The following is a 55,062-nucleotide window of genomic DNA, read 5'->3' as shown; positions in this document are numbered from 1 at the left end:
TTTTTTTTTTTCTCTCTGCCGCGCGTGGGGTGGCGTTTGCGCGTGTTGGGTTTGTTCTTTTTCTTTCTTTCTCTGGGGGGGCGCCCCCCCCCCCCCCCCCCACCTCTAGCTCAACGACGCCGTGCGCGGGCGTGTAGAAACGATCCGAGTCCAGCTGGTGCATGTCTTCGGTGAAGCGCTCGAAGATTTCGTGGATGTCGGCGTAAGGCCGGTTCATCGCCAAATGAGCGCCAATCTGTTCGATGATCGTTTCCGGCGACTTTTGATTTTCGGTGGTCGCGTCGGCCCACTCGCGGCCAGGATGCATCGTGTCCCACGGCGAGCGCTTGTTGACCCGGGTTTCGGAACTGTCGCCATGCTTGCCCAGGCCGAAGCATATTTTCGTTTCCGAGTTCCAGATCGGTTTGAAGAAATTAATCAGGTAGTCCTCGGCCGATTTCTGGAAGCCCGTCTGGACGATAAGGAAGCGGCACTCGAAGTCATTGATATCCAGCGTCGTGCCGGCTTTCCTGATGCTGCGGGCGTGCTCGTTGAGGCGAGCGGAAAGCTTGGTGCCTTGGCTGACTGCGTCCTTGGCCGCCTGGTTGTCCGGATCGGCCTTGCCGACGTAGATCGGATGGTCCCGCCCCTTCAACGGCGCGTAGGGCTCGAAGTCGCCGCGATAGTAGATAGCGTACACGCCGGCGCCGTAGAATTCTGGAATCCTCGCCAGCGGGTGCTTGGTCTGTGCCACCAAGGTCAACGCCACAACGCGGCCGGACGTGTTCGGATCAGTGGGATCGAAGATGGACTCGGGGCGCAGTATTGGATCCAGCTTGGTGGTCACGTTCCTCAGTTGGGAAGTCACCTGCTCAAGCCCGACGCGGACTTTCTTGATGGCGCGCGCATCGTCACCGGCCTCTGCGGCAGCAATTTGATCAGTCAATGCGCGCAGCTCTAACAGCAAGGTCGCAAGTTGAGATGCAGATTTTTTACCTATCGCCATCGAGCCCATTCTTTTATTCATCTAATTCTATCAGCCCTAAGTAAGATCGAAAGTCACTGAAGCAAAGCTACTTCAAGACAAAGCATTGCGATTTTACTCTATCGCATCTACCGTCGTCTCAGGGAGCAGGCGATCCAACGCTTTCATTCCGCCGTCGCTCATTAACACACACTGAATGATCTCCCGCCAGTCGAGACGGAGGTGCTCAGTTTTTTTTGTCATAGAAATGATTGCCACCGCAAGAATGTCACCACAGAGTTCAATAGCGTAAATATCCTCATCACTTATCTTTGGCGGGAATAGAGCAGACATAATCGCGGCACCCAGTCCCCTCATGCCGGTTGACGCGCTCCAGTGATCCCAATGCCATATCCCTTTTTGTGGCGAAAAACCAGGTACATCATCATTAAGCCTAAATGACCATCGCGACACTTGATACATCCAAGCTGGAGGAAGAAGTAGGTTTCCGTCACTCAATTTAACGACATGGTTAAGGGCGTTTCCGTCAAAGCTCGGTTCTCGACCAGCGAAATATCTCTCGGCTCGCGATCGCAGATTAGCAATCTCTATCTGATGCCCAATCATAGCGGCGACTTGAGTCTGGCTGGCACCGAGCAGCGCCGCACACAAGACGTTGCCGATCCGCAGTTGGCGAGAATGCAGCGTCGTCAGATCTAGATACATGCGGTCAGCTAGCACCTCGGGTAGCGAGGTGCTGCACTCGGCATCAAGAATGACAGGCAAAATCCTGACGCCGTCGTGCCCCGCAATGTCGGCAACCATTTTTAACTCCCGGGCGAGGCCGGAATTGGCACGCTGAGCGCTGTCAAGAAAGTCTCGATCACAAATGCATACGACATGGAGCGGCCGTACAGCGAGCGCATTACGAATAATTTGATCGATACTCTGACCAAACAAGATATTGTCACGATCCCAAAAGACAGAAAAGTTGGATAGGTCAAGATACCGAATAATGTGATCTCGCAGCCATTCCTTGTGCGCCAAAGCTCCCCCCCAGGCGTACGAAACAAATACTGATCCCTCTGGCACTGTGGTTGAGCTAGTCATTAATTATGTGAGGTAGTTGTGATCGTTGATGTGTAGTGGTCGCGACTTGATCTGACAGTGACCCGGTTTGAAGCCTGCGACTGTCAGATCAAATTCAGCTGTTCAGTGTGGTGATTCTATCGCGCCACGCCTCTTTTCCGTCAACTAGAGTTTTCGTCGGCGTGCGCCCACAGCACATCTTTCCACAGTATTCGGTGCCCCGGTAGGCCAGAATCCGGACGACAAAAATCGAGGTCAGATGCACCTATCGCCGATACATGCAACAGCTTGTCGCTAGAAGGGAAGTAGATTTTATTCAGAGGAAAATATGCCGATCGTGGAGATCAACGTGGCGCCGCAACTCGTTTTGTCGCCGTCGTATGCCACCGCTTTGCCATTAACCGTGTGCTGAGCATTACCCCCCACGATCATGCAATTTTGGTGACCATAGATTGGACAAATGCATTTGTCTCCAACCAGCGCGACGGGCTTGCCGCTCACGGTTATATGGGCCGCACCACTTTCAACCACTTGGCCGCCATGTGAAGTCGGATCACCTAGCCGAATGACATTGGGCATTTAGCCCTCCTTACTTGAAGAGGCTGTTGGCCTTGACGCACCCACAGGGCGTCGACGCAAGCTAGAGGAAATCTTGTCCCATAACGCCAGAGCCTCAACATCCGACAGACTGGAATTTATAGGTTTCCCAGGTTGGCCATGGCCGGTATCGAGCTCCAGTATCAAGCTTGGAAGATAGACATCGTCCTGCTTGCTCAACGACTCCCACATGAAGCCTTGCAACGTGCTGCCGTTCGGCTCATCGACACGCTCCAGCATCTCTTCCCCAGGTATGCCGTTTAGCCCTCGCGCGCCTTCGCGCAGTACGTGGAACCTGTTTCTATACTCTAGCTTTACATCGTTTTCCGCGTCCCGTTGCAACAAGGTCTTTCCAGGATTGATACCAGCCATCGTTGTGAAAGCAATGGCTAGGTCGGGATGTTCTTTTATACCTAAGAATATCCCCGTGTACTCAGCTAGGTGTGCCGGCAAGGGGTCAACCAGCATTCCTCGGCTAAAACAAAATCCTTCCTGCTCTGGAATTTCATACTCCGCTCTCCACCTTAGCTGCTTTAGGATTTTCTCAAGCTTTTCCACATCAGCATCCCAACGTACTTCGGCATCGACCTTGTACGTCACGTCTCGTGAACGAACCAGCGCACGGATAGAAATAACTTGGTTCACCTTTTTTTTACTACCATCATATCCATCAAGCCAGTTCCGATTAAAAACGAATATTCGTCCCTGCACATCATCATTTTTGATCTCGTCGATCCTCTCTAGCGATACCCCATCTTTAGCGTTTTTTTCCATTTTTAACTTGGCTTCTAGGGAAGTCAGGCGACCGAAAAATTTCTCGTCGGATTCAACCCAAGAAGAGATATCCCATCCGGACAATGAAGCGTTTCGATAGGACACCACGGATTTCTCAGGAACATCCAGCAAAAAACGTCCGACGCATACCGTTTTCATACTCATGAGTCTGATACGCTCTTCCATCTTCTTCACCTCTAAATTGTGGTTTACCCAAGCTATAGCCAACGCGCAGCAAGCCGCGATCCACGCTAGGGGCAGTAGCTTTTTACGCGAAGAGAAATTCATACCTTTTGCATCAGTTTGACGATCAGGTGCTGCGTCAATGACAGCATCTCTGGGTTTCCGTAACCATCCTGATGAGAATAGCCCTGAGTACGAAATATTTGCCTGACCTTTCCTTCCGGGCCGGCGCCTGACTGCGCGGGGACAGTTCCATCGCCTGCGGTATCTTGTACCGCAGGTTGAAATCCCACGATTACACCCTTCTCTACTTCTATGTTTCTGCCACCCCCCACCGCATAACTGTGCGGTCTGGCAGCGTTCAATTTGCCAACGGAGAAACCGGACGGTGGAGACAAGGCTACCCATCTGCAGGTACCAAATGAGAGTTGGGATTTATCGTCAGCGTAAAAAACGAATGTGTTGGGATGGTAGTAATCACCTAGCACATCCATATGAAACTTCCGTGCTTGAGCTATCGCTGCTTTGATAATCTGTTCTAAATTACCCTCATATTTTTGTGCAGGGTCAGCAAATTCTGGATCGATCATTCGGTACCAAGAGCTAAAATCCGCATATAAAGCGTAGGGATCATCGACCGGAAGTGCTACCACTTCGCTCTTCTTCTGCGTAGATTTGACTTCGACAAACAGCCATGGTCTGGGATAAAGATGATTTGGAAGCAGTTCAAGCGGACCTGCTGCCGTAGACAACACCGGGGTAGTTTCAGCGATAGTCTGACCTGCAATCTCAGCGAATTTTTCTGCCTTTACGTTATCGATGAAACTGTTGCTGGGACTACTCGCTTCAGTGCCGCAGGCTAGGCGACGATAACAGGCCGGAGCCCCCAACGCTGGCATCACACCATGTATGATTCCCACGACCTTCTCAGGTATTTTTTTCGCACAAGCTCGGGCAACAAGTCCGCCCATCGAATGAGTCACTAACAAAACGGCGCTGCAGTTGCGGCGCTTACTCTTCCAATACTCGATGATGCTCTCAATACGGATCTTCAATGCCTCGGCAGAAAACTCGTTCGATTTCAACCAGTTGTATCCAAAAGCGTAAACTGGGTAGTGGAACTGAGCGAATTTCCTCAATTCCTCCTCTGTCAACGCCGCACCTATGCCCTCTTTGCTAGCACCCCACTTCGCTCGGTCATATACGTTCAACTGGCTCCAGCTGTCTTCTAGCATGGGATTGCCCCAGACCGACCGATATGTCGTGTTTAGATTTTGCTGCAAAGTGGTCAACAATAGGCCATAACTACTTGCGTGAATTTCCCCCCATCCTCTTTCCTTCGCTAGCTTTTCATCCCATACAAAATGTGGGGATGCGATTCCCAATGGAATAGGTCCATTAGGATCCACTTCTAATGTATTTTGATCCAAAATTTTCTGCCGGATGGCTGGGCTGCGAGACTTCCATTTTTTAGCCTCGTCCAACCCTTCTCCTGTTCCGTTCGGTGGACGCCAAGCAGCTTCTCCAGGTTTAAGTTCCTCGTTTTGCTTATCCGCAGAATTTGTATTGGCGCGCAAATTACTGCCCATAATTCCAGCGACAACGATGACGGGCATGACTTTAGTGGGAGGAACCGGCAGACGTCCGCGCGTGTTGTTGGCCTTGGGAGACAAAGGGACGAATGCTCGAAGGTTTCCCTCGTTGTCGTCGTATGGAGTGGCCAGAGGCCGCGTCGGTTCGCTCTTGTTTGATGTCGCCATGAGACTCTCCAGATGGGCACTATGCTTCTTCGGGATAGATAAGCACTTCGACGTCGCCGAATTCCTGGGCAGTGGCCAGCTGGGTACGTCCTTGGTCATCAGTCGTGCCTTCGATATTCCGGCCATCTGGCATCGTCAGCTTGTAGCGGCGCCCCTTCACAGGCTCACCTGTTTGCGAGTGGTAGAGAATGATGCGTTCATCCGTCTCGATGGACGTGCTCGGGAATTTAATCTCACTGACGTCGCCATCACCTCCGGTGCTGTGCGCGAAGGTAGACGACTTGATGGTATGGGTGCCTTTACTTTGCTGAGTGATAGTGCCGCCGCCGTAATTTACCTGAGCGCCTTTGCTTGCCAGCTTGATTTCCGGCGACTGCAGCTCGATTCCTTGACCCGCGCTGATGCGGATTCTTCCTGTTGCGGTCAGGTTGATGTCGCCATGATGGGCTTGAACAAGGACATTTCCACTCGCAGCGATTAACTTCATCCCGACTGCATGAGCGAAAACGCTGACACCTCTTAATGCCCGGACGAGAACGTTTTTCCCTGCAGAGAGGTTTGCATCGCCGGCGCTAAGCATGTCCAGCTTTGTCTCCGCACCGATCGCGATGTTTTTCTCGCTGGTGAACAGCATGCCTTCAGCTGCGTTGGCACACAGTGTTGCTTGCTTGCCACCCACTCGCCAGTTCCTTAGCTTATCTATGAGCGCAGAAAGATGCGGCCCATCTTCGTCGTCGGAAGAGTGGGTTTGTGCCGCTGAAGCCAGTTGCTTGGCGATGCTGTTTAAGACGTCGGCGATGCCGATTAGGTCATCTCGCTCCAAATGATCGGTGGTTGCGACCTGGGTGGATAGCAGCATTCCGTTGCCGGCACGGATAGATATAGATTCGTTGCTGGTAAGTTCCGCGCCTTCTCCCCGCTGCCTCGCGACACCGTCGCTTCTTGCTGTGGTGAGAAATCCCAGGTTAAGCTGGGTTTGCGCATGATCGCTTGTTAATTGAGCGCTGATCTGTCCCGCCGTATCATCAAAGCTCAGTTGGTTGCCCCGACTGCCATGGATCTCCCGACTGCGAATCCCCGACAGATAACGATTGCCAGGCAATTCTCCAATGGCACTCAGTGCAGGTGGTCGCGCTTGCTGGTTGTAGAGCTGCCCCACGATCGCCGGCTTGTCCGGATCGCCACCGAGGAAGTTGACCAACACTTCAGTGCCGATGCGCGGCAAGCCGACGGTGCCGCATTGCTGCAGGCTGCCCGGTCCGTTGCCGGCCCAGTTCGAGGCGACACGTACCCAGGCAGAATCGGTTTCTGAGTCTGAAGCGCCTGCATTGGCAGCCTCCTCGTGATCGGCTTGCCGAGTGCCGGGGAAGCGGATCTTCACCCGCCCCATTTGGTCGCAGTGAACCTCCTCCCCTTCCGGCCCGACGACGATCGCGCTTTGCATCAGCGCCTGCGGCAGGTCGGTCTGCGGATCGTAAGCCGGCACGATGATCACTCCGCGCCGCACCGCCGTGAATTGAATATGCATGCGCAGCGGCCCCGATGCCACCTGGTCCGCCACATCCCTTTGCATCTGCAGCTCCTGCGCGCCCTGCATCCAGCGGCTGCGGGCGAACAACCGCTCCACGCGCGCAGCTAGCGCCTTGGGCAGGTTGTTCTGCGCATTCACCTGCAAGGCCGTGACGACGAAGTCCCGCTCCTCAACTGGATGCTCATCCACCTCCGGATGCTCGGCCAGCGTGAAGTACTCCCCCGCGCACAGATCGCGAACGCTGCCTTCACCGTGGAAGCATTTTGATTCGTAGTCGTGCCGGTTCATGCGCAGCTGGCCGAGGCGGCACAAGTCCTCGTTGTCATCCCCGGCATGCGGCATCAGGATTTGATAATCGTCCAGGCTCGCGGCTAGCTCGTTACCGCTGACGCCTTGATCGACGCCGCTGCTGGCCTCCGCCATCATGAAGTCCCGGCCTTGCGAATTGCGATAGTCCCAGCTATGCCGGGTCACCAAGCCAGGCTGCAGGCTGCGCGCCGCGCTCCAAGACGTGATCGTGTCGCGCTCCTCGGTCGCGGCGTCGCGGTGATAGCGGATGGTGCCGGCGGCGTTCTGGCGCAGGCTGTCGGCATTATTGAACAGCACCAGCGTATGCACCGGCACCTCGCCGCCCTCGGCGCGCACGTACCAGCCTATGCCCCGCCGCTTCAGCATGCGCCGGATGAACGCCGCATCCGATTCATTGTGCTGCATGGTGAATTCGCGCTTCGGATATTCGCGCTGGCTGAAGGCTTCATCCACCTCGTGCTTGAAGCAGGTGCCGATGATGGGGCTCTTCTGCCGCCACTCGTTCAAGATCCTCTGGACGATCTCCACCTCGTCCATGCTGCGGAACACGCGCGTATTGATGCGCTTTTCCAGTATCGCCAGCGCATCGCGCAGTACCAGTTGATAGCTGGCCAAACCGCCGTCGCTGTCGCCGGAACTGGCCTCGGTGACGATGCCGCAGACGCTGCGCAACTCTCCCGTATCGGTGACGAATTCCAGCGCGGCCGGCACGGCGATCATTTCCTTCAGCGGCAGGCTGGCGTTGGACGACACGCACAGCACGCGATACTCAATCCCGCCGCACAGCGCCTCCGAGCCGAACACTCGCTGCGGCAGCAGCATGTCGTCGTTGACGCCGCCCGGAAGATCCAGCCGCAGGCGCAAAGGCCGATTGCTGGTCACCAGTTCCTTGGCCAGGCCCATGAAGCTGAAGAATTCGTTATCGCTTTCCACGGTCGCTCCTCAGGTATGCAGCAGGTACATCAACTCTTCGCGATCCTGTCGCTGCGGGCCGCCAACCAGGCAGGCATTGACGCCCAGCCGGCGCTCTCCATCCAGGCGTGGTGCACAAACGTCATCCGCCCGCTGGATTAGGCGCACTTCATAGGTCATGCCGATCCCGCAATGCAGTCCCAGCATCGATTCCAGCTGTCTGGCAGCGCCACAGCCGGGCAGGAAGCCTTCGTATGCTTCTTTATTCAGCGGGCCGATACGCAGGCGCACACGCGCGTCGCAGCCGTAGATGCGTTCACCCAGCATCACTCCCGCTCCGAGATCGACATTGGCCTTGCCCAGTTGCGCCTGATGCCCGGCAGCCAGCAGTTGCCACTGTCCGATCAACTGCTCCACCACAAAGCGCACATTGAAGTATTCCGAATAGATCCCCGCCAGCAGCGGCGCCGACACGCTGCGGCTCCTGATCTGCATGGCGTAGCGGGCCAGCGTCTCGCGGTCGACGGTGCCGTCGGGTTCGGCGCCGGACAAGGCAAGCAGCATCGCGAGAAAACCGTCGTCGCCGTCCGGTGTCGTCATGCATTCCGGCCGATGCTTGGCCCACGCCAGGTAGAACATGGCCAGCGGCCGATGCGACAGCACGTCCAGGAAGGCGCGCGGGCCGCCGTCGTTGCTGGTTCGTTCGTGGCGGTTGATGCGTTCCGAGTAGTGCAGCGGCAGCACGCCATGGCTGCCCAACAAGCCCATGAAAGCCGGCGTGAGGCGAATCAGGTCATCGCCATCGTCGCTGATGTTCTCGATCTGGTTCGGCGGGAAGGCCAGCGACAGCCGGTTGCGATAGCGCAGCCGGCGCGTCGGCTGCGCCTGTTCGACCAGACGCACCGCCTGGAAAAACTCGAACTGCTGCGGTTCCGCCAGCAGTTCGCCGATCAAACCAGCGTCAGTGCGCCGTTGCGAGGCAGGCATCGCATCAACTCCTTTCCGCTGACATGGGACAACACGACCAGTTGCGTAAAACTGTTCAAATGCACGTGCAGGCCAAACAGATGGTCGAGCAATTGCGCGAAGGCGTGCAAGCCGGTGCCGGCATACGCCTCCTCGTCCAGCGACACGCGCACTTCAATACCACGCAGATAGGCATTGCCCTGCGCCTGTCGCACCCACGCGGTGGCCGGCTGGTGCGACAGCGCCATGATGCCGTCGATCTGCCGCTGCGAGACGGCGTTGTCCTGCTGCGCATACAGCCGCAGCATGGCCTTCAGCGCCGGCAGTCCTTCCTGGGTCAGCGAGCGGTGGTTCAGCGCCAGGTGCGTGATCAATCCCCATTGATTGCTGCCGACAGTCGCCTGCCGGTACGACAGCGTGGGCCGGCGCAGCATGCGGATCGGGAAGCTGCCGGCTGACGCTTCGGTACTGAGGTCGCCGCTCGGCCGGCCGTATTGCAAGCCGTGCGGCAGATTGCGGTTGGTGCAGGTGACGCGCACCGATGCCGTGCCTTCGTCCAATTTCAGCGGCGAAAAATCGCGGTCCACCAGCGTGAGCGAATATTCATGGCCTGCCTCGGCATCGGCCAGCTCCTCGTCGCGATGGGCGAGCCAGTAGTGGCCTTTGCGGCTTGCCTCCTCGCCGTGGCGTAGAGAATAGTAGGGGAAGAATTCCGTCACCGAACTGCCTTGCTGCGATTTACGTAGCAGCTGCACCGAGTCGATGCTGTAGATCTCGCAGGCGCTGCCCGGCATTTCGTCCGGCATCAGCGGATAGCTGCTGCTGCGGTGGTTGATGCGTATCGGCGTGGCTGGCTGCGTGAACAGGTTGATGACAGGTGTGCAGCCCAGCACCAGGTTGTCTGCCGATAGCGTGCGCAGGATGCGCGCGGCCGGTGCGTCGGCACACACATCGTCCAGCGCGATCCGCAGCGTCAGGCGCGAGCAGTCGGCGGGGCTAGCGGCGAGCAGCGCGGACAAGTCGATATCGAAGAAGTCGAATTTTTCCTGGAAGGCGAAGTATTCGCTCAGAAGACGGTAGGCGCTGTGCTCCGATGGCGCTGCTGGCAGCAGTGCTTCTTCGGCGGAGAAACCGGCTGGGGCGATCGGCAAGCGCTCCAGCATGCGCCATTGTCCATCCGCCTCCACACAGGCGCAGGCAGCGCGCATGAAGAGCGTATCGCGCAGGGTGGCCCGCAAGGTAGCCTCGCCGTCGATGAAGACGCGCAGCGTGGACAAGCCCAACGAGGCCAGTCCGCGCCCGGTGGCGGTGTTTTCGATGGTGATGCAGATGGCGGAACCCGCTTCGCCCGGCAGCGGCAGCGTCGATGGCGTCTGGATGTAGGGCTCGAACCATGCGGCGCTGATGGCCACGGGCGCCACCGTCACGTCGTAGACGGTGCGGAAGCGGCAGGTGACTGCGCTGCGCCCCAGCGACTTCATCGCCGTGCCGCGCGGCAGCGTGGTGACGCTGCTGATTGCGTTGTCCTTGGCGCCGCTGTAGTCGATGCGGGCGATGGAGCAGGAAGGAATCGGCCGCAAGTAATGCGGGTACAGCATGCCGAGCAGCGATTCGGTGAAGTTGGCATAGCCGTCGTCGAGCAGCTTGGCGACGCGGGCGTTGAGAAAGGCGGATGCCTGGATCAGCCGTTCGACATGGGGATCGGCGCAAGTCTCGCCGCTGATCTGCAAACTGCCCGCCAGCTTGGGATAGCGCCCGGCAAACTCGGCGCCGGTGCGCCGCAGCATGCTCAGTTCGCGTTCGAAGTAAGGCAACAGTTTTTCCATCGTGGCATCCGTCGCAAAAGTGCAAACCCAAATGGCCTGCACAGGTTGCCGATGATGTCAGAACGCGAATGCCGCTTGTTGATATTGAGCAATAGGTGAGACGGAGTCACAGGCGGCGCGACCCAGCATCGTCCCTAGCCAGCGCTATCGCGGACGTGAGGTGACGAGCCTATAATGTAAAAGACAACGTTCACAATCATCATCATGAGCAAGTGTCTGGCCGAACGCGTTAACGATTTTCTGACCGCCATGACAAGGCTGGAAGAAGCCCTCGCGCAGCCCGAAGACTCCTTCATGCGCGACGCCACGATTCAACGTTTCGAATTCACCTACGAGCTCGCATGGAGGTCGCTCAAGCTATGGCTGGAGACCAAGGACATCTCGGCACTGAACGCTAAAGACACCCTGCAAGCAGCGCTTGAGCAAGGATTGCTAGTTGACGGAAATGGCTTGAACCAGCTGCATCGGATGCGTAATCTCGCCAGTCATGCCTATGACGAAACCCAGGCTCGGCAAGTCTATCGTTTCATTAAAAACGATGGCTTTCAGTTGCTTCGCGTATTGGCGGATCAGATACTGCGACAGCGGACTAGCGGTATCGGGGCTTCGGCTTAAAGCCAAAGCCGCCGCTCACCCACCCGACAACACTCCCAGCAAATCCTCCGCCGTGATCTGCAAGCCTTGCGTTTCGCCGCCGGCCAGCACCGCGTCGGCCAGGCCGGCCTTGGTGCGTTGCAATTCCTGGATTTTCTCCTCCAGCGTGCCCCGCGCAATCAGGCGGTAGACAAACACCGGCTTGTCCTGGCCGATGCGCCAGGCGCGGTCGGTGGCCTGGTTTTCCGCCGCCGGGTTCCACCACGGGTCGTAGTGGATCACCGTGTCGGCCGCAGTCAGGTTCAAGCCCACGCCGCCCGCCTTCAGGCTGATCAGGAACACCGGCACCTCGCCGCCCTGGAACGCGTCGACCTGGGCGGCGCGGTCGCCGGTGTCGCCGGTCAGCAAGGCATATGGCACCGCCCGCGCCTGCAATTCCGCCTCGATCAGCGCCAGCATGCTGGTGAACTGCGAAAACACCAGCAACTTGCGGCCTTCGGCCAGCAGTTCGTCGACCAGTTCCATCAGCACCTGCAGCTTGGCCGATGGCGCATTGGCCTTTAGCGCGCCGCCGGCCTTCAGCAGCCGCGGATCGCAGCACACCTGGCGCAGCTTGAGCAACGCATCGAGGATGACGATCTGGCTGCGCGCCACGCCTTTGCGGGCGATCTCCTCGCGCACCTTGCTGTCCATCGCCAGCCGCACCGTTTCGTATAGATCGCGCTGGGCGCCGGCCAGTTCGACCATGCGCACCATTTCCGTTTTGGACGGCAACTCCTTGGCCACGTTGTCCTTGGTCCGCCGCAACATGAACGGCTTGATGCGACGTATCAGCAAGGCGTTGCGCTCGCCGTCGCCGTCCTTTTCGATCGGCTTGCGGAAATCGGCGTTGAAGACTTTTTCGTCGCCGAGCAGCCCCGGCATCAGAAAATGGAACTGCGACCACAGCTCGCCCAAGTGATTCTGCATCGGCGTGCCGGTCAGGCACAAACGGTGCCGTGCCTGCAACAGGCCGGCGGTCTGCGCCGCCTTGGAACGGCTGTTCTTGATGTACTGGGACTCATCCAGTATCAACAGATGGAAGCGCTGCTGGCGCAATACTTCCTCGTCGCGCGGCAGCAGCGCGTAGGACGTCAGCACCAGGTCGGCCTGGCCGATTTCGTCAAAGCGCTGCAGACGTTCCGGCCCCGTCAAGGCCAGCACCCGCAGTCCGGGCGTGAAGCGCGCCGCCTCTTCCTGCCAGTTGGTCATCAGGCTGGTCGGCGCGATCACCAGCGCCGGAACGTCGAGGCGGCCAGCCTCCTTTTCGGTCAGGATATGGCTGAGCGTCTGGATGGTCTTGCCCAGTCCCATGTCGTCGGCCAGGATGCCGGCCAAGCCGTATTCGCGCAGGAACTGCATCCATGCCAGTCCCTCGCCCTGATACGGACGCAGCTGCGCTTGCAGGCCGGCCGGCGCCTGCACCACCCGTACGCGCTCGAACGCGGCCAGCTTGCGGCCCAGCGCGCGCGAGCGCTCGCCGCCCATCCAGCGTAGTTGCGCTACGGCCTCCAACTCGGCCAGCCGCGCCGCATCCAGCGCCGGCAGGCGCAGCGCATCGCCGATGCGGTCGGTGAAGTACAACTCACCCAGCGTACGCAGGATGGGCTTGACGCGGCCCCATGGCAGCGCCACCCGCACGCCGTCCGGCAAGGCGGCCAGCAGCGGCTCGTCGTCACCGCGCGCTTCCAGCGCAGCCGGTTCGAAATCGCGCGGCGCCTGGCGTATCAATTGCACCAGCACCGGCAGCAGCGGCACTTGCTTGCCGTTGACGACGATGCCCAGCTCCAGTTCCAGCCAGGCGCTACCGCTATCCTCGTCGCCCACCTGCGCAAACCAGTCGTCGATGCCGGCCAGGTCGAAGCGGAAGCCCGGCGCCAGTTCGATCAGCCATCCTTGAGCCCGCAATGACGGCAGCGTCTGGCCGACAACGTCCAGCCATGCGCGTTCGGACACAAGGTGCAGTTCGCCCTGCGGGGCCCCAGGCACCAGCCGCTCCGTCGCCGGTTCATGGAAGCCGGCTGCCCGCAGCACAGACCACGCCGCCGCTTCATCCTCCTGGTGACGAACAATTGTTTCGATGCCCGTATCGCCCACCCGTATCAACTCGATGTGCGGATCGGCACCTACGCGCTGGCCGTCATATTCGAAGGCCAGCATGCCGTAATCCCCATGTGTCGCGCCGCCTGGCGCGGCATACAACGGCGCGCTGCCCAGCGTCAGCACCGGTTTGGGCTTTATGCCAGTACGCGACACGGCATCCAGCCCGGGCAATGGCAACAGGCCTTTCAGGCTGGTGGACAGCAGTTCGACGGCGAACGGCGCCACATGGGCGGGCGCCAGCCGCGGTGCGCCGGCGACCAGTGCCAGCCATTCCTTCATCGACAGCACGGCGAAGGCATCGGGCAGGTTCAGCGCTCCGATATTGCCCGCCGTCACATACATCGGCGGCGAGGACGGCAACACGTGCTCGATGGCGGCGCCGTCCTCGAATTCCCAATGCAGCCGCAGGCTGGCTTGGGCGTCCTGGGTGGCGTGCCACCCCAACCGGCCGGCGCGGATTGGGCCGTGCCGCAGTTGCCGCAGCCCTGAACGCAGATCCTCCTTGTCTCCGGCCTGGTAAAGCACGCCCATCTCACACAACTGCGATAGTAGCCGGGCCGCGCCGTGACCGGCCGGTTCCAGTGTCGGGGTCCCCCAGATACTCGTCATCAAGCCGATAAAGGTCGAGGCTGGAACGCGATCTTCCTCCCGCAGAAATGCCGGTGGCGTGTTGTGGAAGCCATACAGATCACTGATCGGCGTCGCCGTGCGGATTACGCCGTCGGCCGCAATGCGTCCTTTGTACATCCCCAAGCGCAGCGGACCGTTGCCCGGCTGCGGCATCAGCACAAAAACAAGCCGGTGGTTGACCTTGGGAGGCGGCTTGACCACCTTTTTCTGGCGTCGCGCCAATTCAGTCTGGTACTCGACGTTGGCCAGCCATTTGCTCATCTCGTAAGGCAGCCCCTGGTCGGCCCGCAGAAGTTCGGCACCGGCCTCCGCCTCGCAGACCGCCAGCAACACCGCCACCACGTGCTTGCAGTTATGCGCCATGGGGCAGCTGCAGTCGCCGTCGAAGTGGCGCCGTTGGCCGCGGTAGACCATCTTGATGGATTGCCGGTAGGGGCTGGCCGAGTTGCCACTGACCTTGCCCTTGATGACGCCGCCGTCGAGACTGGCCTCCTTGACCAGGTTACGGCGATGGTAATCGGCGCCACGAGAGTAAGTGGCGCTGTCAAACTGACTGCGTACATCGTCGGTGGTAAACAGCATGAAGCAAGGGTGAGGCTAGCCCACGTTGATGGTTAACGAATGGCTATTATCGCCGATACGCCAGCCCCACTCCGGCTTCAAGGTGCGATGCGATGTTTACTTCGTCACCCGATCCCAGCCTTCGCGCACCGCATCCTTGAACTTCTCCCAGCTCGACTGCGGGTGCTTGTTTTCCCAGTCGCTGCGCAGTTCAGGCTCGGCATGCTCCCACGGCTTGTCCTTGTAGCCGGGGTTGCCGGCCATCGATTCGCCGTAGCGGTACGCCGGGTCGTATTCCTGATAGGTGTTGCCGGTGTACGAGAAGGTCTTCTCCCAGTGCGAGCGGAAGTACTCGGCATCGTCGCCGCTCTCGTCGCCGCGCAGGATGTCCAGGCTGTCCTGGTTCGGCTTGCCCGTCTCGCGCGGGTAGATGCGCATGCCGCTGCGCTGCACCGTGCTCTGCTCGGAGATCGGCACGCTGGCCGGCGCCACGACTGCCGGCTCAGCCTTCGCCTGGCCGCGCTGCATCGAGCCCGGCGTCAACAGCCCCTGCTCGGAGCGGGCGAAGTCCACCGCTTTCTCGCGCGGCAGGATGCCGTGCAGTTCCGGTGCGCTTTGCTGCGCGCCCAGGCTGCCCTGCGCCATGCCGGCACCGCTGCTGCGCAGTACTTCGGCGCCGGTCCAGCCGCTGGCGCGCCACATGGTTTCGTGCTCGTCGATGTCGATCGGGCTGAATTCCTCGACGATGTCGGCCGCGCGGTCGGCCGCTTCCATGCTGTGGGTCTGGATGGTCAGCACGACGTGGCCGCGGTTCAGCGCTTCCGCATAGACGTGCCGGTCCGCATGCTCGCGCCCCAGCAGGTTGCTGAACATGTGCTTGATGCTCTCGAGGATGGAGGCGTCGTCGTTGATGCGCGGCGTCCCCGCCACGCTGCCGGAGTCGCTCACGGTGATGGTGTCGCGGTCGTAGCCGCTGTGGATCAACTCGTCCTTGGCTCGGTTAGCCTCGGCACGGGTTTCAAAAACTGCTGCGAGTGTGTGTGTCATGGTGGGCTCCTGGATAAAGACGCTGGCGGTCGAACGGTGTCCGACTGCAATTCCAGTCTACGTCTTACGCCGCGGGCGTAGCGCTCGTTTGCCAGCAGGAAAATGCGCAGACTGGGTTGCATGGTTCAAGCCGCTCAGGCGGCCATCAGTTGCTGCTGCAGGGCCTGGTTGAAGGCGGGGATGTCGTCCGGCTTGCGGCTGGTGATCAGCTTGCCGTCAACCACCACTTCCTCGTCGCTCCACTCGGCGCCGGCGTTGCGCAGGTCGGTTTGCAGGCTGGGCCAGCTGGTCAGGTGCTTGCCCTTGGCCAGGCCGGCGTCGATCAGGGTCCACGGGCCGTGGCAGATCGCGGCGATGGGCTTGTCTTCGCGGCCGAAGTCGCGGATGAAGGTGATCGCTTCCTTGTGCAGGCGCAGCTGGTCCGGGTTGGCCACGCCGCCCGGCAGCACCAGCGCGTCGTAGTCGGCCGGGTTGGCGTCGCGCACGTTGAGCTCCACTTCGTAGCGCGAGCCCGGCTGCATGTGGTTGAACGCCTGGATATGCTCGCCCTTGGCCTTGGTCGAGATCAGCGTGACCTTGGCGCCCTGCTGCTCCAGGAAATGGCGCGGTTCGGTGTATTCCGCCTGCTCCACGCCGTCCGTCATCAGGATCGCAACGTTGGTGTTTTTCAATTCGGTAGCCATGATTCCTCCTGTCTGGTGAGAACGGAGTAGCGTGCCATACCGATCGCGCGCCGCATGTGCGCGCACGTACATTAGCGGGCTCCCGGCCCGGAACTTGGGCCGGGAGCCCGCCTTGCTGCCAGTGCCCTGCTATCAGTGCGTGATCTTCAGCGCGTAGAACTTCACGACGGTGCCGGGCGTCGTCTGCGGCGTGCCCGAGACGGCGGACTGGTCGTAGTTGCCGGCCTTGAAGTAGAAGGTTTCGCCGTTGAAGCTCGAATCCATCGTGAAGGTCTTGGTGGTGCCGTTGACCTTGACGGTGATGGTCGATCCCTTGAGCGTCATCTGATAGGTGAACTTGGTGCCCAGCGGTACCGTGTCGATCGTGGTGGTGGTGCCGCCGCCGCCCTGGTTGGTGTTTTCCAGGAACAGCTTGACCGCGCCGCTGGAGCTGTATTGCAGTTCGCACAGCGGCTTGCTCGGGCCGTTGCCCTGGAAGATCTGGGCGATGGCGGTGTTGCTCGGCACCTTGGTCACTTTCAAGGTCGCGTCCAGCACGTTGGTGCCGCCGGTCAGCCAGGTCGCGTTCTCGCGGAACTCGACGCGCGGATGCAGCGAGCCGGAGGTGGTCCAGCCCACTTGCGGATCCATCATCACCATGGCGCCGTCGCTGCTGTCGGTGTAGAAGTAGTACTGGTTGGTGTAGCCGCCTTCCAGTTGCGAGCCGCTGACGGTGTCGACATTGCCCGACGAACCGGTCGGCATCTGCAGCGTGAACGGCGAGAGGTTGAAATTGCCGCCCGGCGGCAGGCCGGGATTGAGGCCGCTGCTGCTGCAGCTGCCGGCGCCGTTGGTGTAGACCTCCAGCTCCAGCAGGCTGACGAAGTTGTTGACGTCGCTGCCGGTGCCCAGCACGCGCACGTATTTGGCCGATACATCCGGGATGTCGTAAGGCTTGAGCGCGGCCGAGGTGCCGCTGTTGCTGCCGACGAAGGAGTCGGTCCAGACGCTGCCGTCCACCGAGGTCTGCAGGCGGAAGTTGTATTTGCGCGAGTCGCCGTTGTACCAGGCCAGGTTCAGCGAGGTGACGTTGTAGCAGCCGCCCAGGTAGTACTGCAGCCATTGCGCGCCGTTGGTGGCGTCGGCCGACCAGCGCGTCGTCAGCGAGCCGTCGTTGGCGTTGACGGGCAGATTGGTGTCGCTGGCGCTGGCGCTGATGTTGGCGTTGGAAATGGCCAGCTTGCTCTGGGCCATGGCCGACAGCGACAGCAAGGCGGCCGCCGCCACGAATGCGAGTTTGCTTAGATTCATGAAGTCTCCTATTAAGGTGGTTTTTATGGTTTCGGGCAATTTTTGACGGTTACATTTCAGAAGTAAACCGATTACCTCAAATTAGTATTTTTTAATATTATCATCTTCTAATTACTGTGTACGATTTTGGTAATCGTTTTCCTAACTGATGCAAAAAAAACGACGTGGAGGTTAACCCGCCACGTCGTTTCAGGGCTTAAGCGATCAAGCCTGGTGTTCGATCGTCTTCGCCAGTTCGCCGGCCTTGATCGCACCCATCAGGCCGAGCAGCGTGCTGAAGGCGTTGCTGTCGGCGCCGCCCATCTGCACTTGCGGCACCAGCGGCACCTTGGCCGTTTCAAACGCTTCGGCCAGGCGCAGCATGACGGTTTGCATCAGCTGCTTGTCGGCGCCCTCGCCCTGCATCGCTTCGGACTTGGCCTGGATCGCCGATGCCTCGGCCTCGCCCACCGAGCGGATCGCCGAGGCGCGGCCGGCGCCTTCCATCTCCTGGCGGAACTTGTCGGCCTGCGCCAGCGATTCGATTTCCTGGCGGCGTTTCTCGGCGGCCTTGACGTTGGCCGAGCCCTGGTTTTCCTTGATCGAGATATCCACCAGCGAGCCGGTCAGTTCCTTCTGCTTGGCGGCGCGCTGCTCGGCTTCGTTCAGCTCGCGCTGCTTGTCGGCGGCGATCTGTTTCTGCGCGAAGGTTTCCACCTGCTCGCGCGCGATCTGGCGGTCGCGCAGCTGCGCCATGATGTCCTCGATCTTGTTGTCGCCGGGCTGGGCTTTCGGCGTGCCGATCAGCACTTCCTGGAACTCCAGCGAATACGCCTGGAAGCGCAGCTTCATGTCGCTCGACGCGTTGTTCTGCAGCTCGCTGCGCGACTGGATCAGGTCGATGAAGGTCTTGGTCTGCGACACGTTTTTAAAATACGACGACACCATCGGATCGAGCGTCTGCTCGACCAGCTGCGCCACGTTGCCGAAGCGCTGCACCACCATCGGCGCCTTGCGGTAGTCGATGTGCACCACCACCGACAGCGGCAGGTGCGGTTCGAACGCGTCCTTGGTGATCAGCGTGATCTCGCGCAGGTTCTTGTCGAAGTTGGAGCCGCTCTCGCCGGACTTCCACATCAGCACGAAGTTCGTGGTCGGCACCAGCTCGATCTTGCCGGCGTAGGTGTTGAAGGCGTACTTGCCCGGCATCAGCGCATCGCGCCACACGCCGCGGCAGCCGGTCTCCACCAGCTCGCCGTGCGAATACTCGGTGCCGGACAAGTCCGTGCCGGCGCGGCCCGTGTACGACACCACCACGCCGACGAAGCCGACCGGGATGATGGTCTTCTTGATGAACTCCACCGTCGCGAACAGGCGGTTGATGAAGTAGGTGCCCTCCACCAGCACGCGCTCCTGGCGGCCGCGGCGGCCACCGGCGGCGAGGAATTTTTCCGGCTCCTGGAAAGCGTTGTGGCTGTCGCCCACGTCCGGCGCCAGCAGCTCGCCCTTCAGCAGGCCGGGACCGTCCTGCACCGTCACCACGGCCAGCTGGTCGGAGTCATGCGAGCCGGTCACCTCCTTGATGACCACGGGCTTGAAGCCGCCGCGCTCGTCGAGCACGCCGCGCATCTGCTGGTAGTAAGCCTTTTCCAGCGCGTCGAGCGACATCGAATAGGTCGATTCCTCGGTCATCACCACGAACAGCGCGGGGTTGATGATGTGCGTGCCTTCGCGCAGCACCATGCGCTGCGGGCCTTTCTGGCCGCCGTCGCGCAGGAAGGCGCGCACGTCGCGGAAGTCGACGATGCGCGAGTTGTCGGCCAGCGTCTGGCCGGCCGGCAGGTCGAGGCCGTCGCGGGCGAACACGTAGGCGATGGTGCCCTGCGTGACCGACACCATCGGGTGGATGTGCACGCGGTACTGGAACGGCGCGAAGAAATGGAAACCGCCGCGGCGCAGGTCGGGCTGCAGGCCGGCCTCGCCGTTCAGCGCCAGCAGGCCGTTCTGCACCGAGCCGGACGGGCTCCATAGTTTCTCGATCACGCCGACGCGGTCGTTGGGGATGTACTTGATGGCCCCGGATATCTTCAGCAGCAACAGCGCTGCAAACAATCCCACTACAAAAATCAAGGCGATAGAAATCACATCACTGCTAAGCAGGCTAGACATACAAACCTTTCGGTTGTGGAAAAAGCTGGGGATGCGGGTGCGTGCGTAACGAAGCTAGCGCGGCGGGCTGGCAATGGTCAGGCAGGCGTGTGGGGGATTTACTGCGGCGGCCGCGAGGAGCGCGGCGGCAATGACGAGTGGGGTGAACACGATGTTTTTGTTATTACCGTTCAGTGAGTTCGTGCTTACCATTCTTGCACAAAGCCTTGAAAGGGCAAGGAGCGCCGCCGCGATTAGAATCGGGCCTCTAATCGCGGCGGCGGCGCTTAACAATGTCGCTTAACCGTACGGCGTGTAGTTGAAACCCTGGCCGATCAGCGGTTGTAGCGCGGCGTGGTTTTCCGCGCTCTCGCTGAAGTTGATCAGGATCTGCGCCCGCGTCGCGCCCGCGTCCAGCCCGTGCAGCCAGAAGTCGTAGCCGGCCTGCAGCGGCGCGCGGTGCAGCACGTTGCTGTACAGGTGAGTGACGAAGTCGGCGTTGCTCGGCGCGTCGCCGTACAGGGTCTTGAACTCCGGGCTGTCGATGAAGTTCTGCGCCACCGTCTCCAGCTTGGCGCCCACGTCGAGCGCATTCATCCAGAAGCCCAGGCCCTCGCCCGGCTTGCGGTTGAACGCGGCCTGGTACAGCCGGTACGCCTGGCCGCCGTTGCCGTCGACGTCGAACGCCATCGCATGCGTCGGGAACACCAGCCGCTCGATGCCGGTCAGCGTGTCGGCGGTGCCGGCGCCGGTCTGGTATACCGTGACCTGGCCGTCGTGCGCATAGATCTCCAGCGGAACCTTGGTGTCGTCGTAGAACACCGTGTCGGTGCCCGCGCCGCCGTCGATTTTCTGGCCGGTGCCGTTGGCGCTGAAGACGTCGTTGCCGTTGCCGGCCGTCGACGAGGAAGCCGGCGCCACGGTGGTGAAGGTGTAGCTGGCATGGCCGGCGTAGCGGTTGCCCGACAGGTCCAGCACGCTGCCTTCCGGCAGCGACAGCGTGTACGTGGCGCCCGGCGTCAGGTTTTGGTGCGGATCGATCTTCAGCGTGTTGCCGCTGGCCGTAATGACCACCGACGACAGCGTGGCGCCGTGCTCGTCGGTCAGGCGGATGCCGCTGCCGGCGGTGATGGCGTCGTCAAAGCTGAGCAGGATCTTGCTGCCCAGGCCCACGCCGGTGGCGCCATCGGCCAGCGACGAAGCGGTCAACTGCGGCGCCTTGGTGTCGGCTGAGCCCAGGCTTTCTGCCAGCGTATAACTGCCCTTGTCCGCACCGTAGGCGGAAAGAAAGAAGTCGCCGGTGGCCTGTGCCTTGTACACCATCTGGGTCTCGCCGGTGGCGTCGCTCGGCCCGTCGGAGACGGCCAGTTGTGTCTTGCCGGCCGCATCGAACAGGGCCAGGCCGGTACCGGCGCTGCCCGTGTCCAGCGTGCCGCCGTGCCCCTTGACGCCCTTCATGTCGAAGACATAGGTCTTGCCGCCGTCCAGGTGCACCTTGAACCAGTCCTGGTCGCCAGGGCCGGCAACCACGCCTTGCGCCGGCGTACCTGCCGCCAGCATGCCCTTGGTGGAGGCATTGCCGGCATAGTCGTCCGCGTCGTTGACGACGCTGAGCTTGTAGGCGCCGGTGGCATGGCCGTCGCCGCCAGCCACTTCGAGGAAATAGCTGCCCTTGGCGTCGGGCACATAGGCCAACGCTCCGCTGCCGCCGCCGGCCAGCACTTCCGCCAGCACCTTGCCGCTCGCGTCGAGCAGGCGCAGCGTCGCGCCGCCCTGCTCGTCGGTGTTCTTGCCCTCGTGCCCGGTGGCGCCGTCCAGCGTGAACGTGTACTGGCCGTCCTTGTCCAGCGAGATGGCGAACCAGTCGCGGTCGCCGCCGCCGGCGTCCAGCTTGCCGCTCACCGTGCCGCTTGACGCGGGCCCCACCACCAGTTTGCCGACGGTGGCGGCGGTGGCGCTGTAGTCGTCCAATGTAGGGCTGGCCTTCAGCGTGTAGCTGGCGCCGGTCATGAACTTTATGCTGTCCGTCACCGCCATGTAGTAGGTGCCGCTGGCCGCCGGCGTGTAGCTGTAGCTGACAGCCGCTCCGTCGGTGCCGTAGACCGGGCTGCCGTCGCCGGCCAGCAGGCTCAGTTGGACAGACGAGCTCGGGGAATTATTCAACGCGCCATCGAAGGTGTAGGTCGTGCCCGCAACCAGGTCGACCTTGAACATGTCGATGTCGTTGGTCGAGGCCAGCACGCCGCTGACACCCTTGCCCAGCACCAGCGCCGTAGCGGTTTCGCGCGCATCGCCGTAGTCGTCGCCGGGCGTGACTGTGGCCTTGGCGGTTTCCAGCACCGTGTAGCTGCCGGTCTGGTAGGCGTTGCCGTGCACGCTGACGAAATAGTCGCCGGTGGCAATACCTGCCGCGGTCACGCCCACGTCGGCCGTGTTCAAGGTGGCGGTCACGCGGCTGCCGTCCGCCGCATAGAGGTCGATGCCGGGGCCGCCCGCCTTGCCGAAGTTCGTCGTCGCCAGCGTGCCGCCGCTCTGCAGCGCGAAGCTGTACGAGTGGCCCGCCTCCAGGTGCACCTTGAACCAGTCGGCGTCGCCCGCCACGCCGATCATGCCGCGCTGCGGCTTGGCGGCCGCCAGCACCCCGGCGGTGCTGTCGTCGCCGGCAAAGTCGTCGTCGCCGGCAATGGTGGCCTTGACCGAATAGGCCGTCAGGGGCAGCTGCGCGCTGACGGAGGAAACGGTGACATAGTAGTCGCCCCCGGCTCCCGCCTGGTATTGCGCGCTGTCCACGTAGATGCCGTTGCTGGTGTCGCCGTGATGCAGGGCGCCCTTGATCTCCTGGCCGCTGCTGTCGGTCACGGTCATCTTCACCGCCGCGCCCGTCGGTGCACCGAAGTCGATCGTCACCAGCGCGCCGTCGGCCAGGCTGATCTTGAACACGTCCTTGTCGATGGCCGTCTGCAGCTTGCCGTTGGCGACGACGCCGTCCGCCAGCTTGGCGGCGTGCGCGTTGTCGTTGCCGAACTCGTCGGGCAAGACCACCGCCGCCTGCAGCGTGTAGTCGCCGGCCAGGCCGCTGTGCCCCGCGCCGACATCGACGTAGTACGTGCCCTTGGCCACCGCCGTGTACGACAGCGACGGGTTGCCGCTATTGGTGCCGGTCGGATGGTTGACGATGGCCAGCTGCTTGCCGCTGGCATCAAGCAGGCGCAGCGGGGCGTCGGTGGCGCTGCCGCCGTACAGCTCCTGCAGCGTGCCCTTGACCGAAAAGGTGTAGGTGGCGCCGGCCTCCAGCGCGACGGCGAACCAGTCGCTGTCGCCGCCGCCCGCCTCCAGCTTGCCGGCCACGGAGGCGCCGATCGCCAGCTTGCCGGCGGTGGCGGCCGCCGCGCCGAAGTCGTCGGCTACTGCGCTCACCTTCAGGCCGTAGCCGGTGTCCCAGTCGGTGCTGGGGTTCGGGCTTGGGTTGGCAACCGTCAGGTAGTACTTGCCGGCGGCGCCGACGGTGAAGCTCTGGTCCTTGGTGCCGGTGACGGGATCCGCGTCGACGAGGTTGCCTTTGCTGTCCGTCAGCGTCCAGTGCGGCGTCGCGCCGGAACTCTGCGTGCGCGCCAGCGACACCAGGTAGCTGCCGCCTGCGGCCAGGTCGAGGCTGAACACGTCCTTGTCGGTCGGGATCTGCAGCGAGCCGGCGATCTGCTTGCCGAGCGCCAGCGCGGCGGCGGTGGCGGCGGTATTGCCGTACTCGTCCACCAGCGCGGTGGCGGTGAGGGTGTAGCCGCGCTGCGGGGTGTAGCTGTCGCCGACGTCCAGCGTGTAGGTGCCGGCGGCGGTTGTGGTCAGCCGGTACATGATGGTGCCGCCGGCGCTGCCGGAATAGTCGGGCGTCAGGCTCTTGCCGCTCGGGTCGAGCATCTTCAGCGCCAGCGCGCTGTCGGCGGCCGTGGCGGCGTCGCCGTTGCTGAGCGTGATCTTGTAGAGAACGTTGGACGCCAGCGTGACCTTGAAGCGGTCGACGTCGCCGGCGTATTGCAGCGCGCCGTTCAGCGCCGTGCCCAGCGTCAGCTTGCCGGCCCCGGTGTCGGTGGCGCTGTAGTCGTCGACGACTTCCTTCACGCTGACGGTGTAGGCGCCCGGGAGCATGGGCCTGGCATAGAGTTCGATGTAGTAGTCGGCATCGGCGGACCCGGGCCGGTTCAGCAGCACATCCGGCGCCAGCGTGTTGCCGTGGGTGTCATGGATCGCAATGAAACGCACGGCGTCGCCGGTGCTGGTGACCGTGTAGCGCTTGCCGGCTTCGGCGTGAAACTTATACCAGTCGCCGTCGAGCATGTGGTCGAGGTAGCCGGTTGTCGTGGTGCCGGCCGTCAGCACAGCGGTGGTGCTGCCGTCGTCCGGCTGGTCGTCCGGCAGCGCCGCGCCGGTGGTAAAGGTGTAGACCTTGGGGCCGGTGTACAGGTTGCCGGCCTGGTCCCGTATCTCGCCGAGGGTCAGCGTATAGGTCGTATTCGGTTGCAGCGGACCGCCGCTATCCATCAGCAGCGTGTTGTTGCCTATCGCTTGCAGCATCGATCCAAAATTGCCCTGTATCTGGTTGCCGCTGGCATCCTTCATCACCGTGTCTTGGCCAAATACCACCGGCTCGTCAAACATGAACCGGATGCCGCCGCTGACCGGCACACCGGTGGCGCCGTTCGCGATCGACACCGATTTCAGAACCGGCCCGGTGACGTCGCCGGTCAGCAGGTGTTCGGACAGGGTATAGTCGAAACCGGGTTGGTTGCCATACAAGGCCAGATAGTAGTCGCCAGTACTGGTCGCGGTGTAGGCAAAGCCCAAATCTTGCGGGAAGAACAAATCGTCCGGGGCGTCGGCCTGGAGAACGCCGTGCGCGTCCCGCAGTTCCAGGCGGTTCGATATTAACTCCATGCTCGTGCTGTGCATATCGAAAGAGTACTGCTTGCCGGCATCCAGATGCACCTTCACCCAGTCGACGCCGCCCGGGGCCATCGCTCCACGCACGGGCTTGGACACTTCGAGCAGGCCGGTAGTCTGTGCCGTGGCCGGATAAGCGTCCGGGCCGGCCGTCAGCTTCAGCGCGTAGCCGCCAGTGGCCGGATCGGTCGCGCCGTTGCTCTGCACCGTCAGCGTATAGACGCCGGTCGTTTCAGCCGAGAAGTACAGGTATTTCTTGTCTCCTAACGAGCCGATCCCGAGATCCACGGGCTGGCCGTTGGCGCTGAGGATAGAAGTATCGAGTTTGCTGTTCCAGGAGGAGCCGTCGGCCGCGGTGCGCTGCAGCACATAGGTGGTGCCAGCCACCAGGCTGACCTTGTAGGTGTCCACATCGGTGCGCACCGGCACCAGGCCGGTGACCATGGCGCCAAGCTGCATGGTGGCCGCATGGGCCGCATCGCTACCGGCCTCGTCCGCCGTGGCCACCTGGGCCTGGAGCTGATAGGTTCCGCTCGCAGCGCTGACATCGAGGTAATAGGTGCCGGTCGCCGGCGCGACGAAGGGCAGCACCGGCGCATTATCGGAGAGGCTGCCCGGACCGGTTTCCTGCGACACAGGAAGGCCGGTGGCGTCGAGCACCGCCAGATGGCCGCCGTTATAGACCGTCGACGGCATCGTGCCCGCGCGCTCGGCATCGCCCTTCAGCGTGAACCAGTAGCTGGTGCCGGCCACCAGCGAGACGGCGAACCAGTCATGGTCGCCGCCCCCGTCCTCCAGCCTGCCCTTTACCGACGCGCCGATGGCCAGCTTGCCGGCGGTGGCGGCGGTCGAAGCGAAGTCGTCGGCCGCCACGCTGGCCTTGAAGACGTAATCCAGCGCGGCCGGGTGTTCCCAGTCGGGGTTGTAGACCGATACGTAGTACGTCTGCGACGTGGCGGGAATAAAGGAATAGCTTTGGCCAGGGCCGACCACGGCGTCATCCACGCCGGTTTCGCTGGCATCCTTGAACGACAACTTCAGATTGTGAACGATACCGCCGTCGTCGACGCCCTGGGCGGCGAAGTTGTAGAGCGTGCCGGCGGTCAGTTGGACCTTGAACACGTCCTGGTCGCCGTCCACGTCCAGCTTGCCGTTGATCGAGGTGCCAAGCGCCGCGGCGCTCGAGGTTGCCGGCGTATTGCCGAAATCATCTGCGGCGGCGCCACCGGCAATGACACGGAACGGGGAAGCGGGGCGATAGTCAGCTGGCATGGGCGGCTCGGGTTTGGGGTGTGCGACATGATAACAAAATTTCCGGATGGAAAAACAATACTATCCCTCTCCCGGCTTCTAGCCGTACGGCGTATAGCTGAACCCCTGGCCGATCAGCGGCTGCAGCGCGGCGACGTTTTCCGCGCTCTCGCTGAAGTTGACCAGGATCTGCGCCCGCGTCGCGCCCGCGTCCAGCCCGTGCAGCCAGAAGTCGTAGCCGGCCTGCAGCGGCGCGCGGTGCAGCACGTTGCTGTACAGGTGAGTGACGAAGTCGGCGTTGCTCGGCGCGTCGCCGTACAGGGTCTTGAACTCCGGGCTGTCGATGAAGTTCTGCGCCACCGTCTCCAGCTTGGCGCCCACGTCGAGCGCATTCATCCAGAAGCCCAGGCCCTCGCCCGGCTTGCGGTTGAACGCGGCCTGGTACAGCCGGTACGCCTGGCCGCCGTTGCCGTCGACGTCGAACGCCATCGCATGCGTCGGGAACACCAGCCGCTCGATGCCGGTCAGCGTGTCGGCGGTGCCGGCGCCGGTCTGGTACACCGTGACCTGACCGTCGTGCGCGTAGATCTCCAGCGGAACCTTGGTGTCGTCGTAGAACACCGTGTCGGTGCCGGCGCCGCCGTCGATTTTCTGGCCGGTGCCGTTGGCGCTGAAGACGTCGTTGCCGTTGCCGGCCGTCGACGAGGAAGCCGGCGCCACGGTGGTGAAGGTGTAGCTGGCATGGCCGGCGTAGCGGTTGCCCGACAGGTCCAGCACGCTGCCTTCCGGCAGCGACAGCGTGTACGTGGCGCCCGGCGTCAGGTTTTGGTGCGGATCGATCTTCAGCGTGTTGCCGCTGGCCGTAATGACCACCGACGACAGCGTGGCGCCGTGCTCGTCGGTCAGGCGGATGCCGCTGCCGGCGGTGATGGCGTCGTCAAAGCTGAGCAGGATCTTGCTGCCCAGGCCCACGCCGGTGGCGCCATCGGCCAGCGACGAAGCGGTTAGCCGCGGTGCGGCGCTGTCGGCGCCCAGGCTTGCGGCCAGCGTATAACTGCCGCTGGCTGCGCCGTGGGCCGAGACATAGTAGTCGCCCGTGACGGATGCCTTGTACACCAGCCGGGCCTCGCCGGTGGCGGCGCTGGCCCCGTCGGCGGCGGCCAGCTGCGTCTTGCCGGCCGCATCGAACAGGGCCAGGCCGGTGCCGGCGCTGCCCGTATCGAGCGTGCCGCCGTGGCTCTTGCCGCCGTTCATGTCGAAGACATAGGTCTTGCCGCCGTCCAGGTGCACCTTGAACCAGTCCATGTCGGCGGGTCCGCCCGCCACGCCCTTGGCCGGCGTGCCGACAGCCAGCACGCCCTTGGTGGTCGCATCGCCAGCATAGTCGTCCGCCACCACGCCGGCCTTGAGGGTGTACTTGGATTCCGGCCGGAACTTCAGCCTGTCCGTGACCGCCAGGTAGTAGGTGCCACTGGCTGTCGGCGTATAGGTGTAGTCGACGGTGAGCGAGTCGGAGGCGCCATAGACGGCGCTGCCGTCGCCAGCCATCAGGTTCAACTGGAGGATCGCGCCCAGCGAGTTGTTGAGCTGTCCGCTGAAGGCGTATGTCGTCCCGGCGGTCAGACTGACCTTGAACATGTCGATGTCGGTGGTCGTGCCCAACACGCCGCTGATGCCATTGCCCAAGGTCAGCACGGCCGCGGTTTCGCGCGCATCGCCGTAGTCGTCGCCGGCCGTCACGATGGGCGTGGCCGTTTCCACCAGCGTGTAGCTGCCGGTCTGGTAGGCGTTGCCATGCACGCTGACGAAATAGTCGCCGCCGGCGACCGGCGTGACGCTCACGCCCACGTCGGCCGTGCCGGTGATCGGCGTGGTGGTCACGCGGCTGCCGTCGGCCGCGTACAGGTCGATGCCGGTGCTGGCGAACTGGCCGAAGCCCGCCGTCGCCAACGTGCCGCCGCCGCTCTGCAGCGCGAAGCCGTACGAGTGGCCGGTCTCGAGGCGCACCTTGAACCAGTCGGCGTCGCCCGCCACGCCGATCATGCCGTGCTGCGGCGCGGCGGCCGACAACACGCCGATGGTGCCGGCGTTGCCAGAAAAATCGTCGGCGGCGCTAACGGTGGACTTGATGGTGTAGGCCGCGCTCGGCAACAGCGCATCGCTGTTGCCGATGGTGACGTAGTAGTCGCCCGCGGCCGTTGCCTTGTACTGGCCGCTGCTGACGGAAATACCATTGACCAGCTCGCCCGGCTGGCCGATTCCCTTGATCTCGGCGCCGCTGCTGTTGGTCACGGTCAGCTTCATGCCGTTGGCCGAGATGGGCACGCTGAAGTCGATCGTCACCAGCGCTCCGGCGGCCAGGCTGATCTTGAACACGTCCTTGTCGCTCGCCGTTTCCAGCTTGCCGCTGGTGAGCACGCCGTCCGCCAGCTTCGCGGCGTGCGCGACGTCGTTGCCGAAGTCGTCGGCCGGGACGGCCAGCACCTGCAGCTTGTAGTCGCCGACCAGGCCGCTGTGTCCCAGACCGACGTCGACATAGTAGGTGCCCTTGGCGGTGGCCGTGTAATACAGCAGCGGATTGCCGTTGGAGTTCCCGGTTTGGGTGACCAGGTCCAGTTTCTTGCCGCTGGCGTCCAGCAGCCGCAGCGGCGCGTCGGTGACGCTGCTGCCGTATAGCTGGTTCATCGTCCCCTTGGCCGAGAACGAATAGGTGGCGCCGGCGTCCAGCGCGACGGCGAACCAGTCGCTGTCGCCGCCGCCATCCTCCAGCTTGCCGGCCGCGGTGGCGCCGATCGCCAGCTTGCCGGCGGTGGCGGCGGACGCGCCATAGTCGTCGGCCACCGGCGTCACCTTCAGGCCGTAGCCGGTGTCCCAGCCGGCAGCCGACGTCGAACTCTTTACCACCAGGTAGTAGCGGCCCGCGGCCCCGGCGGTGAAGCTCAGGTTCTTGTAGTTGCCGTCGAAATCGCCGCTGACGGTAGCGCCCTTGCTGTCGAGCAGGCTCCAGTGCGGCGCCAGCGGCGTGCTGACCGACGGCACCAGCGACACAAGGTAGCTGCTGCCCGCGCCCAGGTCCATGCCGAATACATCCTGGTCGCCCGGGCTTTGCAAGGTGCCCAGCGTCAGCTTGCCGACGTCCACCAGCGTGGCGCCGGCCGTGGTGTCGGCATAATCGTCGGCCACGGCCGCGGCGGCGATGGTGTAGGAGCCCGGCGGCGACTGGCTGTCGCCGACGTTCAGCGAGTACGTGCCGGAAACCGCGGCCACCAGGTGGTAGGCGCCGGCGCCGGTATATGCAAAGGACACGCTCTTGCCGCCGGGGTCGGTCAGCGTGAGCGGCAACGCACTGGCAGTGCCGGCGCCCCCGCCGTTGTCGAGCGTGATCGTGTAATTGGCGCCGGCGGTCAGCGCGATCTTGAAGCGGTCGATGTCGCCCGCGTACTGCAGCGCGCCGCTTTGCTGGCCGCCGACGGCGAGCTGCCCCGGCGCGCTGTCGTTGGAGCTGTAATCGTCGGTGACCTCGCGCACGCTGGCGCTGTAGGCGCCTGGGCCCACGGCTGCGGCAGCGAAGCCGATGTAGTAGTCGCCGGCCGCCGTCGCGTCCTGCAGCGCCGTCGGCGCCAGCGCCTTGCCGGCGGCGTCGTAGATGGTGACGGTGCCGCCGCCGGAGACCGCGTAATGCTTGCCGCTGTCGGCGTGGAACTTGAACCAGTCGACGTCCTGCGCGGTTTCAAAGACGGCGGAGACCGGCGTGCCCGCCGTCAGCACGCCGTCGGTCGACGCGTTGCCGGCATAGTCGTCCCCTGGCGCCGACGCCGTGCCGGTGGTGAACGTGTAGGTCTTGGGCCCCGCGTAGGGATTGCCGGCAAGGTCCCGGATATCGCCGAGGGTCAGCGTGTAGGTCATGTCCGGCTGCAGCACCGCGCCGGTATCGACCACCAGCTTGTTGTCGAACGTGTGCGTCGACGAGTAGCCGTTGAGCGGTGGAATGCTCTTGCCTGTGGCGTCTTTCAGCACGACGTCACTGTAATACGCCACTGCGTCGTCGAAGGTGAACTCGATGCCGCCGGTGATCGGCACGCCGGTGGCGCCGGAGGCGATCGACGCCGCCTGCAATACCGGTCCGGCGGTGTCGCCGGTCAGCAGCCGCTCGATCAGCGTGTAGTCGCCGCCCAGCTGATAGCCGTCGCCATGCACCGCCAGATAATAGTCCCCCGTGGCGGTGGCGGTGTAGACGATGCGCCCTTCGGCCTGCCGGCCGAGCAGGGCGAAACTGGAATCGATAAATCCGCCTTTCGAGTCGAGCAGCGACATGCCGGAAAATGCGCTGATTTGCAGCCCGCCCGCCACCTTCATGTCGAAAGCGTATTTCTTGCCGGCCTCCAGGTGCACCCGGATCCAGTCGGCGTCGTTCGGCAGGCCGATCGTTCCATGCACCGGCTTCGATGCCTCGAGCAAGGCGCCCGTTTGGGCCGAGGCCGGATAATCGTCGTGGCTGGCCGCCGTCAGCTTCAGCGTGTAGAGGCCGTCGCCGACGCCGAAATTGTAATCGCCCGCCACTTTCAGGTAATAGTCGCCGCCGACAGCGACGTCGAAAAACTGGTGGGAGCTGCTCGGCCAGGTCTGGTTTAAATAGACGGGGTTGCCCTTGCTGTCGGTCAGCGTGGCCTGCAGATTGATGTTCCAGGCGCCGCCGCCCGGGCCGCCGCGCTCGAGGATGTAGCTGGTGCCCGCCGCCAGGCTGATCTTGTACACATCCGTGTCCAGGTTCAGTCCGATCCGGCCGCTGATCGCGCCGCCGACCTGCGCCGTCGTGGCGTGGGCAAGGTCGTCTCCGGCCTCGTCTGCGGCGGCCACCTGGGCCTGCACCTGGTAGGTGCCGCCGCTGGCAATCGAATACCAGCGCTTCGCGTTGACGTCCAGATAGTAAGTGCCGCTGGCCGGCGCGACGAAGGGCAGCACCGACCAGTTGCCGTTGTAGGCGCCCGCATCCACCTCCTTGCCGGCGGCGTCGAAGAGTTTCAGCAGCCCGGTGCCGACATAGCCGGTCGGCAAGGTGCCGGCGCCCGTATCGCTGCCCCCCAGCGTGAACCAATAGCTCGTGCCGGCGGTCAGCGACACGGCAAACCAGTCGTGGTCGCCGCCGCCCTCGTCCAGCGTGCCCCGGACCGGCGCGCCGCCGACGTCGAGCTTGCCGGCGGTGGCGCTGGACGAGCCATAGTCGTCGGCCGCTTCGCTGACCTTGAAGGTGTAGCTCAGCACGCCCGGTGCGCCCGATGCATTGGCGCCCACGTAGTAGCTGCCCGATACCGAAGGAATGAAGGAATAGCTGTTCGTATCGCCGCCGCCGGAGCCGCCGATGTGGGTGCCGTCATAGACAGTTCCGCTGGCGTCCGAAAAGGTCGTCCACACAGCGCTGACCCGGCCGCTGTCGTCCAGGCCTTTCATGGTAAAACTGTAAAGCTTGCCGGCGGTCAGCTGGACCTTGAACATGTCCACGTCGTCCGCCGTCTCGATTTTGCCGCTGACGGCGGCGCCGACCGCTACGACCGTCGCGGTCGCCGGGGTATTGCCGAAATCGTCGGCGGAGACCGCCGCGCCGGCGACGGTGCGGAAAAAGGAGGCGGAGCGGTAGTCGGCTGGCATATCAAACCCGGAATTTTAATGGCTTGGCATGATATCAAAATTTCCCATCGGAAAATCTATCCAATTCTCCCCGCCTAGCCGTACGGCGTGTAGGTGAAACCCTGGCCGATCAGCGGCTGCAGCGCGGCGACGTTTTCCGCGCTCTCGCTGAAGTTGACCAGGATCTGCGCCCGCGTCGCGCCCGCGTCCAGCGCATGCGTCCAGAAATCGAGCCCGGCCTGCAGCGGAGCGCGGTGCAGCACGTTGCTGTACAGGTGGGTGACGAAATCGACATTGCTCTGGGCGTCGCCGTACAGCGTCTTGAACTCCGCGCTGTCGATGAAGTTCTGCGCCACCGTTTCCAGCTTGACGCCGCCGTCAAGCGCGTTCATCCAGAAGCCCAGGCCGGTGCCGGGCGCGCGGTTGAACGCCGCCTGGTACAGGCGGTAGGCCTGGCCGCCATTGCCGTCGATGTCGAGCGCCATCGCGCTGTTGGACAGCAGCAGGCGCTCGACGCCGGTCAGCGTGTCGCCGGCCGACTGGGTGTAGTCGTGCACGCTGAAGCTGCCGTCGGCGTTGTGCGTCAGCTGCAGTCCGTAATACACCGAGGCGCTGTCGTAGTAGACCGTGTCGATGCCGGCGCCGCCGTTCAGCTTGAGGCCCTTGAGGTTGCCGATCATCAAATCGTTGCCGGGCGTGCCGTCCGTGACCGGCGCCGGCGCCGAGAACTTGTAGGTCTGGCTGCCGGCGACCTTGTTGCCCGCCAGGTCGAGCACGCTGCCTTCCGGCAGCGACAGCGTGTAGGTCACGCCCGGCTTGAGGTTGATGTGCGGATCGATCACCAGCGTCTTGCCTATCCCCATCGCCAGCACCTGGCCATAGCCCAGCGGGACGGCCACGCCGTTGCCGTCGGTGAGCGTGATGCCGCTGCCGACCAGCACCGCCTCGTCATAGGTCAGCGTGAACTTCGGCGCCGCCGGCGACACGTTGGTGGCGCCGTCGCGCAGCGTCGACGACAGCAGGTGGGGCGGCGTGACGTCGCCGTTGGTCAGCGTCTCGACCAGCGTGTAGCTGCCGGTCTTGCTGCCGTCGCCATGCACGTCGAGGTAGTAGTCGCCGCTGGCGCTGGCGATGTAGGAAATGCGCGGTTCGCCGGCCGCCGTGGTGCTGTAGACGCCGGTATAGCCATTGGCGCTGGTCAGCGACATGCCGACCGACGAATTGGAGGTATTCAGCGTGCCGCCTCCGCTCAGCGTGCCTTGCAGGTCGAATACATAGGTGCGGCCGGCGTCGAGGTGCACCTTGATCCAGTCGTGATCGTCGGCGACGCCGATGACGCCTTGCACCGGCTGGTCCGGCGCCAGCAGTCCGGTCGTCAGGTTGGTGGCGGGGAAGTCGTCCTTGCCCAGCGAGGTGGCCGACAGAACATAGGTGCCGGTGCCGCCGTAAGTCGAAGTCCCTACCTTGAAATAATAGTCGCCCGAGTGGCTCGCCTCGAACACCTTGGTGATCTGGTTCGGGCTGTCGTACTGGGCGCGCGCGTACACATACTCGTTGCCGCCGGTGGACACATCCAGCATGGCGTAGGAATTGACGTTGAGGCCGCCCACCGCGCCGGGGGCCAGCTGCAGCTTGTAGGTCACGCCCGCCTCGGCCGTGAACTTGAACACGTCCGCGTCGCTGGTCAGCTCCAGCTTGCCCTTGACGGCGGCGCCGGCCGTCATCGCGGTCGCGTGGACGGCGTCGTTGCCGTAGTCGTCCACCTCCCCAACCCTGGCCTTGACGGTGTAGGTGCCGGTTCCGCCGGGCGACGACACTTCGACGTAGTAAGTGCCCCTGGCGGTCGCGACATAGGGCAGGATGGTCGAGGTGGCGTTGTAGCCGCCGTTGCTGGTTGCCAGCACCGTGCCCTTGGCATCCAGAAGACGCATGACGGCGCCGTACGAATAGCTGGACAAGGTTCCGCCGCCTTCCTTGGCGCCATCCACCGAGAACCAGTAATAGCCGCCGGCGTTGAGCGAGATGGCGTACCAGTCGGCGTCGCCGCCCCCGGCTTCCAGCTCGCCCTTGGCCGAGGAACCGACCGCCAGCCGGCCCGTGGTGGCCGTGTTGGCGCTGAAGTCGTCGACGACGGCGCTGACCGTTACCGTATAGCCCTGTCCGGCGGCGGTAGTGCTGTAGTTGCCCATCTGCGACAGGTAGAAATCGCCACTCTTGGCCGGCGTATAGGTAAAGAATTTTTCCGTGTTGTACGAGCTCTGGCTGACGGAGTTGCCGCTGCTGTCGGTCATGCGGAAACCGTTGTTGTAGGCGCCGCTGTCGAGCACGACGTCGACGCGGTAGGTCACGCCGGCCGCCAGGCTGACCTTGAACATGTCGACGTCGTCCGGCGACTGCACCCTGCCCGACATCGGCACGCCGAAGTCCAGCCCGGTGGCCGAAGCCATGGTGCCGCCGAAATCGTCGGCCTCGCCCGAAGACGCCTTGAGCGTGTAGGCGGTGCCGGCGCTGGTGTCGTAATTGCCGCTGACGTTGAGCGACAGGGTGCCGGTGCCGGAAGCCAGTATGCGTGCCGTCAGCGTGCCGTCGGCAAAGCTGCTGGTGCTGGTGACGTAGCCGCCCACGCCGTCGGTGATGTTCAGGCCCAGTTGGTGGGTATCGCCGGGCTTGGTCGACAGCGTCACCGTGTAGAACTGGCCCTCCTGCACATCCAGGCGGAAGCGGTCCGAGTCGTCGCGATAGTCCAGCGTGCCCGTGGCCTGGCCGCCGGCGTACAGGGTGCCGGTGCGGGTATTGTCGGACGAATAGTCGTCCGACACCACATGCATGGTGACGGCGTAATTGCCCAGCTGGCCATTGGCGTTGACGCCAACAAAGTAGTCGCCCCCCAGGCCGGCGATGAAAGCCGACTGTGCCTGCAGATAGCTGACCGACCTGCCCGCGCTGTCGTACACATAGAACGTCTGTGGCACGACCATGCCAGCGCCGCTGTCGGCGGTGAACGTGGTGATCTGGCCGGCATCGGCATGAAAGCTGAACCAGTCGACGTCGTCGGTGCGCTGGAAGGCGCCGGAGGCTGTCGCCTCGGCCGCCAGCGCGCCGGTGGTGCCGACACCGGCCGCGTAATCGTCGGCGGCCGGAAAGGTCGACTTGATCGTGTAAGTGCCCGTTTGACCATAGCTCGCGCCGGCCGCCACAAAATAGGTGCCCGACGCTTGCGGCGTGTACTGGATTACCGGCGCCGTCGTGCCGTTGTTATAGCTGTAGCCGACCGAATAGCCCTGCGCACCCATCATGTAAAGCGACAGGCCGGAATAGCCGGCCAGCGTGCCGCCGCCATCGGGGGCCCCGGTCAGCGTGAACAGGTAGGTCGTGCCGGCGGTCAGCGTGACCTTGAACCAGTCGTTGTCGTAGTTGGTCTCGAAATTGCCGCTCTTGCTGCCGCCTATGGTGATCCTGCCGGTGGTATTAATGTCGTTGCTGAAGTCGTCGGCCATGGCGCGGGCAATATGAAAAGATCGGGAGTTTGGCACATTACCAACATTGCAATCAATAAAATCTATTCAATTGTCACCATCGGCAAAAATAATTGACGCCTCGCTTATAATCGACCCATCCCTGTCCCCCGGAAGCCGCCGTGCCGAAACCTGCCCTACGCCCGTTCCTGCGCCTGTTCCTGCTGCTCGCGGCCCTGACGCCGGCGGCGCATGCCGCGCCGGGCGAGCTGGTGATGCTGGCGCCGCTGGACCAGACCATGCCCATCGTCCGCTTCCAGAACGGCGCGCTGGCCGGCGGCATCATCAAGGACCTCGGCGACGCGCTGGCGCAGCGGCTGGGCCGGCGCGCCGTCTACATCAGCGTCGACGTGCCGAGCGTGACGCCGGCGCTCGCCGGCGGCCGGGCCGACGCCATGTGCTACGTGCTGCCGTTCTGGATCGACGGCGACTACGACTGGAGCACGCCGCTGCTGCCCGACAACGAGATGGTGGTCGGCCTCGTCGACGCGCCGCCGCTGCGCTCCCTCAAGGATCTGAAGGACAAACCCATCGGCACCGTGGCCGGTTACCGCTATCCGCGCGTCGAACGGGTGCTGGGCAAGCGTTTCGCCCGCACCGACTCGGCCAGCATGGAACTCAACGTCCAGCGCATGGTCGAAGGTAAGGCACAGTACACGATGGTGGGCGAGACCACGCTGCTGTACCAGCAGCGCATCCATCCCGGGCTGAAGGTGCGGCCGGAGCTGGTGTTCTCCTCGTTCAAGGCGCAGTGCGCGTTCTCGCGCAAATCGCAGGTGCCGTTCGCCGAAGCGAACCGCGTCATCGACGCCATGCTCAAGGACGGCAGCATAGACCAGATCCTGGCCCGTTACCGATAGGAGGCCGCCATGCCGGCAAACGCACTGATCACCGCCCTGCAAGCCCACAACGCCGGCCGCGATCCAGAGCTGCTGGCGATGAAGTACCGCAAGATGGCGCAAGACGCCTTCCTGTTCCTGCGCGGCGCCGACCACCTGTTCTACGACGTGCTGCCGGACGACGCCCTGTTCCGCAAGGCGCCGCTGGCGTGGAGCTGCGGCGACCTGCACGTGGAAAACTTCGGCAGCTACAAGGGCGACAACCGCCAGGTCTATTTCGACATCAACGATTTCGACGAAGGCGCGCTGGCGCCCGCCAGCTGGGACCTGGTGCGGCTGCTGGCCAGCATCCAGTGCGGCGCCAAGACCATGAAGATAGCGGCCGGCGACGCGGTGGCGCTGTCGCGCCGGTGCACCGACGCCTACCGCGCCGCGCTGGCCGAGGGCAAGCCGCGCTGGGTCGAACGGGAAACCAGCACAGGCCTGATCAATACGCTGCTGTGCGAGCTGCAAACGCGCAAGCGCGCCGACTTCCTCGACAAGCGCACCGAGCGCAAAGGCCAGCGCCGCAGCCTGAAGCTGGACGGCGCCAAGGCGCTGCCGCTATTGCCGGGCCAGCGCGAAAAGATCGAGTCCTTCATGCGCGACTTCGCCGCGACACAGGACGATGCCGGCTTCTACACCATGCTCGACGCCGCGCGCCGCATCGCCGGCACCGGCAGCCTGGGGCTGATGCGCTTTGTCGTGCTGGTGGAGGGGAAAGGTTCTCCCGGCGGCAACTACCTGCTGGACATCAAGGAATGCAAGCCGTCGGTGCTGGCGCCGCACCTGGCCGCCATGCACTTCAGACAGCCCATCTGGCCGGACCAGGCCACCCGCGTGGTCACGGTGCAGAAGCGCATGCAGGCGGTCGATCACGCCTTCCTGCACGCGGTGTCGATGGACGGCCGCTCCTGCACGCTGCGCGGCCTGCAGCCGTCGGAAGACCGCGTGGATCTGGACGGCAGGAAGCCGGGCCGCCTGGAAGACGTGATCGCCACCATGGGCTGCAACCTGGCCTGGGACCAGCTGCGCGCCTCCGGCCGCGACGGCGCCGCCAACGCCGACAACCTGATCGCCTACGGCCGGCGCGACGACTGGGTCCAGTCCATGCTGGACGCCTCCGCCGCCATGTCCACGCTCACGCAGCAGCAGTGGCAGGCCTGCAGGCCGTGGCTGGAATCAGTGAGCGTCGGCTGACGGCGCCTTCGGCGGCGCCACCTTGCGCATCAGCGGCACCATCGCCGTCGCCACGACAAAGCAGGCCATCACGCACAGGAACACGTCGCTGAAGGTTTGCGTCTGCGCCTCGCGTATCGTCAGCGACCATAGCTGCTTCAACGCGCCGGCCTGCGCGCTGCCTGCATCCAGCCCCCATGCCAGCAGGTTGCCGCCGGCGCCGGACAGCATCTGCGCCATCGCCTCGTTGCCGCTGTTCAGATGCTCGGCCAGGCGCAGGAAGTGCATATTGGTGCGGTCGTTGATGATGGTGGCGCAGGCCGCGATGCCGATCGCGCCGCCCAGGTTGCGCATCAGGTTGAACAGGCCGGAGGCCAGCTTCAGGCGCTCCGGCGCCAGCCCGCCCAGGGTCAGCGTCACGGTCGGCGCCACGGCGAACTGCTGGCCCATGCCGCGCAGGGCTTGCGGCAGCAGCAGCTGTTGCGCGCCCCAGTCGTGCGTGATCGGCGCGAAGTTCCACATCGACAGCGCAAACATCGCCAGCCCGACCATCATCAGCCAGCGCAGGTCGACGCGGTTGGCCAGGTAGGAGTAGAACGGAATCGACATGATCTGGAACACGCCGGTGGAAAACACCGCCAGTCCGATCTCCAGCGCGCTGAAGCCGCGCACCCGGCCGAGGAACAGCGGCGTCAGGTAAATGGTGGCGAAGATGCCGATACCGGTGACGAAGGAAAAGAAGCAGCCCAGCGCGAAGTTGCGGTCCTTCAGCGCGCGCAGGTCGACGATGGGATGCTCGTACACCATGCTGCGCCAGACGAAGCCTATGCCCGCCAGCCCGGCCACCCACGCCGTGGTCAGGATCACGTGGTCGCCGAACCAGCCCAGGCGCGGGCCTTCCTCCAGCGTGTATTCCAGGCAGCCGAGGAACAGCGACATCAGCACGATGCCGAAATAATCCGCATCGCGTATCAGCGACAGGTTGGGACGGTCGATCTTGACCAGTATCGGCACCACGACGGCGACGAAGATGCCCGGCACCAGATTGATGAAGAACAGCCAGTGCCAGTTGAAGTTGTCGGTGATCCAGCCGCCGACGGTAGGTCCCAGCGTCGGCGCCAGCGAGGCCAGCGCGCCCACGGTGGCGGCGGCGATCACGCGCTGCTTGCCGGCGAAGAAGTAGAACGCGGAAGTGAACACCATCGGTATCATCGAGCCGCCGATGAAGCCCTGCAGCGCGCGGAAGGCGATCATGCTTTCGATGTTCCAGGCCACGCCGCACAGCATGCTGGCGATGGTGAAGCCGGCGGCCGAGCCGGCGAACAGCCAGCGCGTCGACACCACCCGCGACAGCCAGCCGGACATCGGGATGACGATGATCTCGGCGATCAGGTAGCTGGTCTGCACCCACACGGTTTCGTCGGCGCCGGCCGAAATGCCGCCGCCGATATCCTTGAGCGAGGCCGAGACGATCTGGATATCCAGCAGCGCGATGAACATGCCGACGCACATGGTGGCGAAGGCCAGCACCTTCTGCGACATCGTCAGCTGCGGCGGTGTCCACGGTGCCGGGGCGGCGGCTGCAACGGTGGTGGAAGCGGCGGTGTTCATGGTTTCCCGCCCTCGCCGCGCACGTCGATCTCCGCCGCCACGGACAGGCCGGGGCGCAGCAAAGCCACCGCCGCGTCGCGCTCATCGAGCACGATCCGCACCGGCACGCGCTGGACGATCTTGGTGAAGTTGCCGGTCGCGTTTTCCGGCGGCAGGATGCTGAACTGCGCGCCCGTGGCCGGCGCCAGGCTGGCCACGGTGCCATGGAACACATGGCCCGGCATCACGTCGGCCACGATGTCCGCGCGCTGCCCCGGCTTGAATTTGGCCAGCTGGTTTTCCTTGAAGTTGGCATCCACCCACAAGCCGCTGGACGGCACGATCGACAGCAGCTGGTTGCCTACCGTGGCATAGGCGCCGCTGCGCGCGCGGCGGTTGCCGATCACGCCGTCGATGGGCGCGCGCAGCACCGTATATTCCAGGTTGAGCCGGGCGATATCGCGCTCTGCCACGGCCTGCTCCAGCGCGGCATGCGCCTGCAGCTTGCGCGTGCCGATCACGTCCAGCTCACGCTGCGCCGCCGTCAGCTGCGCCTGCGCCTTCTGGTCGCCGGCCAGCGCCTGCTTGTATTCGGCGTCGGCCCTCTGCGAACTTTGCAGCGACACGGCGGCCTTGGCGGACAGGTTTTTATAGCGCGTCTGGTCGTCGCGCGCGCGGGCTGTCTCGGCCCCGCTGGCTGCCAGGCCGGCGCGCGCCTGGCCGATCACCGCTTCCTGCAGCTGGCGCGTGGCGTCGAGATTGGCCAGCGTCGCCTGCGCGGCGGCGACCGCGCCTTCGGCCTTGGCCAACGCGGCACGGTAGTCGCGGTCGTCGAGGCGGGCCAGCACGTCGCCTGCATGCACATGCTGGTTGTCCGTCACTTCCAGCTTGGCGATATAGCCGGCCACCTTGGGCGCGACCACGGTGACGTTGCCGCCGACGTAGGCATCGTCGGTGTCCTGTAAAAACCGCGCTTCGGTCCACCAGTGATAGCCGAAGCCGATGGCGCCCAGCGCGATGGCGGCCAGCACGGCGCGCACGATGATGCGCTTGCGGCTGGGAAGAGGAATTACCTGTGCCGGAACGGCGGTGGCGGTGGTGGTGGTCATGATGTGCTCCGTGGATTGAATGAAGGGGTCAGGCGGCGGCTTCGGCGGCGGCGCGGCGCTCCGCCATGCGCTGCATACGAAGGCGGGTCGATTCCGGCGCGGCAGGTCCGGCGGCGACGGCATGGCGCGCGCGGTCGATCACGGCGCCGGTCGCCGGGTCCATCAGCGTCGGCTGCACTTCCTCGCCGCTGATACGGTCCCGCAGCACGATCATCTTGCCCTCCGGCGCGAAGTGCTTGTTGCCCCAGGCGAGCAACGCCAGCAGCACCGGGCGGAAATCGCATCCCGCTTCGGTCAGCACATACTCGTCGCGCGGCGGGCGCTCGGAATAGCGGCGGCGCTCCAGCAAGCCGGCATCCACCAGGTCGTTCAGGCGGCGGGCCAGCATGTTCGGCGAGATGCCGAGGTTTTTCTGGAAGGCGTCGAAGCGGGTCTCGCCATAAGAACATTCGCGCAGGATCAGGATGCTCCACCACTCGCCCACCTTGTCGAGGCTGCGGGCGATCGGGCACGCCATGGCGCTCAAATCGGTCTTTAGCATGGAATTACTCCCTCAAAAATTATTAATTGCGATCACAATGAAACGAGCATATACTCCTTCATACGAACTTGCAAGTAACTTTCAAAAGAGGTGCAAAATGAATAACGAACTCAAGGCGCCGGCCGCAAAGCCAGCAGGAATGCGGGTTTCAGCGGTGGTCGCGGCCAGCCTGCTGGCATTGTTGACGCTGGCCGGCTGCGCGACAGGGCCGGAATACCAGCGTCCGGACGCGCCGCTGGCGGCCAGTTTTCATACCTCGGGCGCTCTGGCCGAGCGCAAGACGGCGCTGCCGGCGCCGGCGCTGGACACCTGGTGGAACGGCTTCAACGACCCGGCCCTGCAGCGCATCGTCACACGGGTGCTGGAGCAGAACCTGGACCTGGCGGCGGCCATGGCGCGGGTCGACCAGGCGCGCGCCGCGTCGCGGCTGGCCGATGCTCGGCTGCTGCCGGAGGGGGCGCTGTCGGCCGGAATCGCGCATCAGCGGCAATCGCTGAATAGTCCCGAGGGCCGGCTGGCCAGCGCAACGCCCGGCTACAACCGCGAGCAGTCGCTGTACAACGCCGGAATCGGCGCCAGCTGGGAGCTGGACGTGGCGGGCGGTTTGAAGCGCGGCGCGCAGGGCGCCAGCGCCGAGGCGCAGGCGGCGGAGGCGGACCGTCTCGGCGTGCGGGTATCGGTGACGGCGGAAGCGGCCGACGCCTACTTCCGCGTGCGCGGTGCACAGCGCCGCATCGCGCTGGCGCAGGAGCAGATCGCCACCAACGCCAGGCTGCTGGAACTGGTGCGGCTGCGGGTGGCGGACGGCCTGGCGTCCAGCCGCGAAACGGCGCAGGCCGAGGCGCTGGTGTCGCAAGCCCGCGCCACAGTGCCGCCGCTGCGCATCGAACTGGATGTGCAGCTGAACCGGCTCGACGTGCTGATGGGCGCCGCGCCCGGCACCTACGCCGCCGAACTGGCGCCGCCGACGGGCCAAGCGGTCGGCGTCGGCGTGACTGCCAGTCGCGACGCAGCGCCTGGCGGACTGGCTGAAACCGGCGTGCCCGCCATCGAACTGTCGCAAGGCCCGGCGGACCTGCTGCGCCGCCGGCCGGACATCATCGCCGCCGAACGCCGGCTGGCCGCGTCGAACGCGCAGATCGGCGCGGCGATGGCGGAGTACTACCCCAAGCTGTCCTTGTCGGCGCTATTGGGCGTGACCAGCCTCGGATCTTCAGGCCTGTTGAGCGCCGCCTCGCTGCAGCCGCAGGTGGCGGCCGGCCTGCGCTGGCGACTGTTCGATTTCGGCCGTATCGACGCCGACGTCGCCCGCGCCAAAGGCGCCAACGCCGAGGCGCTGGCAGCCTACCGCAAAGCCGTGCTGCGCGCGGCGGAAGACGTGGAGAACGCCGTCGTCACGCTGACCCAGCTGGAACTGCAGCACCACGAACTGAGCGAGGAAGTGGACGCCCACACCCGCGCCCGCGACGCCTCCGAACAGGCGTGGCAGGGAGGGGCCGTCAGCCTGTATGAAGTGCTGGAAGAGCAGCGCCAGTTGCTGGCCTCGCGCGACCAGATGGCGCGCGTCAATGCCGACAACGCGCGCGCGGCTGTCGCCACCTTCCGCGCGGCAGGCGGCGGCTGGTAATTTATCCCAGCGTGTCGGTCCAGATGTTGCGGGCCCAGTTCATCGCGTACTCGCCTTCGAGCGCGCTGGGTCCCGCCGACACGCCGCCGGAGCCGGACACCACCAGCAGCGTTTTTTTCTCCGCATCGTAGGCGTGCACCGAGGCGACGTGGATCACGTCCTTGTCGGAGACGAAGCTGTAGCAGGTGTTGGTCAGCATCGGATGGGCGTCCGGCGCGCGACCGGCCAGCAGGTCCACCACGGCGGCCGCGCACACCTTGGCATGCTGGTTGGCCATGTGCGCGGACTTCGGCATCAGCGGCGATACCTGGATCGCGTCGCCCAGCACGTGAATGTTCTTCACCTGCGTCGATTCGAAAGTGAGGAAATCGACCGAGCACCAGCGCCCGTTGGCATTCGCCAGCCCGGTCTGCACGGCGATGACGCCGGCGCGCTGCGGCGGAATCACATTCAGCACATTGGCCTGCACCTTGTCGCCCAGTTCCGAGACCACGGTGCGCGACGATGCATCCACGTCCGTCGCCCGGAACGACGGCCGGTATTCGATGATGCCGCCGTAGCGCTCCTTCCATACCTTCTTGAACAGCGGTCCCTTGGAGACCACGTCGTCGTTGGCGTCGAGGATCAGCACCTTCGATTTCGGCTTGGCGCGGCTGAAGTAGAAAGCGATCTGCGATGCGCGTTCGTACGGCCCCGGCGGACAACGGTAAGGCGCGGGCGGAATCGTCATTGCATACACGCCGCCGTCCGGCATAGCCTCCAGCTGCGCGCGCAGGGCCACGGTCTGGGCGCCCGCCTTCCACGCATGCAGCACCGCATCCTGCGCACCGGGTTTGAGCATGCCGGGCAGTTGGTCCCACATGAAGTCCACGCCGGGCGACACGATCAGTCGGTCATAGGACAGTGTGGCGCCGTCGGCCAGCGCCAGCGTGCGTTTGGTGGTGTCGATCGACGTCACCGTGTCGCGCAGCACGCGTATGCCCTGCATGCGATCGTAGGACATGGTCAGGTCGGCGATCTGCTTCGACCCGCCCAGCACGAGGTTCGACAGCGGGCAGGAGATAAAGCTGGCGTTGGGCTCGACCAGCGTGACGTCGATGGCCCCCTCGCTCCACATGCGCACGTAGCGCGCGGCGGTGGCGCCGCCGTAGCCGCCGCCGACCACCACCACCTGCGGTTTCGCCACGCCGCCGATGGAGGCGCAGCCGGCCAGCACCGCGCTTGCTCCGGCGGCCTGTATGAATTGACGTCGTTTCATCGCAACCTCCTTACTTGCGGGCGGCAAAATAGGCCGCCAGCAGTTCGATCTGTTCGTCGGTATAGCCCTTGGCGATCTGGGTCATGATGGTCGACTGCCGGGAGCCGGACTTGAAGGCGCGCAGCGTGGCGGCCAGCGCCTCCTTCGGCTGGCCGGCGATCGGCGGCAGCGTTTCGCCTTTGGTGGCGCCGTTGGTGCCGTGGCAGGCTGCGCATGTCGCGGCAAGCCGCGCACCGGAGGAAATCGCCGCGCCATCGGCATGCGCCGCGTTTTCCGCGCTTGCCGCGAACAGCAACGCGGCGATGAGTATGGATTTCGAAAACATCGCTATCTCCTGTTATGGCCGAACTGCCGGCGATTCCATCGGCATACCCTGGTCGCGCACCGCCAGCCAGGCTTCCAGTTGAACCAGTTCCTGCGCCCCCAGCGGCGGTATCTCGGCGCGCACGCCGCTCAGGCAATTGCGCAGCCTTCGCTGCAACGATCCCATCGCCTGCCACTCCAGCCGGTAGATCGGATACGCCGCCGCATGCGCTTGCGGTATCGTGCTGCCGGCCAGTCGCTTGCCCCACTGCTGGTCATGGCATTGCGCGCACGATAAATTCAATTGGCCCACACGCTGGAAGTAAAGCTCCTTGCCGCGCGCTGCGGCCGCCTTGGTTCCCGTATCCTGCGGCGGCGCCACCGGCAGGCCGCGCGACTGCATCGCCACATAAGCCTCCAGTCCAAGCAACTCCTCGCTCTCAAGCCGCAAAGCCGGCGCCTGCTGCTTGCGTTCGCGGCAGATGTTGATGCGCTGGCTCAGGTTGACCGCCATCTTGCTGGCGCCGTCGAACGCGGGAAAGCGCGCCGCCACGCCACGCATGCTCGTGCGCGCATCACCATGACAACTGGCGCAGGACTTGCCGCTCTTGCCGGCGGCGGCGTTCCACTGCGCCTCGCCGCCGCTCACCCACAGCATGCCGGGATTGAGTGTATCGTCGCGCTGCATGGCTTGCGTGGATGCGCTCATGAATTCGCTGCCGGAGCGCCGCGCATCGTCGGCAGTGGCCGGGATGCAGAAAATCAGCAGCAGCGCGGCAAGGACTCTCATGCCGCGCTCACCGTCAGATTCATCTTCTCTGTCTGCGCAAAGCCGTTGTCGCCTTCCCACGTGAACTCCAGTGTGCCGCTTTCCGTCGCGACGGTGAAGAACCCGATATACGGATTGGCGGACACCGCCTGGTGCAGCTCGGCGCCGAATACCTGCTCGCCGTTGTAGCGGCAAACGAACTTGCGGATAATGTCGCGAGGGACCACCTTGCCATCCGCACCGGGCCGGTAGCCGGTTTCCATGACGTGCGCGATCAAGGCGCGTATCTCGATCATCTCGCCGCGCTTCGCCGTCGCCGGCATATGAATCAGGGCGCGCGCCATCAGGGAGCCTCGCCCTCGATGCAGGCCGCCAGCGTGACGATCACGTCCACCGATTTTGACCAGCAGCTGCCATCGTTCATGCGCGCGACGGCGATCAGCCGCTGCGATGTCGCCAGCCGGATACGCGTCGATACTTCGGCCTTGCCAGCGCGCGGCCCCAATGTGAACGCCGCCACGTCGGTCTGCGGATTCTTTTCATTGAAGATGGCGATGGCTGCGACATGGTCGGCCGCAGTCATCGCGCTCTCTACCGCCACTGTGACCGGCACCGCGTTGCCGTTGTCGATCAACTGCGCGATATCGAACCGGACCTTGCCCTCGCGCGGCGCCACACCACCGGTGAAGGCGGCGACGGCGGCGGCCATGTCGGCCGGCGTGGCCGCAACGGGGCGCACCAGCGCCAGCATCGCCAGCCCTGCGCCTGCCGCCAGCACATCGCGACGCTTCATTGCCCGCCCTCCTTCAGTGTTTGCAGCCACGCCACCACGTCCTCGATCTGCTGCGCGTCCAGTATGGTCTTGCCCTGGTAGCCGGCGGCGACGCGGTTAAGTCCATCGGTCTTGTAATAGGAAGGCATGATCGTCACCGGATTGAACTGGCTGGCATCGACGATGCGCGCCCTTAGCTGTTCGGCGCTCCAGCGTCCGCCGGCGCCCCGCAGGTCCGGCGCCAGATTCCCTTGAAAACGCTCCTCGGGTATCGGCCCGGTATGGCACAGCAGGCAAAGCCCCACCTGCCGGTTGGCGACGATGGCGCGGCCGCGTGCCGCGTCGCCGGGTTGTTCCGTCAGCGGCGCCGCGCCGGCCCGAGCGCAGCTGAGCAGGATGGCCAGTGCGAACAGACCTGTCATCCCGCCCCGCATCGCTATGCCTTCTTCAGGCTGTGGTTCTTCAGCGGCAGGTCGCGCACGCGCTTGCCGGTGGCGGCGAAGATCGCGTTCAGCACCGCCGGCGCGGCCACCGCAATCGTCGGCTCGCCGACACCGCCCCAGAACCCGCCCGACGGCATGACGATGGACTCCACCTTCGGCATCTCGTCCAGCTTGAGCACCTGGTAGGTGTCGAAGTTCTGCTGTTCCATCTGGCCGTCCTTCAAGGTGCACTCGCCATACAGCGCGGCGGACAACCCGTAGACAAAGGAACCTTCGATCTGCGCCTCGATCTGCTGCGGATTGACGGCATACCCTGGATCGGTCGCCGCGACGATGCGCAGTATCTTCACCTTGCCGGTCTTGCTGTCCACCGACACTTCGGCGCAGGCGGCCACGTAGCTGCCGAAGCCCATGGTCTGGGCCAGCCCACGGAACACGCCCTTCTTCGGCGGCGTGCCCCAGCCGGCCTTTTCCGCCACGGCGTTCAGTACGGCCAGGTGCTTCGGGTGGTCAGCCATCAGCTTGCGGCGGAAGGCCAGCGGATCCTGCTTGGTCGCGTGGGCCAGTTCGTCCATGAAGCATTCGAGGTAGATCGTGTTCTGGTTCAGGTTCACGCCGCGCCAGAAGCCGGCCGGCACCGGCGGATTGCGCATCGCATGGTCCACCAGCAGGTTCGGGAAGCTGTAGCCTATCGACGCTTCCGGCCCCGGCGCGTTCAGCCCCTGGAACACCACCGGATCCTTGCCGTCCTTGAGCGTCTGCCCCAGCGAGGCGAGGATGGACTGGCCGGCGATGCGCATATGCAGGCCGGTCACGTTGCCCTTGGCATCCAGGCCCGCCGTCAGCTTGCACTGCGTGATCGGATGGTATTTACCGTGCAGCATATCCTCTTCGCGGGTCCAGATCAGCTTGACCGGCGTGCCCGGCATCTCCTTGGCGATCTTCACCGCCTGCGTCACCCAGTCGTGCGTGGCGCCACGGCGGCCGAAACCACCGCCCAGATGCATCTTGTAGACGTCGCACTTGGCGGGCGGGAGGCCGGCCGCTTCGGCCGTCGCCGCCAGCGCGGCTTCGCCGTTCTGGGTCGGCGTCCAGACTTCGCAGCGCTCCGGTGTCCACACCACGGTCGCGTTCATGGTTTCCATGGTCGCGTGGTTCAGCCATGGGAAGGAATACACCGCCTCGATCTTGCGCACCGACGAGGCGATGGCCGCCTTGGCATCGCCGTTCGAATTGCCGACCACCGCTTCCGGCGCATCCAGCGCGGCCTTCAGCGTGGCCGCGACATCCTTGCTCGACAGCTTGGCGTTCGGGCCCTTGTCCCATTCGATCGGCAGCGCATCCAGCGCGGACTTGGCGCGCCACCAGGTATCGGCCACCACCGCCACCGCGCTGTCGCCGACCTTGAGCACTTTCTTCACGCCCGGACGCTTCTCGATGGCCGAGGCGTCGAAGCTCTTCACCGTGCCGCCGAAGACCGGACAATCCTTGATGGCCGCGTTCAGCATGCCCGGCATCTTCAGGTCCATGCCGTAGATCTGCGCGCCGGTGGTCTTGGCGACCGTGTCGAGCCGCGCCAGGCGCTTGCCTGCCAGCTTCCAGGTCTTGGGATCCTTCAGCACGACGTCGGCCGGCGCGGTCAGCTTGGCCGCCGCTTCGGCCACCTTGCCGTAGCTGACGGTGCGGCCGCTCTGGCCGTGCGTGATCACGCTGGCGGCGGCGCTGCATTCGGACGCGGGCACCTGCCACGCATCGGCGGCGGCCTGCACCAGCATGGTACGGGCGATGGCGCCGCCCTTGCGCACATACTCGTGCGACTCGCGGATGCCGCGGCTGCCGCCGGTGGAGAAGCTGCCCCACACGCGCTTGCGCGCCAGGTTCTGGCCCGGCGACGGATATTCGGTGGTGACCTTGCTCCAGTCGGCGTCGAGTTCCTCGGCCACCAGCTGCGCAAGGCCGGTCAGCGTGCCCTGGCCCATTTCCGAGCGGGCGATGCGGATCAGGATGGTGTCGTCCGGTTTGACCACCACCCAGGCGTTGACCTCGGGCGTGGCGGCCGACGCCCCCGGAGCGACGCCGGGCACCATGGTCTGCGCCAGCGCGTCAAACGGAATATGGAAGGCGACCACCAGGCCGGCGGCCGCACCTTTCAGGAATCCACGGCGCGAGGCCGAAACAGTCACGGCGCTCATGCCTTGCTCCCTTCGATACGCTGGATATTCAGGCCGGCCGTGGCCGGATCGCCGCCGCGCACCGCCACATGGATCGCCTTGCGCACGCGGTTGTAGGTGCCGCAGCGGCAGATGTTGGTCATGGCCGCGTCGATGTCGGCGTCGGTACATTTGGGCTTGTCGCGGATCAGGGCCGCGGCGGCCATGATCATGCCGGACTGGCAGAAACCGCACTGCGGCACGTCCAGCGCGGCCCACGCTTTCTGGATCGGATGCGAGCCGTCCTTGGACAGGCCTTCGATGGTGGTGATTTTCTGGTTGGCCGTGACGGCGGCCGCCGGATAGACGCAGCTGCGAGTGGGCTGGCCGTCGATGTGCACAGTGCAGGCGCCGCATTGCGCCATGCCGCAACCGAACTTGGTGCCGGTCAGGCCTAGCTGCTCGCGGATGACCCACAACAGCGGAGTATCGTCCTCCGCCTCATATTCTCGTACGACGCCATTGACGTTCAACTTAGCCATGCAGATCTCCTGAATTTCGGTTGCCGGGAATAGACCGCTGGTGATACTACACCCGCTACCAAAACTTTGCATTACGGAGATTGTTTCTGCCTTATTTCGCCAAAATCCCCTGCGCCAGCCAGTGCTGAAGATGGCCGGCCAGCGCCAGCATAGCCTCTTCGCCGGCCGCCTCGCACACCTCGCCGAACGTGGCGCCGACGGCGATAAGGCGCAGCGCATCCGCCTCCAGCGCGGACAGGGAACGAAAATGCGGCTGCTCACCCTGGCGCCATATCAGCCAGTGCATCACGGCGCCGGATTCCGCGGCCTCCGGCGGTTCGTCGCCCGCGCCCAGCGCCTGCCACAGGGCGACGGCGTTCCAGCGCAGATCCAGCAGGTGCACCGACGGAAGCAGCCTGAATTGCAGCGCGCCCCACGCCTCCGGCGCCACCGCGCTCATCTCGGCGGTCCCCAGCGGCAGGGCATCCTCGGCGTCGAAGGCCAGGCTCAAGGCCCACTCAAGGCTCGCCAGTTCGGCGATGAAGGGATATTCCTCCAGCCGCGCCGCCGTGTGTGCGGCAAACTCGCCGCCGAACCAGCGCAGGTTGGGGTGGCGCGAAGGATGCGCGGCGATGTAGCTATCGGCCAGGTCCGCGAACATGTCGTCGCCGACGAAGGTCCAGGTCTTGTCGTACGCCTCGCACAGCGCCTGTTTCAGGCGGCTGCGGTAGGCGCGGTGATAGATGGCCAGCCGGGCATCGGCCTTCAGGCCGTACTGCTCGCGCACGGCGGCGTGGATGGCGCCGGTCGCCTCGTCGGCCAGGATGTAGTCCTGGAAGTCGCCCTGCAGCCGCTGCAATGCGCTCATGCCGCCTCCGCGAAAGCGCGTGCGCGCCGCAGTTCGGCCGTCAACTCGGCCAGCGGCGGGATATTGTCGTCGCGTTCTATCATCGTCGCGACGGGGCCGAAGCGGCGCAAGGCTTCCGCATACAGCGCCCACACCGGATCGGATACCTCACGGTCGTGCGTGTCGATGATGCAGCCTTCCTGCACGCTGTGGCCGGCGAGGTGGATCTGCTGGATGCGATGCCTGGGCAGCGCATCCAGGTAAACCAGCGGATCGAAACCGTGATTGACGCTGCTGACGTAGACGTTGTTCACGTCCAGCAGTATCAGGCTGTCCGATTCCTCGGCCACGGCGGCGACGAAATCCCATTCTTGGAAAGTGTCCGACTCAAAGGACAGATAGCTGGACACGTTCTCCAGCAGCAGCGGGCGCTCCAGGTAATCCTGCACGCGCTTCACGTTGCGCACCACGGTGGCCACGGCTTCCTCGGTGTAAGGCAACGGGAACAGGTCGTGCATATTGGTGCCGTGCGTGCCGGTCCAGCACAGATGGTCGGACACCCACAGCGGCTGCACGCGCTGCATCAGCTTCTTCAGCTCGCGCAGATAGTCGTGCGACGGACCTTGCGGCGTACCGATGGACATCGACACGCCATGCATCGCCATCGGATAGTCCCAGCGGATGCGGTCCAGCATGGCCAGCGGCTTGCCGCCGGGGACCATGTAGTTCTCGGACAGGATCTCGAACCAGTCGATGTCATGCCCGCCGGACGGCGCGTCGATGATTTCCTGGTAGTGCGCGGGGCGCAGCCCGAGGCCGAAGCCCGGCGATGACAGTGTAGTGTTCATGGATGATCAGCGGATCAGCGCCGGCCGGGCCGGCGCTATTGAAATTACTTGTCCAGGTCGACGATCTTGCCCTTCTTGGCGAAGCAGGCGCCGGCCTTGGTGGCGAGGAAGCCGTGGCCCTTGCAGGAGTTCTGGCCCTTGCATGCGTTTTCGGCGGTGGCGCAATCGCTCTGGCCCTTGCAGCTGTTGATGCCGGCGCAGTGCACGGTGTCGTCGGCGCTGACGGTCGACGTGGCGGCGATCGCCGATGCCGACATGGCCATGGTTGCGACGGTGGCTGCCATTGCTGCGAAACGGGTGATGTTGTTCATGTGGTTCTCCAAAAAGTAAGTTGGGTTGGTGCTGCATGCCTCTGTCGCCGCCATGTCCGCATTACTTACACACGCCACAAAATATTTTTTCAATTTTGACTTGGATCAAAGTTTTTACTGCGCCGCGTCAATAGACTTGGTCTCGTTACTTAACGACGACAAAAGAGGAAGTGAAATGAGCAAGTCTTTAGCAGCAGCAGTGTTGACCACCCTGAGCCTGGTCGCAGGCAGCGCAGCGATGGCGGAAGAAACCCCGTGGCTGGTGCGCGTGCGCGCAGTGCACCTGGACCCCGCCGACAAATCCGATCCGGTCGGCGGCACCGGCGCCTCCGACCGCCTCAGCGTGAGCAGCAAGACGATTCCGGAATTCGACGTGTCCTACTTCTTCACGCCCAACCTGGCGGCGGAGCTGGTGCTGACCTATCCGCAAAAGCACGACGTGTCGCTGGACGGCGCGAAAATCGGCAGCTTCAAGCACCTGCCACCCACGCTGCTGCTGCAGTATCACTTCGTGCTCGATGCACCGGTCAAACCGTACGTCGGCGCGGGCGTGAACTACACCACGATGTCCAAGGTCGATCTCCTCGGCGGCAAGGGCGGCCTGGAACATGACAGCTTCGGCCTCGCGCTGCAGGCGGGCGTTGACTACGCCATCGATAAGAAATGGTCGCTCAACTTCGACGTGAAGAAAGTGCAGATCCGCAGCGACGTCTTCATCAGCGGCGCCAAGGCCAGCCGCGTCAAGGTCGATCCGCTGATGGTCGGCGTCGGCGTCGGCTACCGCTTCTGAGTCAGATAGCCGAGTAGCGTTGGGCCAGTCCTTGCTGGCGCAACGCCTCGGTCAGGAAATCCACGAAGGCCCGCGTTTTAGCGGGCAGCAGTTTCTGGCTCGTGAAGTAGAGCGCGATCGGGCCCATGTCCTCATACCAGTCCGGCAGCACGCGCTGCAAGGCGCCGCTCTCCAGGTGCTGCGCCACGTCCGCCACCACCAGCGGCGCCACGCCCATCCCCAGCAAGGCCGCGCCGCAGATCGCATCGGGATCGTTGATGAACACGCGCGGCTTCAGCTGCGCCGCCATCTCCTCGCCGTGACGGTTGCGCAGCATGCGTACCTTCACGCGGCCGCTGTGCGGCGAGCGCATCGCAATCGCATCGAGCGAAGCCAGGCCGGCCGGCGTGGCGGGCAGTTCGCGCCCCTCCAGATAGGACGGCGACGCCACCAGTATCACATGTGCCGGCGCCAGCTCGCGCGCCACCACGCCCGGCGTCAGCTCGAAGCCACCGCCGATGGCCGCGTCGAAACCGCCGGCGATCAGATCGACGGGGCGGTTGTCGAAACTCAGGTCCGGCGTCACACCCGGATAGCGCGCCATGAAGGCCGGCATCAGCGGCAGTATCTGTTCGCGGCCGAAACGCGGCGCCACGCTCAGTTTCAGCACGCCGGCCGGTTCGCCCGCCTTGGCCGTCACTTCGGCGATGGCGCCCTGGATGCTGTCCAGCCCCGCGCCGACCGACTGCAGGAAGCGCTCGCCGGCCTCGGTCAGTTTCAGGCCGCGCGTGCTGCGCTGGAACAGGCGCACGCCGAGGTTGCGCTCCAGCTGCGCCACGTTGCGGCTGACGGCGGCCGGCGTCAGCCCCAGCCGCCGGGCGGCCGCCGAGAAACTGGCCGATTCCGCGCTGCGGACGAAGGATTCCAGATTGGACAGGGTTTCCATGCGTTACATTTCAACGTTTGATTGAAAGTGATACTAAATACCTGATACTACCGCTATCAGGCCGGCATGGCCATACTGGATTCATACCAACCCTCACATCAAGGAGCTAATATGAACATCGCCATCATCGGCGCGGGCGCCATCGGCACCGCCATCGCACGCCAACTGTCCCGCGCCGGCATCGCCGCCTCCATCGCCAACAGCCGCGGCCCGGAATCGCTGGCCGCGCTGACCGCGGAACTGGGCCCGCAGATCAAGGCCGTCACCGTCGAGGAAGCCGCCAAGGCCGACGTGATATTCATCGCCGTGCAGTGGAGCCGCGTCGCGGACGCCGTGCGCGAGCTGCCGGCCTGGAACGGCCGCATCGTCATCGACGCCAACAACGCCATCGAGGCGCCGTCGTTCAAGGCCGTCGACCTGCGCGGACGCGCCTCCAGCGCCGTGGTGGCGGAACTGCTGCCCGGTGCGCGCGTGGTCAAGGCCTTCAACCATCTGGTCGCGGCGCTGTTGGCCGCGGATCCGCAAGCGGAAGGCGGCCGCCGCGTGCTGTTCTACTCGGGCGACGACGCCGATGCCAAGCACACCGTCGGCCAGCTGATCGAGAAACTCGGCTTTGCCGGCATCGATCTCGGCACGCTCGATGGCGGCGGACGCCTGGCGCAATTCCCCGGCGGTCCGCTGCCGGTGCTGAACCTGGTGCGCTACGCCTAACGTTGCTCCATGGCGACATTCCCAGCATTAAGGTGACATGCGCGGGCAATTTGAGGAACAATCAAGTTCCCTGAGTGCCCGTTTTCGCTTCTTAGTGAAGGATAGCCGCCATGTCATTCGACCACGTCAAAATCGGAACCCGCCTCGGCTTCGGCTTCGCCATCGTGCTGGTGCTGCTGGTGGCCGTGATCGTGCTGGGACTCAGCTCGATGACCCGCATCGGCAGCCGCACGCGCGACATCGTCGACGACAAGAACGTCAAGATGGAGGCCGTTAATCACATGGTCGACAACGTGCGCAACATCACGCTGTCGGTGACCAATATCGTGGTCGTACCGAGCACGCCGGAAGTGAACGCCGAGGTGGAAAAAATCGCCGAGTCGCGCAAGAAGTATGGCGAGGCCAAGAAGATCCTCACCGGGCGCGCCATCGACGACAAGGAAAAAGCCATGCTGGCGACGCTGGACGGCCTGCTGAAGGAAGGCGCCGCCAAGAACAACAAGGTCATCGAACTGCGCAAGGACGGCGAGATCCAGGACGCCACGTCCTATTTGACACAGACCGCCGCACCCAGCCTGCGCGGCGTGCTGAAGGCGCTGGACGATATCCTGGTCTATGAAACCGCGCAGGCCAGGCAGGCCAGCGACGAAGTCGAGTCGGTGCTGCGCACCGCGCAGATGGTGCAGATCGGCCTCGGCGCGCTGGCACTGGCGCTGGGCGGCGGCGTGGCGTGGTTCATCACGCGCTCGATCACGGTGCCGCTGAACGCGGCGGTGGACCTGGCCGAGACGGTGGCCGGCGGCGACCTGTCGACGCGCATCGACGTGCATGCGACCGACGAAACAGGCCGCCTGCTCGGCGCCCTCAAGTCGATGAACGACAGCCTGCTGAAGGTGGTCGGCCAGGTGAGGCAAGGCACCGACACCATCGCCACCGCCTCGAATGAAATCGCCGCCGGCAATATGGATCTGTCGGCGCGCACCGAGGGCCAGGCCAGCTCGCTGGAGGAAACCGCATCGTCGATGGAGGAGCTGACCAGCACCGTCAAGCAGAACGCCGACAACGCGCGCCAGGCCAACACGCTGGCGCGCAGCGCGTCGGAAGTGGCGACCAAGGGCGGCGCCATCGTGGCCCAGGTGGTCGACACCATGGGCAGCATCAACAGCTCGTCGCGCAAGATCGTCGACATCATCGCGGTCATCGACGGCATCGCCTTCCAGACCAACATCCTGGCGCTGAACGCGGCGGTGGAGGCGGCGCGCGCGGGCGAGCAGGGACGCGGTTTCGCGGTGGTGGCGTCCGAGGTGCGCAACCTGGCGCAGCGTTCGGCGGCGGCGGCCAAGGAGATCAAGGAACTGATCTCGGCCTCGGTGGCCAACGTCGACGACGGCTCGCGGCTGGTCAACGAAGCCGGGCAGACGATGGGCGACATCGTCGACAGCATCCGGCGCGTGACCGACATCATGGGCGAGATCACCTCTGCCAGCAACGAGCAGACCATCGGCATCGAGCAGATCAACATGGCCATCACGCAGATGGACGAAGTGACACAGCAGAACGCGGCGCTGGTGGAACAGGCGGCTGCGGCATCGCAAAGCATGCAGGAGCAGGCGGCGGCGCTGGCGGCGGTGGTGGGCTTCTTCAAAACCGGGACGGCGCCGGGGACCGCTATAATGTTGCATACTCGATAGCACACACCAACGGAAGCCGGCCCATGCGCAAGATCCTGATTGTCCTGACCTCATTGATGCTGACCGCCTGCGTCGACGATTCGGCGTCGTACTATGCGGACAGCAGCGGCAATCACGCGTTGACCATCCACCGCTCGCAGAAGCATTTCTGGAGCAGCGCCAGCAGCGTCGAGCTGATCATGCAGCGGCTGCCGGACTGCCTGCGCCGCATCCAGCTCGACGAGATGCCGGCCGACGAGGTGGAGATCGAGCTGCTGTCCGGCGGCGACAACGTGTGGACGCTACGCGCCGGCAAGCAGATGTGGCAGGTCGAAACACAAACCTGCACGCAATATCCGGACGTGAAGGGCGACGGCGGCGAGCTGATCGGCGTATTCCGCGCCGACGGCGGCAAGCTGGTCTTCGAAGCCGCCGTCCTCGAACCCGTCAAATAAACCCGGGGTCAGATCCGACATTTGGACACGAGCTCTGCCGTAACGGCCGTTACGGCAGAGCTCGTGTCCAAATGT

39 protein-coding genes are annotated in these 55,062 nt (G+C 64.1%); 8 read left to right on the top strand and 31 right to left on the bottom strand.

The features are described 5' to 3' along the window. The 8 genes from ACCD07_RS26460 to tssF all read right to left on the bottom strand — a co-directional run. Positions 1-1,006: Eco29kI family restriction endonuclease (locus ACCD07_RS26460; RefSeq protein ID WP_413449060.1), on the bottom strand; the 1,006-nt coding region annotated here is incomplete at its 3' end. Between the two features lie 72 nt (positions 1,007-1,078). Next, positions 1,079-2,053 carry a toll/interleukin-1 receptor domain-containing protein gene (locus ACCD07_RS26455; protein WP_413449059.1) on the bottom strand — a complete coding sequence of 325 codons (975 nt, stop codon included), beginning with the start codon at positions 2,051-2,053 and terminating at the stop codon, positions 1,079-1,081. Between the two features lie 291 nt (positions 2,054-2,344). Next, positions 2,345-2,611 carry a PAAR domain-containing protein gene (locus ACCD07_RS26450; protein WP_413449058.1) on the bottom strand — a complete coding sequence of 89 codons (267 nt, stop codon included), beginning with the start codon at positions 2,609-2,611 and terminating at the stop codon, positions 2,345-2,347. Next, positions 2,612-3,691, bottom strand: coding sequence for a T6SS immunity protein Tli4 family protein (locus ACCD07_RS26445; RefSeq protein ID WP_413449057.1), 1,080 nt, complete (start codon positions 3,689-3,691; stop codon positions 2,612-2,614). Further along, a complete protein-coding gene (locus ACCD07_RS26440) occupies positions 3,688-5,346 on the bottom strand; it encodes an esterase/lipase family protein (protein ID WP_413449056.1) in 1,659 nt (552 codons plus the stop codon). Before ACCD07_RS26440 ends, ACCD07_RS26445 begins: the two co-directional genes overlap by 4 nt. A 19-nt stretch (positions 5,347-5,365) precedes the next feature. After that, positions 5,366-8,119: a type VI secretion system Vgr family protein gene (locus ACCD07_RS26435; RefSeq protein WP_413449055.1), complete on the bottom strand. Its 2,754-nt coding sequence runs from the start codon at positions 8,117-8,119 to the stop codon at positions 5,366-5,368. 9 nt (positions 8,120-8,128) lie between these two features. Beyond that, complete coding sequence (gene tssG / locus ACCD07_RS26430) at positions 8,129-9,085, bottom strand: type VI secretion system baseplate subunit TssG (RefSeq protein ID WP_413449054.1); 957 nt, start codon at positions 9,083-9,085, stop codon at positions 8,129-8,131. After that, a complete protein-coding gene (gene tssF, locus ACCD07_RS26425) occupies positions 9,049-10,890 on the bottom strand; it encodes a type VI secretion system baseplate subunit TssF (protein WP_413449053.1) in 1,842 nt (613 codons plus the stop codon). Before tssF ends, tssG begins: the two co-directional genes overlap by 37 nt. Before the next feature lie 204 nt (positions 10,891-11,094). On the opposite strand from tssF, the gene ACCD07_RS26420 reads away from it, so the two are divergent. Continuing rightward, positions 11,095-11,505: an HI0074 family nucleotidyltransferase substrate-binding subunit gene (locus tag ACCD07_RS26420; protein WP_413449052.1), complete on the top strand. Its 411-nt coding sequence runs from the start codon at positions 11,095-11,097 to the stop codon at positions 11,503-11,505. 15 nt (positions 11,506-11,520) lie between these two features. On the opposite strand, the gene ACCD07_RS26415 is transcribed toward ACCD07_RS26420, so the two are convergent. The 8 genes from ACCD07_RS26415 to ACCD07_RS26380 all read right to left on the bottom strand — a co-directional run bounded on the left by ACCD07_RS26415 (position 11,521) and on the right by ACCD07_RS26380 (position 35,272). Then, positions 11,521-14,838, bottom strand: coding sequence for an SNF2-related protein (locus ACCD07_RS26415; RefSeq protein WP_413449051.1), 3,318 nt, complete (start codon positions 14,836-14,838; stop codon positions 11,521-11,523). Between the two features lie 96 nt (positions 14,839-14,934). Next, on the bottom strand, positions 14,935-15,864 hold the full coding sequence (locus ACCD07_RS26410) for a hypothetical protein (RefSeq protein ID WP_353405155.1): 930 nt from the start codon (positions 15,862-15,864) through the stop codon (positions 14,935-14,937). A 134-nt stretch (positions 15,865-15,998) separates the two neighbouring features. After that, on the bottom strand, positions 15,999-16,547 hold the full coding sequence (locus ACCD07_RS26405) for a type 1 glutamine amidotransferase domain-containing protein (RefSeq protein ID WP_413449050.1): 549 nt from the start codon (positions 16,545-16,547) through the stop codon (positions 15,999-16,001). Positions 16,548-16,679: 132 nt separating this feature from the next. Further along, entirely contained in the window at positions 16,680-17,837 is a 1,158-nt protein-coding gene (locus ACCD07_RS26400; protein ID WP_413449049.1) for a polysaccharide lyase family 7 protein, read from the bottom strand. Positions 17,838-18,041: 204 nt separating this feature from the next. Next, positions 18,042-19,934, bottom strand: coding sequence for an SPFH domain-containing protein (locus ACCD07_RS26395; RefSeq protein ID WP_413449048.1), 1,893 nt, complete (start codon positions 19,932-19,934; stop codon positions 18,042-18,044). Between the two features lie 330 nt (positions 19,935-20,264). Further along, on the bottom strand, positions 20,265-26,171 hold the full coding sequence (locus ACCD07_RS26390) for a pre-peptidase C-terminal domain-containing protein (protein ID WP_413449047.1): 5,907 nt from the start codon (positions 26,169-26,171) through the stop codon (positions 20,265-20,267). Between the two features lie 78 nt (positions 26,172-26,249). Beyond that, on the bottom strand, positions 26,250-31,796 hold the full coding sequence (locus ACCD07_RS26385; RefSeq protein WP_413449046.1) for a pre-peptidase C-terminal domain-containing protein: 5,547 nt from the start codon (positions 31,794-31,796) through the stop codon (positions 26,250-26,252). Between the two features lie 74 nt (positions 31,797-31,870). Then, positions 31,871-35,272, bottom strand: coding sequence for a DUF4214 domain-containing protein (locus tag ACCD07_RS26380; protein ID WP_413449045.1), 3,402 nt, complete (start codon positions 35,270-35,272; stop codon positions 31,871-31,873). Positions 35,273-35,412: 140 nt separating this feature from the next. Between ACCD07_RS26380 and ACCD07_RS26375 the strand changes: the two genes are divergently transcribed. Both ACCD07_RS26375 and ACCD07_RS26370 read left to right on the top strand, forming a co-directional pair. Further along, positions 35,413-36,150 carry a substrate-binding periplasmic protein gene (locus ACCD07_RS26375; RefSeq protein ID WP_413449044.1) on the top strand — a complete coding sequence of 246 codons (738 nt, stop codon included), beginning with the start codon at positions 35,413-35,415 and terminating at the stop codon, positions 36,148-36,150. Positions 36,151-36,159: 9 nt separating this feature from the next. Next, positions 36,160-37,368, top strand: a complete 1,209-nt coding sequence (locus tag ACCD07_RS26370) for a DUF2252 domain-containing protein (RefSeq protein WP_413449043.1) — start codon at positions 36,160-36,162, stop codon at positions 37,366-37,368. On the opposite strand, the gene ACCD07_RS26365 is transcribed toward ACCD07_RS26370, so the two are convergent. The 3 genes from ACCD07_RS26365 to ACCD07_RS26355 are packed head-to-tail and all read right to left on the bottom strand — an operon-like array spanning position 37,351 to position 40,587. After that, on the bottom strand, positions 37,351-38,958 hold the full coding sequence (locus ACCD07_RS26365; protein WP_413449042.1) for a DHA2 family efflux MFS transporter permease subunit: 1,608 nt from the start codon (positions 38,956-38,958) through the stop codon (positions 37,351-37,353). The two genes, ACCD07_RS26370 and ACCD07_RS26365, sit on opposite strands and share 18 nt — an antisense overlap. Further along, positions 38,955-40,046, bottom strand: a complete 1,092-nt coding sequence (locus ACCD07_RS26360; protein ID WP_413449041.1) for an HlyD family secretion protein — start codon at positions 40,044-40,046, stop codon at positions 38,955-38,957. The genes ACCD07_RS26365 and ACCD07_RS26360 overlap by 4 nt, the downstream gene beginning before the upstream one ends. 28 nt (positions 40,047-40,074) lie before the next feature. Continuing rightward, positions 40,075-40,587, bottom strand: a complete 513-nt coding sequence (locus ACCD07_RS26355; protein ID WP_413449040.1) for a winged helix-turn-helix transcriptional regulator — start codon at positions 40,585-40,587, stop codon at positions 40,075-40,077. A gap of 97 nt (positions 40,588-40,684) precedes the next feature. Here ACCD07_RS26355 and ACCD07_RS26350 point away from each other — a divergent pair, with 97 nt between their 5' ends. Then, complete coding sequence (locus tag ACCD07_RS26350; RefSeq protein ID WP_413449039.1) at positions 40,685-42,214, top strand: efflux transporter outer membrane subunit; 1,530 nt, start codon at positions 40,685-40,687, stop codon at positions 42,212-42,214. 1 nt (position 42,215) lies between these two features. Here the strand turns inward: ACCD07_RS26350 and ACCD07_RS26345 are convergent, their stop codons facing one another. The 11 genes from ACCD07_RS26345 to ACCD07_RS26295 all read right to left on the bottom strand — a co-directional run bounded on the left by ACCD07_RS26345 (position 42,216) and on the right by ACCD07_RS26295 (position 50,436). Beyond that, a complete protein-coding gene (locus ACCD07_RS26345) occupies positions 42,216-43,472 on the bottom strand; it encodes an FCSD flavin-binding domain-containing protein (protein WP_413449038.1) in 1,257 nt (418 codons plus the stop codon). 10 nt (positions 43,473-43,482) lie between these two features. Further along, positions 43,483-43,797 (bottom strand): c-type cytochrome, encoded by a 315-nt coding sequence (locus tag ACCD07_RS26340; protein WP_413449037.1) that lies wholly within the window; start codon positions 43,795-43,797, stop codon positions 43,483-43,485. 12 nt (positions 43,798-43,809) lie between these two features. Next, complete coding sequence (soxA, locus tag ACCD07_RS26335) at positions 43,810-44,565, bottom strand: sulfur oxidation c-type cytochrome SoxA (protein WP_176655887.1); 756 nt, start codon at positions 44,563-44,565, stop codon at positions 43,810-43,812. After that, positions 44,562-44,888, bottom strand: a complete 327-nt coding sequence (gene soxZ / locus ACCD07_RS26330) for a thiosulfate oxidation carrier complex protein SoxZ (RefSeq protein WP_413449036.1) — start codon at positions 44,886-44,888, stop codon at positions 44,562-44,564. Before soxZ ends, soxA begins: the two co-directional genes overlap by 4 nt. Beyond that, positions 44,888-45,337, bottom strand: coding sequence for a SoxY-related AACIE arm protein (locus ACCD07_RS26325; protein ID WP_413449035.1), 450 nt, complete (start codon positions 45,335-45,337; stop codon positions 44,888-44,890). The genes soxZ and ACCD07_RS26325 overlap by 1 nt, the downstream gene beginning before the upstream one ends. Then, positions 45,334-45,738, bottom strand: a complete 405-nt coding sequence (gene soxX, locus ACCD07_RS26320) for a sulfur oxidation c-type cytochrome SoxX (RefSeq protein ID WP_413449034.1) — start codon at positions 45,736-45,738, stop codon at positions 45,334-45,336. Before soxX ends, ACCD07_RS26325 begins: the two co-directional genes overlap by 4 nt. A 14-nt stretch (positions 45,739-45,752) precedes the next feature. Next, positions 45,753-47,951: a molybdopterin cofactor-binding domain-containing protein gene (locus ACCD07_RS26315; protein WP_176655891.1), complete on the bottom strand. Its 2,199-nt coding sequence runs from the start codon at positions 47,949-47,951 to the stop codon at positions 45,753-45,755. Continuing rightward, positions 47,948-48,451: a (2Fe-2S)-binding protein gene (locus ACCD07_RS26310; RefSeq protein WP_176655892.1), complete on the bottom strand. Its 504-nt coding sequence runs from the start codon at positions 48,449-48,451 to the stop codon at positions 47,948-47,950. The genes ACCD07_RS26315 and ACCD07_RS26310 overlap by 4 nt, the downstream gene beginning before the upstream one ends. 91 nt (positions 48,452-48,542) lie before the next feature. Beyond that, positions 48,543-49,298 (bottom strand): DUF2063 domain-containing protein, encoded by a 756-nt coding sequence (locus ACCD07_RS26305; RefSeq protein WP_413449033.1) that lies wholly within the window; start codon positions 49,296-49,298, stop codon positions 48,543-48,545. After that, positions 49,295-50,125 carry a DUF692 domain-containing protein gene (locus tag ACCD07_RS26300; RefSeq protein WP_413449032.1) on the bottom strand — a complete coding sequence of 277 codons (831 nt, stop codon included), beginning with the start codon at positions 50,123-50,125 and terminating at the stop codon, positions 49,295-49,297. Before ACCD07_RS26300 ends, ACCD07_RS26305 begins: the two co-directional genes overlap by 4 nt. A 44-nt stretch (positions 50,126-50,169) precedes the next feature. Beyond that, positions 50,170-50,436: a hypothetical protein gene (locus ACCD07_RS26295; RefSeq protein WP_176655895.1), complete on the bottom strand. Its 267-nt coding sequence runs from the start codon at positions 50,434-50,436 to the stop codon at positions 50,170-50,172. A 175-nt stretch (positions 50,437-50,611) separates the two neighbouring features. Between ACCD07_RS26295 and ACCD07_RS26290 the strand changes: the two genes are divergently transcribed. Further along, positions 50,612-51,226 (top strand): OmpW/AlkL family protein, encoded by a 615-nt coding sequence (locus tag ACCD07_RS26290; RefSeq protein ID WP_413449031.1) that lies wholly within the window; start codon positions 50,612-50,614, stop codon positions 51,224-51,226. Position 51,227: 1 nt separating this feature from the next. Here the strand turns inward: ACCD07_RS26290 and ACCD07_RS26285 are convergent, their stop codons facing one another. After that, complete coding sequence (locus ACCD07_RS26285; protein WP_353405183.1) at positions 51,228-52,151, bottom strand: LysR family transcriptional regulator; 924 nt, start codon at positions 52,149-52,151, stop codon at positions 51,228-51,230. Between the two features lie 111 nt (positions 52,152-52,262). Between ACCD07_RS26285 and ACCD07_RS26280 the strand changes: the two genes are divergently transcribed. The 3 genes from ACCD07_RS26280 to ACCD07_RS26270 all read left to right on the top strand — a co-directional run bounded on the left by ACCD07_RS26280 (position 52,263) and on the right by ACCD07_RS26270 (position 54,987). Further along, entirely contained in the window at positions 52,263-52,862 is a 600-nt protein-coding gene (locus ACCD07_RS26280) for an NADPH-dependent F420 reductase (RefSeq protein WP_413449030.1), read from the top strand. A gap of 110 nt (positions 52,863-52,972) precedes the next feature. After that, positions 52,973-54,553 carry a methyl-accepting chemotaxis protein gene (locus ACCD07_RS26275; RefSeq protein WP_413449029.1) on the top strand — a complete coding sequence of 527 codons (1,581 nt, stop codon included), beginning with the start codon at positions 52,973-52,975 and terminating at the stop codon, positions 54,551-54,553. Positions 54,554-54,576: 23 nt separating this feature from the next. After that, on the top strand, positions 54,577-54,987 hold the full coding sequence (locus ACCD07_RS26270; protein WP_176655900.1) for a hypothetical protein: 411 nt from the start codon (positions 54,577-54,579) through the stop codon (positions 54,985-54,987). Positions 54,988-55,062 lie beyond the last annotated feature (75 nt).

Origin of the sequence: Duganella sp. Dugasp56 (assembly GCF_047304105.1) — a bacterium.
Classification (GTDB): Bacteria; Pseudomonadota; Gammaproteobacteria; order Burkholderiales; family Burkholderiaceae_D; genus Rugamonas; species Rugamonas hordei.
The sequence above is the reverse complement of the archived record's forward strand: the minus strand, read 5'-3'. Positions and strand labels throughout refer to the sequence as shown.

What these genes read in the sequence shown, in the direction of transcription:
- ACCD07_RS26455 (WP_413449059.1), bottom strand. Translation starts at nt 2,053, where the DNA reads ATGACTAGCTCAACCACAGTGCCAGAGGGATCAGTATTTGTTTCGTAC.
- ACCD07_RS26450 (WP_413449058.1), bottom strand. Translation starts at nt 2,611, where the DNA reads ATGCCCAATGTCATTCGGCTAGGTGATCCGACTTCACATGGCGGCCAA.
- ACCD07_RS26445 (WP_413449057.1), bottom strand. Translation starts at nt 3,691, where the DNA reads ATGAATTTCTCTTCGCGTAAAAAGCTACTGCCCCTAGCGTGGATCGCG.
- ACCD07_RS26440 (WP_413449056.1), bottom strand. Translation starts at nt 5,346, where the DNA reads ATGGCGACATCAAACAAGAGCGAACCGACGCGGCCTCTGGCCACTCCA.
- tssG (WP_413449054.1), bottom strand. Translation starts at nt 9,085, where the DNA reads ATGCCTGCCTCGCAACGGCGCACTGACGCTGGTTTGATCGGCGAACTG.
- tssF (WP_413449053.1), bottom strand. Translation starts at nt 10,890, where the DNA reads ATGGAAAAACTGTTGCCTTACTTCGAACGCGAACTGAGCATGCTGCGG.
- ACCD07_RS26420 (WP_413449052.1), top strand. Translation starts at nt 11,095, where the DNA reads ATGAGCAAGTGTCTGGCCGAACGCGTTAACGATTTTCTGACCGCCATG.
- ACCD07_RS26415 (WP_413449051.1), bottom strand. Translation starts at nt 14,838, where the DNA reads ATGCTGTTTACCACCGACGATGTACGCAGTCAGTTTGACAGCGCCACT.
- ACCD07_RS26410 (WP_353405155.1), bottom strand. Translation starts at nt 15,864, where the DNA reads ATGACACACACACTCGCAGCAGTTTTTGAAACCCGTGCCGAGGCTAAC.
- ACCD07_RS26405 (WP_413449050.1), bottom strand. Translation starts at nt 16,547, where the DNA reads ATGGCTACCGAATTGAAAAACACCAACGTTGCGATCCTGATGACGGAC.
- ACCD07_RS26400 (WP_413449049.1), bottom strand. Translation starts at nt 17,837, where the DNA reads ATGAATCTAAGCAAACTCGCATTCGTGGCGGCGGCCGCCTTGCTGTCG.
- ACCD07_RS26390 (WP_413449047.1), bottom strand. Translation starts at nt 26,171, where the DNA reads ATGCCAGCTGACTATCGCCCCGCTTCCCCGTTCCGTGTCATTGCCGGT.
- ACCD07_RS26385 (WP_413449046.1), bottom strand. Translation starts at nt 31,796, where the DNA reads ATGCCAGCCGACTACCGCTCCGCCTCCTTTTTCCGCACCGTCGCCGGC.
- ACCD07_RS26380 (WP_413449045.1), bottom strand. Translation starts at nt 35,272, where the DNA reads ATGGCCGACGACTTCAGCAACGACATTAATACCACCGGCAGGATCACC.
- ACCD07_RS26370 (WP_413449043.1), top strand. Translation starts at nt 36,160, where the DNA reads ATGCCGGCAAACGCACTGATCACCGCCCTGCAAGCCCACAACGCCGGC.
- ACCD07_RS26365 (WP_413449042.1), bottom strand. Translation starts at nt 38,958, where the DNA reads ATGAACACCGCCGCTTCCACCACCGTTGCAGCCGCCGCCCCGGCACCG.
- ACCD07_RS26360 (WP_413449041.1), bottom strand. Translation starts at nt 40,046, where the DNA reads ATGACCACCACCACCGCCACCGCCGTTCCGGCACAGGTAATTCCTCTT.
- ACCD07_RS26355 (WP_413449040.1), bottom strand. Translation starts at nt 40,587, where the DNA reads ATGCTAAAGACCGATTTGAGCGCCATGGCGTGCCCGATCGCCCGCAGC.
- ACCD07_RS26350 (WP_413449039.1), top strand. Translation starts at nt 40,685, where the DNA reads ATGAATAACGAACTCAAGGCGCCGGCCGCAAAGCCAGCAGGAATGCGG.
- ACCD07_RS26345 (WP_413449038.1), bottom strand. Translation starts at nt 43,472, where the DNA reads ATGAAACGACGTCAATTCATACAGGCCGCCGGAGCAAGCGCGGTGCTG.
- ACCD07_RS26340 (WP_413449037.1), bottom strand. Translation starts at nt 43,797, where the DNA reads ATGTTTTCGAAATCCATACTCATCGCCGCGTTGCTGTTCGCGGCAAGC.
- soxA (WP_176655887.1), bottom strand. Translation starts at nt 44,565, where the DNA reads ATGAGAGTCCTTGCCGCGCTGCTGCTGATTTTCTGCATCCCGGCCACT.
- soxZ (WP_413449036.1), bottom strand. Translation starts at nt 44,888, where the DNA reads ATGGCGCGCGCCCTGATTCATATGCCGGCGACGGCGAAGCGCGGCGAG.
- ACCD07_RS26325 (WP_413449035.1), bottom strand. Translation starts at nt 45,337, where the DNA reads ATGAAGCGTCGCGATGTGCTGGCGGCAGGCGCAGGGCTGGCGATGCTG.
- soxX (WP_413449034.1), bottom strand. Translation starts at nt 45,738, where the DNA reads ATGACAGGTCTGTTCGCACTGGCCATCCTGCTCAGCTGCGCTCGGGCC.
- ACCD07_RS26315 (WP_176655891.1), bottom strand. Translation starts at nt 47,951, where the DNA reads ATGAGCGCCGTGACTGTTTCGGCCTCGCGCCGTGGATTCCTGAAAGGT.
- ACCD07_RS26310 (WP_176655892.1), bottom strand. Translation starts at nt 48,451, where the DNA reads ATGGCTAAGTTGAACGTCAATGGCGTCGTACGAGAATATGAGGCGGAG.
- ACCD07_RS26305 (WP_413449033.1), bottom strand. Translation starts at nt 49,298, where the DNA reads ATGAGCGCATTGCAGCGGCTGCAGGGCGACTTCCAGGACTACATCCTG.
- ACCD07_RS26300 (WP_413449032.1), bottom strand. Translation starts at nt 50,125, where the DNA reads ATGAACACTACACTGTCATCGCCGGGCTTCGGCCTCGGGCTGCGCCCC.
- ACCD07_RS26295 (WP_176655895.1), bottom strand. Translation starts at nt 50,436, where the DNA reads ATGAACAACATCACCCGTTTCGCAGCAATGGCAGCCACCGTCGCAACC.
- ACCD07_RS26290 (WP_413449031.1), top strand. Translation starts at nt 50,612, where the DNA reads ATGAGCAAGTCTTTAGCAGCAGCAGTGTTGACCACCCTGAGCCTGGTC.
- ACCD07_RS26285 (WP_353405183.1), bottom strand. Translation starts at nt 52,151, where the DNA reads ATGGAAACCCTGTCCAATCTGGAATCCTTCGTCCGCAGCGCGGAATCG.
- ACCD07_RS26280 (WP_413449030.1), top strand. Translation starts at nt 52,263, where the DNA reads ATGAACATCGCCATCATCGGCGCGGGCGCCATCGGCACCGCCATCGCA.
- ACCD07_RS26275 (WP_413449029.1), top strand. Translation starts at nt 52,973, where the DNA reads ATGTCATTCGACCACGTCAAAATCGGAACCCGCCTCGGCTTCGGCTTC.
- ACCD07_RS26270 (WP_176655900.1), top strand. Translation starts at nt 54,577, where the DNA reads ATGCGCAAGATCCTGATTGTCCTGACCTCATTGATGCTGACCGCCTGC.